We start from the raw sequence: 57671 nt of genomic DNA, 5'->3' as shown, positions 1-57671 counted from the left end.
TGCTGGTCCTGATCGCCCAGGGCCTGTCCAACGCGGAGATCGCCGGGCGGCTGGTCGTGGCGGAGTCGACGATCAAGACCCATGTGAGCCGCGTCCTGGTCAAGCTGGGCCTGCGGGACCGCACCCAGGCGGCGGTTCTCGCGTACGAGGCGCGGCTGGTGACGCCCGGCTGACACGGCCGCGGTCCCGGGCCCGGCCGGAGCCGGCACCCTGGCCGGACGCGGCGTCACGCGTTAGCGTCCCCGCATGGCAGGCCCCACCGACCTCGCTTTCGACCCCTGGGACCCGGCGTTCGTCGCGGACCCGTACCCGGCCTACGCGCAGCTGCGGGCGCGCGGCCGGGTGATCCGGTACGAGCCGACCGACCAGTGGCTGGTCCCGCACCACGCGGACGTCTCGGCGCTGCTGCGCGACCGCCGGCTCGGCCGCACCTACCGGCACCGTTTCTCGCCCGAGGAGTTCGGCCGGAGCGCGCCCCCACCGGAGCACGAGCCGTTCCACACCCTCAACGACCACGGCATGCTCGACCTGGAGCCGCCGGACCACACCCGGATCAGGCGTCTGGTGTCCAAGGCGTTCACCCCGCGCACGGTGGAGCGGCTGAAGCCGTACGTGCACCGGCTGGCGGACGACCTGGTCGCCGGGCTCGTCCGGGAGGGCGGCGGCGATCTGCTGACGGACGTGGCGGAACCGCTGCCGGTCGCGGTGATCGCCGAGATGCTGGGCATCCCGGAGGCGGACCGGCCGCAGCTGCGTCCCTGGTCGGCGGCCATCTGCGGGATGTACGAGCTGAACCCGCCGGGGGAGACGGCGGCCCGGGCGGTACGGGCGTCGGTGGAGTTCTCGGACTACCTGCGGGCACTGATCGCGGCCCGCCGCGAGAAGCCGGGGGACGACCTGGTCTCCGGGCTGATCGCGGCCCACGACGAGGGCGACCGCCTCACCGAGCAGGAGATGATCTCCACCGCCGTCCTGCTGCTCAACGCCGGCCACGAGGCCACGGTCAACGCCACGGTGAACGGCTGGTGGGCCCTGTTCCGCAACCCCGGCCGGCTGGCGGCCCTGCGCGCCGACCACGGTCTGGTCCCGGCCGCGGTCGAGGAGCTGCTGCGCTACGACACCCCGCTCCAGCTGTTCGAGCGCTGGGTCCTGGACGACATCGAGATCGGCGGCACCACGATCCCCCGGGGCTCGGAGATCGCCCTGCTCTTCGGCTCCGCCAACCACGACCCGGCCGTCTTCGCCGACCCCGGCCGCCTGGACCTCAACCGCGGGGACAACCCGCACATCTCCTTCAGCGCCGGCATCCACTACTGCATCGGCGCCCCGCTGGCCCGCATCGAGCTGGCCGCGTCCCTGTCGGCGCTGCTCCGGCAGGCCCCCACGCTGGCCCTGGCGGCGGAACCGGAGCGCAAGCCGGGCTTCGTGATCCGGGGTCTGCGCGGGCTGAGCGTGGAGATCGGCTGACCACGCCCGCCGACGCGGCACACCGGCCCGGGACGGGCCCGGCGCGGGTCAGAGGTCCGTCACCGCCGCCGGACCCCCGGCGAGGGCTTGGCGGGGCAGCACCAGCCCCCACGCCCCCTCCTCCACCCGCCACGTCCGCCGCCGTACCGGCCCCGCCACCGCCGTGTCCGCCCGGTAGCGGAAGTCCGCCCCGGTGACCGTCACTATGTGGCCGGAGGTCAGCAGCGGGGTCGCCGCCGCGCCCACCGACAGCGGGCGGACCTCCACCTCCGCCATCCCGCGGGAGCCCGGGGTCACCGAGACCGTCTCCACCGGCTGGTCCAGGTCCACGAGCGTCTCGCCGTCGACCTCCACCCTCAGTCGCGTGGGCCCCGGGGAGGGCACGGCGGGCAGCCGGAGCGGTCGCGTGGCCAGGGGACGGACCAGGGAGCGGTACCAGGGCCGGCCCAGCAGGACGCGCACCGGCTGGGCGGCGGCCACCCGCACCGGCCCCGACGGGATGCCCAGCGCCCCCAGCACCACCCCGTCGCTGTCGTCCACCAGCAGGTCCAGCCGCCGCTCCGCGCCGTCCAGCACGGCCCGCGCCGCCGCCACCGTCCCGCCGGGCACCCCGAGGGACTCGGCGAGCGCGCTGTCCCCCACCGGGACCACCGACAGCGCACACCCGGCCAGCTCCCGGTGCCGGTGCAGCAGGGTGACGGTGCGCACCAGAGCCAGGCCGTCACCGATCACGACCGGCCGCCGCGACCCCCTTCGGCCCAGTGCGCGGGCGAATTCCTCCGGCCCCTCCGGCAGACACACCTTGGCCGCCGCACCCGCGCTGAGCACGTCTTTCGCGATCCGCACGGACTCTGGGTCCGTCTGCCGTGCCGCCGGATCGATGATCACCAGCAGCTGATCGGACGTCGCGAAAGTCGCCACCTCGGTCCTGCCTCGCTTCCTCGGGTAGCATCTTTGTGCAAGAGCCCCTTGCGCTATTGCGCCAGGGGCTTCGTCTATTCCGGGGCATCCGGTCCGACGGTCGGCGACCAACGGCGGTCGCTGTGGCACGCGGCGGTGAACGTTACGCCCACGCCCCCGACCTTGGACATGCCCCGCCCGGAAGGGGTGTACGCGCGTGCCCGCACTTGTGCTGCTCGGTGCTCAGTGGGGTGACGAAGGCAAGGGAAAGGCGACGGACCTGCTCGGTGGCTCCGTCGACTATGTGGTGCGATACCAGGGTGGCAACAACGCCGGCCACACGGTGGTCGTCGGCGACCAGAAGTACGCATTGCACCTCCTTCCTTCCGGAATCCTGTCGCCCGGCTGTACGCCGGTCATCGGCAACGGTGTCGTCGTCGACCCGTCGGTCCTGCTCTCCGAGCTGAGCGGTCTGAACGAGCGTGGCGTTGACACGTCCAAGCTCCTGATCAGCGGTAACGCGCACATCATCACGCCGTACAACGTGACCGTCGACAAGGTGACGGAACGCTTCCTCGGCAAGCGCAAGATCGGTACCACCGGCCGCGGTATCGGCCCGACCTACGCCGACAAGATCAACCGCGTGGGCATCCGGGTCCAGGACCTGTACGACGAGTCGATCCTCACCCAGAAGGTGGAGGCGGCTCTCGACGTCAAGAACCAGATCCTCACCAAGCTCTACAACCGGCGGGCCATCGCCGTCGGCCAGGCCGTCGAGGAGCTGCTGACGTACGCGGAGAAGCTCGCGCCGTACGTCGCCGACACGGTCCTGGTGCTGAACCAGGCGCTGGAGGACGACAAGGTCGTCCTGTTCGAGGGCGGCCAGGGCACCCTCCTGGACATCGACCACGGCACGTACCCCTTCGTCACCTCCTCCAACCCGACCGCGGGCGGCGCCTGCACCGGCGCCGGTGTGGGCCCGACGAAGATCAGCCGCGTGATCGGCATCCTCAAGGCCTACACGACCCGTGTCGGCGCCGGTCCGTTCCCCACGGAGCTGTTCGACGCGGACGGCGAGGCGCTGCGCCGCATCGGCGGCGAGCGGGGCGTCACCACCGGCCGTGACCGCCGCTGCGGCTGGTTCGACGCGGTCATCGCCCGTTACGCGACCCGCGTCAACGGCCTGACCGACTTCTTCCTCACCAAGCTGGACGTCCTGACCGGCTGGGAGCAGATCCCGGTCTGCGTGGCGTACGAGATCGACGGCAAGCGCGTCGAGGAACTCCCGTACTCCCAGACCGACTTCCACCACGCGAAGCCGGTCTACGAGACCCTGCCGGGCTGGTCCGAGGACATCACCGGGGCGAAGTCCTTCTCCGACCTGCCCAAGAACGCCCAGAACTACGTCAAGGCCCTGGAGGAGATGTCCGGCGCCCCGATCTCCGCGATCGGCGTGGGTCCGGGCCGCGACGAGACGATCGAGATCAACTCGTTCCTCTAGTCCCCTCGCGGCGGCGCCCGCCGTCGTGCCCCCGGGCACGACGGCGGGCGCCGCTGTGTGGTCGACGGTGCACAATCGAGGTATGGGCGTCCACCGGAACGCGCGATGCCGGGGCCCGTACGGCGGTGAAGGCCACCAGGCCGGCGGCACGGACTGCTCCGACCCCGCCGTCTTCGAGATCACCCGTCACAACCGGCCGCCCCTGCGGGTGTGCCCGGTGCACCTCGGTCCTTCGCTGCTGATGGCGAGCGGGGTGCTGTGGCCCCCGGTGATCCACCTCATCGGCCGCGTACCCGGCCTGCGGCCGTGACGGTCCGCCGCGGCGGTGGTGGCGTGCCTCAGCTGAACACGATCATCGAGCCCTGGGCCAGGGAGCGGGTCGCCGCCGCGTGCAGACCCAGCCAGACGTGGCGCTCGCGGGCGAAGGGACTGGGGTCGTAGGCGGCGGGGACGGCCGGTTCCTCCAGTTCCGTCGGGCCGGCCGGCGGGGTGGGCGGCGCCGGGGGGTTCGCCGGGTCGATGCCGATGACCGGCGCGACGTGCTGGAGTTCGCGCAGCAGGGTCTGGGAGCTGCCCAGCGGGCCGCCGCCCGCGAGGAGTTCCTCGTTGGACAGCGGGTGCGGGAAGTCGACGGGGACGTACGCGCCCGCGTGGTCGTAGTGCCAGACCAGGTGCGACTGCTGCGCGGTCGCCTCGAACATCTCCAGCAACTGCTCGTAGTCCCCGCCCAGTTCGTCCACCGGTGTCACCGGCAGGCCGCAGACCTGGAGCAGATGGGCGCGGCGCAGGAAGTGCAGGGCGTCGTAGTCGAAACCGGCGACCGGGGCGACGTCACCGGACAGACCCGGCATGTACTGGTACACCGGCACCGGCGGCAGCCCGGCATCGGCCAACGCCTTGTTGTACTGCGCGAGTTCCTCGGCGAAGGGGTTGTCCGGGGTGTGGCACAACACGTCCACGAGCGGTACCAGCCACAGGTCACAGGCCAAAAGAGGCTCCTCGCATCGGCAGGCGCGGGGTCACGCACGACAGCAGGTGGTCAGGGCAGGGTAGTGCGTCCGGTCCCGGGGCGGTTCCCCGCAGGGGCCGTACCGGTCACCTACCCGTTGGTCAGGCGTTCCAGCAGTGCCAGCGCGTGGGCGTTGGAGGCGGCCACGATCGCGCGGGCGGCCTGGGCCTCGCGGCGGGCCAGGGCGTCGACCAGCTCGGTGTGCCCGGCCCAGAGCCGGCCGCGCAGGTCGGGCAGGCGGAGCAGGTGCTGCACCGCGCAGACCCAGGACTGCACCCGCAGGCGGTGCAGGAAGTCACCGAGGTAGGCGTTGCCGAACAGGGCGCTCAGCTCGCGCCAGAACCGCAGGTCGTAGCCGACCAGGACCGTGAGGTCCCCGGCCGCCGCGGCGCGCTGGGCCTCCTCGCCGCGGCGGCGCACGGTGGCCAGGGCGGCGGCCGTGCGCGGGTCGTCCGGCGGGGTGCGGAAGGCGGGATGGTCCGCGACGAGGGCCTGGAACATGCCGTCGGTGACCAGGCTGCGGGCCTCGATCATGTGCCGGTGGTCGGCGAGCGAGTACTCGGGCACGCGGAAACCGCGGTGCTGGTCGGCCTCCAGGATGCCCTGCGCGGACAGGTCGACCAGCGCCTCGCGGACGGGGGTGGCGGAGACGCCGTACTGGTCGGCGATCTCCTTGACGGTGAACGCCCGGCCCGGGCGCAGCCGCCCCGCCAGCACCTCGTCCCGGAGCGCGTCCGCGATCTGCTGGCGCAGGGTGCTGCGCGTCACGGCGCCGGTACCGGGCATGGTCCGTGCCTCTCCTCACACGTCCGGGGTGACGTACTCGTACACAGGCGCGATCAACGCGCGTATGTATCACTTGCGAGCACGTCACCTTACGCGTTCGGACCGGCCCGGCGGCAGCCTCGGTTCCGGCGCCGCGGCATCACACCGTGTACTCGTCGGCCACGCTCAGCGCGGCGTCGAGCGCGGCCAGGCCCTCCTTCAGCTCGGCCTCGGTCACGGTGCAGGGCGGCACGACGTGCGTGCGGTTCATGTTCACGAACGGCCACAGACCGTGCCGCTTGGCGGCGGCCGCGAACGCGGCCATCGGGGCGTTCGCCTCGCCGGCCGCGTTGTACGGCACCAGCGGCTCGCGGGTCTCCCGGTCCCGCACCAGCTCCAGCGCCCAGAACATGCCGACGCCGCGCACCTCGCCGACGCTCGGGTGCCGGTCCGCCAGCGCGGCGAGGGCCGGGCCGACGACCGTCTCGCCGAGGTGCCGGGCGTTGTCGACAACGCCCTCCCGCGCCATCACGCCGATCGTGGCGACGGCGGCGGCACAGGCCAGCGGGTGACCGGAGTAGGTGAGGCCGCCGGGGTAGGGGCGCTTGCCGAAGGTGTCGGCGATCCGCGGCGAGATGGCCACACCGCCGAGCGGGACGTAACCGGAGTTCACCCCCTTGGCGAAGGTCATCAGGTCGGGTACGACACCGGCCAGGTCGGCCCCGAACCACTCGCCGGTCCGGCCGAACCCGGACATGACCTCGTCCAGGACGAAGACGATCCCGTACGTGTCGCACAGCTCGCGGACGCCGGCCAGGTAGCCGGGCGGCGGCACCATGATCCCGGCGGTGCCGGGGACGCTCTCCAGGACGATCGCGGCGATGGAGGCGGGCCCCTCGAAGGCGATCGTCGTCTCCAGGTGCTCCAGCGCCCGCGCGCACTCCTGCTCCTCGGTCTGAGCGTAGAAGCGGGAGCGGTAGAGGAACGGCGCCCAGAAGTGGACGACGCCGGCGCTGCCGCTGTCGGAGGCCCAGCGGCGCGGGTCACCGGTGAGGTTGACGGCCTGCTGGGTGCCGCCGTGGTACGAGCGGTAGGCGGAGAGCACCTTCGGGCGGCCCGTGTGCAGCCGGGCCATGCGCACCGCGTGCTCGACGGCGTCCGCGCCGCCGTTGGTGAAGAAGATCTTGTCCAGATCGCCGGGGGTCCGTTCGGCGATCAGCCGGGCCGCCTCCGAGCGGGCCTCGACGGCGAACGCGGGCGCGAAGGTCGTCATCCTCGCGGCCTGCTCCTGGATCGCCGCGACGACCTCGGGGTGCTGGTAGCCGATGTTGGTGAAGACGAGTCCGCTGGTGAAGTCCAGGTAGCGCGTGCCGTCGTAGTCCCAGAAGTACGACCCCTCGGCGCCGGCGACGGCGAGCGGGTCGATGAGGTCCTGGGCGGACCAGGAGTGGAAGACGTGCGCGCGGTCCGCGGCCTTCACTGCGGCGCCGGCGTCGGGGCGGGGCTGAGGGGTCATGCGGCCGAGGGTAGATGTCCGCGATGCGGAAGGGGTATCGGCGTCCTGTTCCATGGACAAGGGCAATTCGCGACAGGTTGTCGACAGGCCGTCGGCGCACCGGGCCGGGGGCGGGGCCGCGGACGGCCCGGGCGAGCCTGTTACGCAACCGTAGACAGCGGCCCCCACCCGCCGCCGTGCCCCCCGCACTATTCTCGGTCCGTTGCGACCTATGGGGGGAAGGGCGGCACGGGGATGGAGAAGCTGGGACCGGGGGACCCCCAGGGGATCGGGTCCTACCGGCTGCTGGCGCGGCTCGGCGCGGGCGGCATGGGGCACGTGTATCTGGCGCGGTCGGAACGGGGACGTACCGTCGCGGTGAAACTCGTCCGCGCGGAACTGGCCGAGCAGGAGGAGTTCCGGGCGCGGTTCCGGCAGGAGGTGCGGGCCGCGCGGCGGGTCGGCGGGTACTGGACCGCGGCCGTGCTGGACGCGGACACCGAGGCGCCCGTGCCGTGGGTCGCGACCGGGTACGTGGCCGGGCCGAGCCTCCAGCAGGTCGTCGGGCACGACCACGGGGCGCTGCCCGAGCGGTCGGTGCGGATCCTGGCGGCGGGGCTCGCGCACGCGCTGAAGGACATCCACGCGGCGGGGATCGTGCACCGGGACCTGAAGCCGTCGAACGTGCTCGTGACCATCGACGGGCCACGCGTGATCGACTTCGGTATCGCGCGGGCCCTGGAGACGGCCACCGCCGCGGGGGAGGGGCTCACCCGGACCGGGTCGCTCGTCGGATCACCCGGGTTCATGGCGCCCGAGCAGGTGCGCGGGGACCGGATCACGCCGGCGTGCGACGTGTTCTGCCTCGGCTCCGTGCTGGCCTACGCGGCGACCGGGACGCTGCCCTTCGGGAGCGCCGACAGCGGGGTGCACGCGCTGATGTTCCGGATCGCCCAGGAGGAGCCGGACCTGACGGGGGTGCCGGAGGGGATCGCCGACCTGGTCCGGGACTGCCTGCGCAAGGAACCGGGGGCCCGGCCCTCGCTCGACGCGATCCTGGAGCGGACCGGGGCGCAGGACACGGTGGCCGACGGACGGGCCCGGGACCCCTGGCTGCCCGGTTCGCTGGTCGCGCAGCTGGGCCGGCACGCCGTGCGGCTGCTGGAGGTGGAGAGCCCGGAAGGCGGCCCGGCACGGTCGTCGTCCGGCACGGGTGCGGGTGCCGTGGCAACGGAGGCGCCGGCGGACGGCTTCCCGCTCGCACCGCCCCTGCGCCCGGCGGGCGCGTCCGGCGCCGGGGCGTCCGACGGGAGTGCCGGTGGGAGCCGGGCGCCCTCCGTGGGTGCCGGTGCGTCGCCCGAGCACGCCGCCGTGTCCGACGGCGCGCCGGCTCCGCCCGGCGGGCCGGTGCCCGGCGGGGGCGCCGGACATCTGCCCACCGCCGTCCCCGCCCCGGCGCCGCCGCCCGGCACGCCGCCGGCGCCGCCCGGGTTCGGAGCCGCACCCGGCGCGTACGGGCCCGCGCACCCCCAGCAGCACGCACAGCAGTACCCGCAGCAGCATCCGCAACAGCATCCCGGACCCGCCGCCTACGGGTATCCGCGGCAGCCCGGCGCCGGGGCCTGGGGCGGGGCGCCGCAGCCGTACAACCCGTACGCCGACGGGCTCGGCCACACCCCGCCGAACGGGCCGACGACCGTCGGGGTGCCGGGGGAGACGGAGCGGCGCAACGGGCGGTCCACCGCCCTGCTCGTCGTGGTCGCCCTGGTCGTCGCGCTGGGCGCGGGCGGCACGGTGTACGCGCTGATGAAGAACGGCAGCGGCGTCGACGACAAGGGCGGCGGCAAGGTCAGTCCCGTCCCCACCCTCACCTCCGCGCCCCCGGCCACCTCCGGGACGCCCACAACGGCCACCTCGGCACCGTCCGCGTCCGCGGCGGGCGCGGTCCCGGACGCCTACCTGGGTTCCTGGCGGACCACCATCGACAACGCCGACGGCTCCCACACCCGCGAACTCACCCTCCGGCAGGGCGGGGTGGGCGACACCGTGCTGACGCTGGTCGCGGACGGGCCCACCGAGGGCGGTGGAACGTACCACTGCGTCTTCGAGGGCACGCTCACCGCCGAGCCCGGTACCGGCGGGCCGCTGGAGATCGGGCCCTCCACCGTCACCAGCGGCGCGCCCGCCTCCTCCTGCTCACCCGGCGAGGCCACCGAGGTCACCCTGCTGCCGGACGGCCGCCTGAAGCGGTCGAAGGCGAACGGAGGGGAGAGCCTGACGTACCGCAAGGAGTGACGGGGGTTCGACGACACGACCTAGCGCGGCTCGGGCGGGCGCTGTCTGGGCATGTTGGGCCGGCTCCCGTTCGCCGGCGGCAGGGGGAAGCGGCTGCCGGGCCCCCCGGTCTCCTGCCGCGGCACCGACGTCACCGCCGTCTGGATCCCCAGCGGCACCGAACCCGTCCGGAACTCCACCATCCAGTCGGTCGTCTCCGTGCGCATCAGCTCGGTGACGTCCTCGGAGAACCGCCGCAGCACCGACAGGCACCGCTCGGCCGCCTCGCTCGCCGTACCCTCCGCCGGACCCAGCACCTCCCGCACGCACTCCGACGCCCAGTCGAACTGGAGCGCCTGGAGCCGCCGCTGCACCGCCTGCGCGGTCGCCACGTCCCTCATCCAGCCGGAGGTGACCCCGAAGAACCGGTCGGCGCCGGCGCAGGACGCCGCGAACAGCAGGGCCAGACAGCCCCAGGGGGCGATCCCGCCCGCCACCCCGGTGAGGTCCAGCAGGGGCAGCGCCGCCCCCACCACGGTTCCGGCCGCCGTGCCCGCCCGCAGCACCCGCGCCCCCAGCCGCTTGCGGACCCGGTCCCGCAGATACCACGCGGCCGTCTCCAGCGCCCGGCCCTCCACCCACCGGTACAGCTCGTCCAGCCGTTCGGCGGGTTCCGCCCAGTCGCCGAGCGGGAAGGCCCGCCCGGCCAGGTCGCCCGGCCGCAGCCCGGCCGCGCCCTCGCCCCGCCCGTCCTGAGGCGGACCCTCGGGCTGCATCTCCGGCTGACCCACCCGGCACTCCCTACTGATCACGACCGGTCACATCGCGTGACATGCCCTGCCGACACGCGGCCCCCTTCCTACCGCCCAATGGGTGGCGGGGAGGGACCTTCCCCGGCTTTTCCGCCCGGAAGTGCCTCTTGATCAGGTGGAGGACCCCCGTAGTTCTCACTCGAAAGAGTGGCGGGGCGATGGCCGCGTGGACCACGTAGGCTCAGTGACGACGGAGAAAGTAGACGTCGAGAAGGACGTCGGAGAAGACGGCGAGGAGCTGATCGTGATCCCCGGTGGCCAGCCCAACATGCAGCAGTTGCTCCAGCAGGCCCAGAAGATGCAGCAGGACCTCCAGCAGGCGCAGGAGGAACTGGCGAACACGGAGGTCGACGGGCAGGCCGGTGGCGGTCTGGTGCGGGCCACCGTGACCGGTTCCGGGGAGCTGCGCGCGCTGCGGATCGACCCGAAGGCGGTGGACCCGGAGGACACCGAGACCCTCGCCGACCTGGTCGTGGCGGCCGTGCAGGCGGCCAACGAGAACGCGCAGTCGCTCCAGCAGCAGAAGCTCGGCCCGCTGGCGCAGGGGCTGGGCGGCGGCAGCGGCATCCCCGGTCTGCCGTTCTGACCCCGCCGCCTTCCACGCGAAGGCGGGTGCCGACTACCGTACGTACCGCAAGGTCTCCAGGAAAGGCAGTCCGTTGTACGAAGGCGTGGTCCAGGACCTCATCGACGAACTGGGGCGGCTGCCCGGCGTCGGTCCCAAGAGCGCGCAGCGGATCGCCTTCCACATCCTCCAGGCCGAGCCGGCCGACGTGAAACGGCTCGCGCAGACGCTCCTGGAGGTGAAGGCGAAGGTCCGCTTCTGCGCGACGTGCGGCAACGTGGCGCAGGAGGAGCTGTGCAACATCTGCCGTGACGCGCGCCGCGACCGCACCGTCATCTGTGTGGTGGAGGAGCCGAAGGACGTCGTGGCGATCGAGCGCACCCGCGAGTTCCGGGGCCGCTACCACGTGCTCGGGGGCGCGATCAGCCCGATCGAGGGTGTCGGTCCCGACGACCTGCGTATCCGGGAACTTCTCGCGCGGTTGGCCGACGGGACGGTCACGGAGCTGATCCTGGCCACGGACCCCAATCTGGAGGGCGAGGCCACGGCGACGTATCTTGCCCGCATGATCAAGCCCATGGGCCTGAAGGTCACCCGCCTGGCCAGCGGCCTCCCGGTGGGTGGCGACCTGGAATACGCGGACGAGGTGACCCTCGGCCGCGCCTTCGAGGGGAGACGACTCCTAGATGTCTGACGCCACACTGCACGCCTCTGCACGGAACCCGGACGACTTCGTGGTCCAGATCGCGGACCAGGTCGAGAGTTTCCTGGTGGCCGTCACGGAGGTGGCGAAGGGCGACGAGCCCGGCTCGACGGTGCCCTTCCTCCTCCTCGAGGTCTCCCAGATCCTGCTGGCCGGCGGCCGGCTGGGCGCCCACGAGGACATCGTCCCCGACGACCGCTACGAGCCCGACCCGGGCCCCGAACCGGACGTGGACGGCATCCGCGAGAACTTCGCCCGCCTCCTGGACCCCGTCGACGTCTACTCCGAGGTCTTCGACCCGTACGAGCCCCGCAAGGCGCCGGTGCCCGGCCGGATCTCCGACGACCTCGCCGACATCATCGCCGACCTGCGGCACGGGATGGTCCACTACCGCGCGGGCCGCACCACCGAGGCCCTGTGGTGGTGGCAGTTCTCGTACTTCTCCAACTGGGGACCGACGGCCTCCGCGGTGCTGCGCGCCCTCCAGTCCGTCCTGATCCACGTCCGCCTGAACCAGCCCCTGGAGGAGCTGGACGGCCTCGACACCGACCAGGCGGCCATCGGCGACGAGACCCTGGAGTTCGAGGCGGGCCGGGTGATGGCCCAGGAGATCGGCGACCCGCTGGGCATCCGGCCGGCGACGTAACCGTCCGGCGCGGTTGTGAGCCAGGGCACGTTCCGAGTGCCGGGCGGCACGCCGGGCAGGTTGTAGCGGGCGTCCGGCGTCTCACCATGCGGGAGATCGGTGGTGGGATACGGACGCTCGTTAAACTGAGCCGACACAAACGAACCGAGCGAGGAGCGCACGTGGGCCTTGTCGTGCAGAAGTACGGAGGCTCCTCCGTAGCCGATGCCGAGGGCATCAAGCGCGTCGCCAAGCGGATCGTGGAAGCGAAGAAGAACGGCAACCAGGTTGTCGTCGTCGTTTCCGCGATGGGCGACACGACGGACGAGCTGATCGATCTCGCCGAGCAGGTGTCCCCGATGCCTGCCGGCCGGGAGTTCGACATGCTGCTGACCGCCGGAGAGCGGATCTCCATGGCCCTGCTGGCGATGGCGATCAAAAACCTGGGCCACGAGGCGCAGTCCTTCACCGGCAGCCAGGCAGGCGTCATCACCGACTCGGTCCACAACAAAGCCCGGATCATCGACGTCACCCCGGGCCGGATCCGCACCGCGCTGGACGAGGGCAACATCGCGATCGTCGCCGGCTTCCAGGGCGTGAGCCAGGACAAGAAGGACATCACCACGCTCGGCCGCGGCGGGTCCGACACGACGGCCGTGGCGCTCGCCGCCGCGCTCGACGCCGAGGTCTGCGAGATCTACACCGACGTCGACGGCGTGTTCACCGCCGACCCGCGCGTGGTGAAGAAGGCGAAGAAGATCGACTGGATCTCCTTCGAGGACATGCTGGAGCTCGCGGCCTCCGGCTCCAAGGTGCTGCTCCACCGCTGTGTGGAGTACGCCCGCCGCTACAACATCCCGATCCACGTCCGGTCCAGCTTCAGCGGACTCCAGGGCACGTGGGTCAGCAGTGAGCCGATTGGGGACAAGCAGGTGGAGCAGGCCATCATCTCCGGTGTCGCGCACGACACCTCCGAGGCCAAGATCACGGTCGTCGGTGTGCCGGACAAGCCGGGTGAGGCCGCCGCCATCTTCCGGACCATCGCCGACGCCGCCATCAACCTCGACATGGTCGTGCAGAACGTGTCCGCCGCCTCCACGGGCCTGACGGACATCTCCTTCACGCTGCCCAAGACCGAGGGCCGCAAGGCCATCGACGCCCTGGAGCGCAACCGCGCCGGCATCGGCTTCGACTCGCTGCGCTACGACGACCAGATCGGCAAGATCTCCCTGGTCGGCGCCGGCATGAAGACCAACCCGGGCGTCACCGCCGCCTTCTTCGAGGCACTGAGCAACGCCGGCGTGAACATCGAGCTGATCTCGACCTCCGAGATCCGCATCTCGGTCGTCACCCGCGCCGACGACGTGGCGGAGGCCGTCCGCGCCGTGCACACCGCCTTCGGGCTCGACTCCGACACCGACGAGGCCGTCGTCTACGGAGGCACGGGCCGCTGATGGCGCCGACCGGCAGGCCGACGCTCGCGGTCGTGGGGGCGACCGGGGTCATCGGCACGGTCATGCTCCAGATCCTGTCCCAACGGGCGGACATCTGGGGTGAGATCCGGCTGATCGCCTCTCCGCGCTCGGCCGGCCGCAAACTGGCCGTGCGCGGGGCGGAGACCGAGGTGGTGGCCCTGTCGGAGGACGCCTTCGACGGCGTCGACATCGCGCTGTTCGACGTCCCCGACGAGGTCGCCGCCGTGTGGGCACCGGTCGCCGCCGAGCGCGGTGCGGTCGTCGTCGACAACTCCGGCGCCTTCCGGATGGACCCGCACGTGCCCCTGGTCGTGCCCGAGGTCAACCCGCACACCGTGCGGTCCCGCCCGCGCGGGATCGTCGCCAACCCCGGCTGCACGACCCTGACGATGATCGTCGCCCTGGGCGCGCTGCACGCCGAGTTCGGGCTGCGCGAGCTGGTGGTGTCGTCGTACCAGGCGGTGAGCGGGGCCGGGCGGGCCGGGGTGGAGACGCTCCGGGCCCAGCTGTCCCTGGTGGCCGGCACCGAACTGGGCACCAAGCCCGGGGACGTACGGCGGGCCGTCGGGGACGGTACCGGGCCGTTCCCGGAGCCGGTCGCGCTCAACGTCGTCCCGTGGGCCGGATCGCTGCGGGAGGACGGCTGGTCCTCGGAGGAGATGAAGATCCGCGACGAGTCCCGCAAGGTCCTCGGGCTGCCGCGGCTGCCGGTCGCCGTGACCTGTGTGCGGGTACCGGTGATCACCACGCATTCGCTGACCGTCCACGCCCGCTTCCAGCGCGAGGTCGGCGTCGACGGCGCCCGCGAGATCCTCGCCACCGCGCCCGGCGTCGTGCTCTGCGACGACCCGGAGGCCGGCGAGTTCCCCACCCCCGCCGACGTGGTGGGCACGGATCCGACCTGGGTCGGCCGGGTACGGCGGGCCCTGGACGACCCGGCCGCGCTCGAACTCTTCGTGTGCGGTGACAACCTGCGCAAGGGCGCCGCGCTGAACGCGGTGCAGATCGCGGAGTTGATCGCGGTGGAGCCGCCCGGCCCCCGTTAGCCCCGCTGCGTAGGATCTGTGTGCGAAGGGTGACCGGGAGCATGGTCTTAACCACTTGAACCGGTCCCGCCTCCGGCAGAGGATTTGCCTCCCCGCTCTCCGCAACCGTACGGAGGGCGGGGAGCGTCTTTGCGGTCACCCTTGCGGGACCTGGGGGCGTGATGATCCTGGCGTGGGGACGCCGTGGTCAGGGCGTGGGGGCGCCCGTTCAAATGGGACATAAGGGAAGAGCGGGACGCATGACGGCACTTGAGGCACCGCCGGTTGTCGCACATGTGACGCCCGGCACGTACAACCTCCGAGGGGGGGAACGTGTCCAACCGGCGTGGCAGAGGTACTCGAACTCAGTGTGGCCCGCACCGGCACGGCCCTGCGGCCGCCCCGTGCGGCGCTCAGGACCCGCACGCCCGGCGGCATGCCGGTGATCGCGCCCATGCCCGCAGCGCGGCCGGCCCGCATACCCAGTCAGCGTGACGCCGCCGAGGAGACCGGGACCGCCCCGGCGACCGTGGCCGCCGGCACGACCGTCGATCACCTCACCGAGACCTACCGGGCGCACTACCGCTCCCTGCTCGGTCTCGCCGCCCTCCTCCTCGACGACACCGCCTCCTGCGAGGACGTCGTCCAGGAGGCCTTCATCCGCGTCCACTCCGCGCGCAAACGAGTCCGCGACCCCGAGAAGACCCTGGCCTACCTGCGCCAGACGGTCGTCAACCTCTCCCGGTCCACGCTGCGCCGGCGCATCCTCGGCCTGAAGCTGCTCTCCAAGCCCATGCCCGACATGGCGAGCGCGGAAGAGGGCGCCTACGACCGGCTGGAGCGCCGCGACCTCATCAAGGCGATGAAGGGTCTCCAGCGTCGCCAGCGCGAGGTGCTCGTACTGCGCTACTTCGCGGACATGACCGAGGCTCAGACCGCCGAAACCCTCGGCATATCCCTGGGCTCGGTCAAGGCCTACGGCTCGCGGGGCATCGCCGCGCTGCGGGTGGCCATGGAGGCATCGGCATGAACGACCACGCCGAAGAGCGCGAACCGCATGACGGTCACTCCCACGAACGTCACTCCCATGAACGTCACGAGCCCTACGCCTGGCACGAGCCGACACAACGGCACGGGCAAGAGCACACGCCAACGCACGCTGGGAACGCAACTGTGAACCACGGCCCCGACGACAAGGGCCCCCAGGGGTCCGGCCCCCGTCCCGACGGGTCCGACAAGCTCGCCGACGGACTCGACGGACTCGACGGACCGGACACGCCGGAGTCCGACGAACTGGCCCTGCGCCGGCTGCTGCACTCGGCGGTCGACGGCATCGAACCGAGCACCGGCACCCTGGACCACCTGCGCCGGGCCGTGCCCGCGCGGCGTGCCCGCAAGCGGCAGGCCGTGGTCGGCGCGGCCGCGGCGGCCCTCTTCATCGGCACCGCGATCCCCGCCCTCGTCCACGTCTCGTACGCCGGCGGCTCCGACCCCAACACCGCCATGGCCGGCCAGTCCTCCCAGGCCCAGGGCGGCACCGGCCAGAGCAAGGACAAGGGCGGCGACAAGGGCGGCAAGAAGGACGCCGACGGCGCGGCGGCCAAGCCCGGCAGGACGCCCGGCAACCACGGCGAGAAGAACAAGGGCGGCCACACCGGCGGCGGTTCGACCGGCGGCGGCGTCAACCCCCCGGCCACCGCCGCCCCGGGCGTCGCGCTGTGCACGGCGGCCCAGCTGGGCTCCGCCACCGGCACCGCCGACGCGCCCGACACCACGGGGATCGTCTACGGCGTCTTCCGCGTCACCAACGTCTCCGGCACCGCCTGCACCCTCGGCGGCCCGGGCACCGTCACCCCCATGGCACAGGGCGCCGCCGACCCGGCCAAGATCATCTCTGCCCGGCATGTGGCCGGGGACGCGGCGGCGGCCCTGCCCGACCCGTCCCAGGAGGTCTCCGGGCTGATCCTCCAGCCCGGCGCGGCGTACGAGGAGAAGTTCGCCTTCGTGCCCTCGGAGACCTGCCCGACCACCGGCGGCGACAGCACCGGCGGCACCGAGACGGGCGAGCCCACGCCGGATCCGACACCGACCCAGGAAACCGACGCCGCGGGCGGGACGACCGACCCCGGCGCCTCGGTGGGCACCACTCCCCAGCTCGTCAGGGAGGACGGCACGGCCGACGGCAGCATCCTGCTGACCCACACGGCGGCCCCGGGCTCCCCGACGGCCACGGCGATGGTGTCCGGGGCGTGCGCCGGGACGGTCTACTACACCGGGGTACTGCCGGGGGCGTGACGCGCGGCGGGCGGGACGGGAGCCCACGGCGGCACCCCGCCCACGGGCGGCGGGTGTTCCCGCTCCCGCCCGGCACCGGCACCCGCTCGGGCACCCGCGTCGGCACCCGCTCGGGCACCCGCACGGGCACCGGCACCCGCACCGGCGCCGGTCAGCCGCCGGCCACCGGCGTCGGGTGCTCCTGCGTCACCAGGCCCAGCTCGGCGTCCCGCTGGGCCTCCACCTCGCGCCGCAGCAACCGGAACCACATGAACACCACGAACCCGGCGAAGACGAACCACTCCCCGGTGTAACCGAGGTTCTGGAACGCCTTCAGATCCAGTCCCGTACCGTCCGGCGCGGTCGCGGGCACCGCCTTCATCCCCGCGTCACCGCGGTCCAGTGTGATCCAGGCGTCGTACAGCCGGTACGGCACCAGGTTCACCAGCGCCGCCGAGCTGATCACTCCCGTCTGCCCCGCCGGCAGGCCGCCCTGCGCACCGACCCCGCTGCTCCCGGGGGTCTCGGACGCCTGCAACGCACCGGTGACGGTGACCTCGCCCCGGGGCGGCGCGGGCACCTTCGCGGGGTCCGCCGTACCCGGCAGCCACCCCCGCACCACGGGCAACGCCTTGCCGGAGCCGGTCCGCAGCAGGGTGAGGACGTAGAAGCCGCTCCTGCCGTCCAGCTCCCGCCCCGGCACCAGCAGCTGCTTCCCGTACCGCCCGCTCGCGCTGGCCCGCCGTCCCGCCGTGCTCTTGTCGACGGGCAGCATCGTGGCCAGCGGACGCGCGGCCTCGTTCCGGCCGGACGCCACCCGCTCGGTCACCGCCCGGCCGTCCTGCACCCGGTCCTCGAACCGGCTCAGCTGCCACGACCCCATGAAGACGCAGAACGGGATGGCGAGCAGCACGAAGACGTTGATGCCCCACCAGCGGGGTGTCAGCAGAAACCGGTACACGCCCTCCACGGTACGGCGCGCGCCCCGGTGGTTCGGCCGCGGGTCGGCCATGTCCGCCTCCGGGACGTTCCGGCCCCCGCCGGCGGGGTGCTTCAGGGGGCGGGGCGCCTGCGCCGGGAAGTTATCCACAGGCTGGGCACACCCGTCGCCCACAGATCCGCGCGGCCAGGCAGTATGGGCGCATGACTGGGGCGATGAGTGAGAGCAGGACGCCGGACACGACGGACATGCCGGACTGGGAGAAGCGGTTCCGGGCACCGCGTGTGTCGCTGCCCGACTGGGCGGAGGACGCGCCGGACCGCTCCCTGTTCGTGTCGAACGCGACGGGTACGTACGAGCTGTACGCGTGGGACCGCGCGACGGGCGGGCAGCGGCAGGCGACGGACCGGCCGAACGGCACGACGGACGGCGTCCTGTCGCCGGACGGCGCGTGGATCTGGTGGTTCGACGACAAGGACGGCGACGAGTTCGGGATCTGGCGCCGCCAGCCCTTCGCGGGCGGCCCGGACGAGCCCGCCGTCCCCGGCCTCGGCCCGTCCTACCCGGCCGGCCTGGCCCTGTCCCGGGACGGCCGCACGGCGGTCGTCGGCCGCTCCACGGACGAGGACGGTACGACGGTCCACCTGGCCCGCGAGGGCGGGGAACCGGTGGAGATCTACCGGCACCGCGAGTCGGCGGGCGTCGGCGACCTCTCCCGCGACGGCTCCCTGATCGCCGTCGAGCACACCGAGCACGGCGACGCCATGCACGCGGCGCTGCGCGTCCTGCGCTTGGACGGCACGACGGTCGCCGAGCTGGACGACACCCGTGGCGGCACCGAGGAACTGGGCCTGGAGGTGCTGGGCTTCGCCCCGGTCGACGGCGACACCCGGCTGCTCGTCGGGCACCAGCGCCGGGGCCGCTGGGAGCCACTGGTCTGGGACGTGGCGACGGGCGAGGAGACGGACCTGGCCCTGGACCTGCCCGGCGACGTCAGCGCCGAGTGGTATCCGGACGGCTCGGGCCTGCTCGTCGCCCACGGCTTCGAGGCCCGCAGCGAACTGTTCCGGTACGACCTGGCGTCCCGCGCGCTGACCCGCGTCCCCACCCCGCCCGGCACGGTCTCCGGCGCGACGGCCCGTCCCGACGGCAGCGTGGAGTACCTGTGGTCGTCGGCCGCCGAGCCGCCGGTGGTGCGGTCCACGGCCGGCGGGGTCGTGCTGGATCCGCCGGGCATGGCGTGCCCGGCATCGGTCGCGGTGGAGGACGTGTGGGTGGAGGGCCCGGGCGGCCGCATCCACGCCCTGATCCAGAAGCCGGCCGGCGCCACCGGCCCGCTGCCCACGGTCTTCGATCTGCACGGCGGCCCGACCTGGCACGACAGCGACTCCTTCGCGGCGGGCCCCGCCGCCTGGGTCGACCACGGCTACGCGGTCGTCCGCGTCAACTACCGCGGCTCCACCGGCTACGGCCGCGCCTGGACCGACGCCCTCAAGCACCGGGTCGGCCTGATCGAGCTGGAGGACGTGGCCGCGGTGCGCGAGTGGGCGGTCTCCTCCGGCCTCGCCGATCCCGCCCGTCTCGTCCTCACCGGCGCCTCGTGGGGCGGCTACCTCACCCTGCTCGGCCTCGGCACCCAGCCCGACGCGTGGGCGGTGGGCATCGCGGTGGTGCCGGTCGCGGACTACGTCACCGCCTACCACGACGAGATGGAGGCACTGAAGGCCATGGACCGCACCCTGCTGGGCGGCACCCCGGAGGAGGTCCCGGACCGCTTCGAGGCGTCCTCCCCGCTGACCTACGTCGACCGGGTCAAGGCCCCGGTCCACATCTCGGCGGGCGTCAACGACCCGCGCTGCCCGATCCGCCAGATCGACAACTACGTCAAGAGGCTGGAGAGCCGGGGCGCGACCCACGAGGTGTACCGGTACGACGCGGGACACGGCTCCCTGGTGGTGGAGGAGCGGATCAAGCAGGTGAGGCTGGAACTGGACTTCGCCCGGCGGCACCTGACGCCGTAACGGCACCAGTCGGCGGGGCCGGGCCGGCTGGGACCGGGCCCGTGCGGGTGGGTGACCCGGATGATCGAGGTCTGGGGAGCCGGGAGCCGGGAGCCGGGAGCCGGGGACGGCCGGGCGGAAGAACGCCGTAGCGCGGCCGCCCGGCCCCCCGCGGCTCACCGCAGTTCCGCGAGGCCCCGGCGGGTGGCGGCGACCACCACCCGGTCCCCCTTCTCCAGCACGTGCCCGGCCGGCGTGCCGGTCCGCCCGAGCAGCGCCAGCACCCGCCAGGACCCGGCCTGGAACGCCTCCCGCACGGACCGCCCCTCCAGCTGGGGGTGCCCGTCCACCTCGACGGCGGCGAACAGCAGCACCCTGCGCTCCACGGCGACGGCCCCGAGCACCTGCCGCCCGAGCATCGCCCCGGCGAACGCGGGGGCGGCCAGGTGGGTGACGCTCCGGCTCCGGGTCAGCGCCTCGGGGTAGGCGGCCCGGAGGGTGCGGTACACGGCGGTGGCGAAGTCGTCGTCGTACAGCCGCAGGACGACGCGCAGATCGGGCCGTACGGTCCGCGCGTACAGCACCGCTTCGAGGTTGGTGGTGTCGGCGCTGGTCACCGCGAGCAGCGTCTGCGCCCGGTGGATCTTGGCAGCTTCCAGAACGCCTTCCTGGGTGACGTCGCCGAGCACCACCGGTACCCGCAGCCGGCGCGCGGTGGCGAGCCCCCGGGCCTCCGGGTCGGCCTCGACGCACACCACGGGGACGTTCAGTTCCCGCAGCCGGGTCAGCACCCGGGTGCCGATCTTGCCGAGGCCCAGCAGCACCACGTGCCCGCCGAGACCCCGGGGCGGCTTGCGCAGCGTGGAGGCGGTCCGGAAGGTGCCGAACGCCTCCAGCGCGGCGGCCAGCAGCACCGGCAGGAGCAGCAGCCCGACGAACGCGGAGAGGAGCTGGAGGAGTTGCCGGCCCAGAGGCGCGCGCAGGGCGGGCTCGTCGATGGCCAAGAGGTCGAGGAGGGTGACGTAGAAGGCCCGCAGCGGATGGAGCCCGGTCACCACCCACAGGGCGACGGCGAGCGCGACGACGCATCCCACCAGGCCGGCCACGGACCAGCGCAGCCGGCGGGAGAACAGCGAGGCGAGCGGCGGCACGCCGGTCACGCCGCGGGCGGGCGCGGCGGGTTCCGGACCGCCGGTGGCGGACACCTGTTCCAGTACCACCGCCGGCCGGCCGGCGGCCTGCCGGACCTCCTCGTCGTCGGGCAGCAGCCGGGGCTGCTGTTCCCCGCCGCCGTACGGTCCGTCGCTACCGGCCCGGTCGCCGCCCGACAGCAGGGCCAGGGTGCACAGCCCGGAGTCGGCGTCCGGTCCTTCCGCGGACAACGGCCGTTCCACGGCCCGCAGCAGCAGCCCCTCGGCCTGGACGACCTTGCTGGTGCCGGCGACGGCGGTGGCGGCCAGCGCGGGCGCGGCGGTGTCGGCGTCGGACAGTACGGTCGTGGAGGCCTCCAGGCCGCCGTTCCGGCCACCCGCGCCCGCCCCGGCGTCCCCACCGTCCGCGCCGGCGGCCAACGCGGCGGCCTGGTCGAGGAGTTCCTCGACGTGCTGGCCCAACCGCCGGTTGTAGAGCCGCAGGACGAGCCGCAGCCGGGGGTTGAGCCGGCGGGCGATCAGCGCGGCACGGATGTTGGTCTCGTCGTCGTCGTACACCAGGGCCAGCGCGGTGGCGCGGGCCACCCCGGCCTCCGCGAGCACCGCCTCCGTCAGCTCGAAGGCCTCCAGCACGCCGTCACCGTCCGGGCGGTGTCCGGCGGCGGGTCCGGCGGGCTGTCCCGCCCCGCCGGTCCGCCCGACGGAGCCCACCGCGGCGTTGACCATACGGTCGAACAGGGCCGCGGAGGCGGACCGGGCCCGTCCGACGACCGGGAGCCGGACGGTGCGTTCGTTCGGCGGCACGACGAGGGTGACCTGCTCGCCGTAGACCCCGCGCAACTCGGCGGCCAGCCGGTGCGCGAGCCCGTCGTCACCGCACACCACCATGTGTGCCGCCGGGGCACCCGGCCCGCCTTGGTACGGAACGCTCGCCACAAGGGGAAAGAGTGCCCCAAGGAGTCGAGTGGTTCCAGCAATGCGCTGAACAACCGTGCGGGGATCCGCGTACCGAGGGGGAGGGAGAGCAGCAGCCGGAGGGAACACCCGTGGCCATCACCGAAGACGCCCCGCCCGGCGCGGACGTCCACCGTCCCGGGCCCCCGCCGGAGCACGAGGGCCGGCGGCTCAGTTCCCCGCTGCTGCTGACGCTGGTCCTGCTCGGTGCCGTCCTCGCCCAGTCCCCGATCCGGGGTCTGCTCGGCACACCGCTGATGCAGAGCTGGATGACGGTGTTCGTGGCCGTGACCGTCCAGGCGCTGCCGTTCCTGGTCCTCGGCGTGCTGCTGTCGGCGGCGATCGCGGTGTTCGTCCCCGCGTCCTTCTTCGCGCGCGCCCTGCCCCGCCGCCCCGCCCTGGCGATACCCGTGGCGGGGCTCGCGGGCGCGGTACTGCCGGGCTGCGAGTGCGCGTCGGTGCCGGTGGCGGGTGCCCTCGTCCGCCGGGGCGTGACCCCCGCCGCCGCGCTCGCCTTCCTCCTGTCCGCGCCCGCGATCAACCCGGTCGTGCTGACCGCCACCGCCATCGCCTTCCCCGGGCACCCGGAGATGGTCCTGGCCCGGTTCGCGGCGAGCCTGCTGGTGGCCTGCGCGATGGGCTGGCTGTGGCAGCGGCTCGGCCGCGCGGACTGGCTGCGCCCGCCGGCCCACGGCGCACACGAGGGCGCCACCCGGGGCGAGGCGTTCTGGGACGCGGTGCGGCACGACGTCATGCACGCCGGCGGCTTCCTGGTGCTCGGCGCGACGGCCGCGGCCACGCTGAAGGCGGCCGTGCCGGCGACCTGGCTGCGCGAGGCCGCCGGCAACCCCCTGGTCTCGGTGCTGGCCCTGGCCGTGCTGGCCGTGCTGCTGTCCATCTGCTCGGAGGCGGACGCGTTCGTCGCGGCGTCCCTCACCCAGTTCTCCCCGACGGCCAAGCTGGTGTTCCTGGTGGTGGGCCCGATGATCGACCTCAAGCTGTTCGCGATGCAGGCCGGCACCTTCGGCCGTACCTTCGCCCTGCGGTTCGCGCCCGCCACCTTCGCGCTGGCCGTCACCGGCGCCGTACTGACCGGGACGGTGCTGCTGTGAACCGCCAGGCCCAGGCGGCCGTCCTGTTCCTGCTCGGCGCGGCCCTGCTGCACGCGGGCGCCACCGACCTGTATCTGCGCTACGTCAAGGCGGGCCTGCGCCCGCTGCTGCTGGCCTCGGGCGCGGTGCTGATCGCGGTGGCACTGGCGACGGCCTGGTACGAACGCCGCCGCCACCGGCGGACCCGGGCCGACGCGCACGCGCACCCCGAACCCCGCGTCGCCTGGCTGCTCCTGCTCCCGCTCCTCGCCCTGATCCTCATCGCCCCGCCGGCCCTCGGCTCCTACAGCGCCCTGCGCTCCGGCACGGCCCTGCAGAAGCCGTACGCCTACGGCCCGCTGCCCGCCGGCACTCCGGTGCCGCTGTCCGTGGTGGACTACGCCTCCCGCGCGGCCTACGGTCACGGCCGCTCGCTGCACGGGCGCGCGGTCCGTGTCACCGGGTTCCTCGCGCTGGACGGCGCGGGGCGGCCCTATCTGGTCCGCATGGCCCTCAACTGCTGCGCCGCGGACGCCCAGCCGGTCAAGATCGCCCTCACCGGCGCGCTGCCGCCGGTCCTGCGCCCGGACGCCTGGCTGGAGGTGACGGGTACGTACACCCCGCGCCTGGCCCGCGACCCCGTCAACGACGGCCCGGTCCCGTACCTGCGCGTCACCGCGGCACGGCCGGTCCCGGCACCGCACGACCCGTACGACGAGACCTGGAACACCTGAGCCGCCCCCGCCGGCCGCGCCGTTCCAGGTGCCCCTGCGCCTACCGGCCGGCCCCGGCGCCGTCGAAGTCGAAACGGTCCAGATCCCGCAGCCACGCCTCGGCGTTGCCGTCGGAGGGTGCCCGCCAGTCGCCGCGCGGGGAGAGGGAACCGCCCGCCGAGACCTTCGGCCCGTTCGGCATGGCCGAGCGCTTGAACTGCGAGAACGCGAAGAAGCGGCGGCAGAACACCTCCAGCCAGCGCCTGATCTCCGCCAGGTCGTACGCCACCCGCTTGGCCTCGGGGAAACCGGGCGGCCAGGCGCCGGACTCCGGGTCGTGCCAGGCGTGCCAGGCCAGGAAGGCGATCTTCGAGGGCCGCAGGCCGTAGCGCAGCACCTGGAAGAGGGTGAAGTCGTGCAGCGCGTACGGTCCGATCCTGGACTCGGTCGACTGCATCTCCTCGCCCGGCACCAGTTCCGGGCTGATCTCCGTGTCCAGGATCGCGGCCAGGACCGCGCCGGTCTCCTCGTCGAACTGGCCACTGCCGATCACCCAGCGGATCAGGTGCTGGATGAAGGTCTTGGGCACGCCGGAGTTGACGTTGTAGTGGCTCATCTGGTCGCCGACGCCGTACGTGGACCAGCCGAGCGCCAGCTCGGAGAGGTCACCGGTGCCCAGCACGATGCCGCCGCGCTGGTTGGCCAGCCGGAACAGGTAGTCCGTGCGCAGCCCCGCCTGCACGTTCTCGAAGGTCACGTCGTACTGCGGCTCGCCGGAGGCGAAGGGGTGGCCGATCTCCTGGAGCATCAGCCGCGCGGTCGGCGTGATGTCCAGCTCGGCCGCGGTGACGCCGAGCGCCCGCATCAGCGTGTGGGCGTTGTCCTTGGTGTGGTCGCTGGTCGCGAAGCCGGGCAGGGTGAAGGCCAGGATGTCGCTGCGCGGCCGGCCCGCGCGGTCCATCGCCCGGGCGGCCACGATCAGCGCGTGCGTGGAGTCGAGACCGCCCGACACCCCGATGACGACCTTGGGGCCGCCGATCGCCGCCAGCCGCTGCTGGAGTCCGGCGACCTGGATGTTGTAGGCCTCGTAGCAGTCCAGGGCGAGCCGCTCGGGGTCGGACGGCACGAACGGGAACCGCTCGACGCGCCGCCGCAGCCCGAGGTCGGTGACCGGCGGCTCCAGCCGGAACTCGACCGTCCGGAAGTCACCGGTCCGTGCCCCGTGGGTCCGGCGGTTGTCGTCGAAGGTGCCCATCCGCTGCCGCTCCTGGCGCAGCAGGTCGAGGTCCACGTCGGCCACCGCGTACTGCTCGTCGAGCGGGAACCGGTCGGTCTCGGCCAGCAGCACCCCGTTCTCGAAGATCATGGTCTGTCCGTCCCAGGACAGGTCGGTGGTGGACTCGCCCAGTCCGGCCGCGGCGTACACGTAGGCGGCGAGGCAGCGGGAGGACGCCGAGCGGCACAGCAGCTTGCGGTCCTCGGCCCGCCCGACGGTGATGGGGCTGCCGGACAGGTTGAGCAGCACGGTCGCACCGGCGAGCGCGGCCTCCGCGCTCGGCGGCACCGGCACCCACATGTCCTCGCAGATCTCGGTGTGCAGCACGAGTCCGGGCACGTCCTCGGCGGCGAACAGCAGGTCCACCCCGAACGGCACGGACGCGCCCCCGACGCGGATCGTCCCGCCCCGCTCGTCATGCCCGTCGGCGAGCTGCCGGCGCTCGTAGAACTCCCGGTAGGTCGGCGGGTACGACTTCGGCACGACACCGAGGATCCGCCCGCGGTGCACGAGCACCGCGCAGTTGTAGATCCGGTTGCGGTGCCGCAGCGGGGCGCCGACCACCAGCACCGGCAGCAGCTCCGCCGACCCGGCCACGACCGCCGCGAGCCCCTCCTCGACCTGGTCCAGCAGCGCGTCCTGGAGCAGCAGGTCCTCGATCGAGTACCCGCACAGGCCCAGCTCCGGGAAGACGGCGACGGCGACGCCCTCGTCCGCGCACCGGCGCGCCTGACGCAGCACCGCCTCGGCGTTGGCCCGCGGGTCGGCGATGACGGTGTGGCCCGTACACGCGGCGACACGCGCGAAGCCGTGCTGATAGATCGACCAGAAGTTCAACGGGACATCCCTCGTGACTGAACGGACCGCACCGGCGCAGCGCTACTCCAACACGGAAAGCCTAGATCCCGCCCCGCCGCCGCCCCACTCCGGATCACCGTCCGGGCTGCCCACCGCTCAGGGCGCCGCGGCGCGTGAGCGCCTCGACCGGCTGCACGTGTCGATCCTGATGCCGGTCTACAACGAGGACCCCGGCTACCTGAAGCTCGGCCTGGAGTCCTTCCTCCAGCAGACCCGCCGGCCCGACAGCGTCCATGTCGTCGACGACGGCTCGACCACCACCGACTACGCGGACGTCCGCGACTGGTGGCTGCGGGCCGCTCCGCAGGCCGGCGTGGGCACGAGCTGGCAGCGTGTCCCCAACGGCGGCAAGCGCCACGCCCAGGCGCACGGCGTCGGTGCCAGCCCGGAAGCCGACGTGTACATCACGGTGGACTCCGACTCCTACCTCGACCCGCACGCGGTCGAGGAGATCCTCAAACCGCTCTCGAAGCGGCGCGTCCAGTCGGTCGCGGGCATCGTCATCGCGACGAACAACCAGGGGCCCAGCCGCCCCGTCCGCGCGCCGCTGCCGGAGAACCCCACGCGCCAGGAGGTCCGCCGGGAAAGGCGGGGGCACCGCAAGGCCGTGCTGCACTGGCGCAGCAGCCAGCTGTTGGCCCGGACCACGGACCTGTGGTTCGTGACCTCGCAGATGGTGGACCGCTCCGGTCAGTCCGCGGTGGGCGCCGTCATGGTCAACTCCGGGCCCCTGGCGGCCTACCGCGCCGACGTCGTCCGCGACAACCTCGGCTCCTACCTGAACGAGACCTTCATGGGGCGCGGTGTCGCGTTCAGCGACGACAGCATGCTGACGCTGTACGCCCAGGAGCGCGGTCTGACGGTCCAGCAGTCCACGGCCATCGTGTTCACGGCCATGCCGGAACGCTGGAACCACTTCGGCCGCATGTACCTGCGGTGGATGCGCGGTTCGACGATCCGCTCCATCTGGCGCATGCGCTACCTGTCGATGGCCCGGCCCGCCTTCTGGCTGCACGCCATCCGCTGGACCCAGATGGTCCTCACCCAGCTGATCACGGTCTGGCTGCTCGTGGTCGAGCCGGTCGCCTACAACAACATGCCCCCGCTGAGCATGCTGTGGATCCCCTTCCTGCTCGGCTGGGCGCAGGGCCTGCGCTACCTCGGCATCATCCGCTCCGACGAGCGCATCCGCTCCCGGCTCCTGACCTGGCTGATGATGCCGCTGGCGATCGTCATGGCCTGGACGTGGTTCCGCTGGCTGCGCTGGTACGGCATCCTGACCTGCGCCAGGACCGGCTGGGGCACCCGGCAGGACGGCGCCGAAGTCTCCCTCGGCGCCGGCATGTCCCGCTCTTCCGCCCCGGCGGCGCCGCCTGTCCCTGTGCCCGAGCCGGTGTACTTCACGGCGGACCCCTGGGACGAGAGCCCGGCCGCCGTACAGCCGTACTGGCCCCCGGCGGTCACCCCGGCTCCGTGAACCGCCGCCCCCGGCCGGGAACTCCCGCCGGGGGCGGCGCACTTCCGCGGCGCCCCGGCCCCGGCCGTCACCGCCACGGGCCGGGGCGCCCGACCGCGTACGACCGCTCCCTACGGCGTACCGGACTTGTTGAACCCCTTGTCGAGGTAGGGGCTCTGGTCCACGACGAAGCCGTCGTCCGCGACCAGACGGGCGATGCCGCCCTGGTCCCGCCAGACCTCGGTGGAGGAGCCGAACGAGAACCCGCCGTACTCCTGGTGGGTCTCGTCGGTGTAGACCCGGTAGCGCTGGCCGGGCTGGAGCACCGTCCCCGGGGGGAAGGGGAAGGCGTACCCGGTGGGCTTGGACTGCACGGTCCAGCCGGTGAGGTCCTGCGGCGCGCCGCCCTTGTTGTGGATCTCGACGTACTCGTCGGCCTGGGCCGGTCCGGAGCCCTGGTAGCGCAGGCCGGAGATGACCACGTCGGGCTCGTCGAGCGTGAACGCGCAAACGACCTGGGCGAAGTTGATGCCGTCCTCGGGGCTGCGGAACTGCCGGACGATCTGCCCGCCCCGCTTGAACCCGCTCAGGACCGCCCGGTACTGCTTGCCGTCGATCGTGACCGGCTGCGGGTGCACGAAGGTCTGGAGGTCGACCAGATCGTCGTCCGCGGGGCTGGAGTTGGTCGTGTTGGGGGTCTCGTTGTGATGGAAGCTGAAGTTCAGGTCGGTCGTGCTGCCGTCCTCGAACATGACGTTGACGGTCAGCCGGACGTCGAACACGCTCGGGGTGACGTTCGTGGGGACGTTGCGGTGCACGAACGTGCCGATGACGAACTCCGTGCCGTCGAGCTGGACGTCCGCGGCCGCCCCGCGGAACTGGTAGCCGCTCTGGGAGTTGTTGCTGCCCCACCTGATGTCCGCGGTGCCCAGGCCGTCGAGCGGTGAGACGGCCGGGTCGGTGGAGGGGAAGACGCCGGAGGTGACGACGGTGGTCATGGTGTCTGTTTCCTGCTCTCTCGGTCCTCGATCTTCGTCCTGGATCCCGGGTGCTCGGTCCTCAGTCCTCGTCCTCGATGACCTCGGCCTTGAGCTTGGCCGGCGGCGCGGTGCCGATCTGGGCGACACCGTCGGTGCGGCGGCCGGGCGTGGCGCCGTCGGCGGCCTCGAGTCCGCAGGTGTAGACGAGGCAGTCCTTGTCCTCGCCGGTCGTGTTCAGGTGCACGTGGTACGTGAAGGTCAGCGTGCGTCCGTCCTGGCTGACCTCGGCCCGCACGGGGGGCAGGTCGCCTGCCGTGGACTGGTCCATGCGCTTGTACTGGGCGCCCACCACGCCGTTCCAGCGGAACCCGGTGGGCGCGGTGAAGACGTGCTCGCGTTCGCCGGCGTCGACCGTCTCGCTCCAGTTCGGCGTGCGCACACAGACGTTGACGGTGGTGCCGAGACCCCCGGGGGCGTCCTCGACGCCGCCCTCCTGCCAGACGACCAGGTCCAGCTTCTGCGCGCGGCCCTGCTCGTATCCCCAGTCGTAGCCGTTCGCGTACTGGTCCGTCTCGCCCCGCGCACCGTCACGCGACGGGTCGGCGTAGGGCCTGCCGGCGAGAGCGTCGGCGCGGCCCTGCTCCTCTCCCCGCTTATAGGCTTCCTTCTTGGCCTGCACGTCGGTGGTCATCTCCGCGTTCCTCCTGGGGCTGTGATCGAAGCGTGCGACGAAACGAGACGTCCGGCGCGCGGACCCCGGCCCGCGGGCGGCGTCCCGCCGCACCGCACAGCGCGTCGGCCACCGCATGCGGGACGCCATGGGGGAGCGGCGCCCGGAAGACACGAGGCAGGACGCCGCCCGGGGCTTCGGGCGGGGCGTTCGCGCAGGCATCACGGCACGTACCGGGCCGTCTCCGGGGCAATCGTTAGCCCGGGTCCGCGGGCGGTATACCGCCGTTCCGCCGTTCGAGAGTGCCGGATCGATTCTGCGTCACTTGTCCGGGTGGACCTGAGGCACAGGGGAGTGCGGCGGTGCGAAGCGCGACGGCCCCCGAGCCGCGCCGATGGCGCCGGCGACCCCTGGTGTCCGCCCCCCTGATGCCGCCCGCGGCTGCTCCCTCGTGCGGGTGGAGCGCTCGGTGCGCTGCTCCATGCGGCACCGGTCCGGCCGGTATGCAGGGGGAATGCCAACGACGGCGCGGAAGGAGACCCACATGCGGGAGACGAGGCCGTGGAAGCGGAAAGGGACGGGCGCCACCGAGGCCCGCGCCGCCGAAGCCCCACCGCGCCCGTGCCGGGTGGTGACGGCATGACGGCCGGGACCCGGGCCCGCCCGGACGAGCAGGCGCCCCCGGACGCGGACGGGACGCGGGGCACCGTGGCGGGGAACGGCACCGCCGGATTCTCCGGGGACGGCGGGCCCGCACCGGCAGGACAGCTGGCCTTCCCCGCGGCCGTGGCCGTCGCCGTGGGGGGCGGGGCGGCCTTCGTCGCCGACCACGCCAACCACCGGGTCCGCCGGATCGACGGGACCGGCACGCTCACCACGGTCGCCGGCGACGGGCTGCGGGGTTTCGCCGGGGACGGCGCGGACGCGACGCTGGCCCGCCTGGGCTTCCCGGCCGCCCTGGCGGTCGCCCCGGACGGAAGCGTGCTCATCGCCGACGAGATGAACCACCGGATCCGCCGGATCGACCCGTCGGGTGTCATCGACACCGTCGCGGGAGACGGCTCCCGCGACGGTGGTGACGACGGCGACGGAGACGGCGGCCCCGCCGACCGCGCCCGGCTGGACGCCCCGTGCGCCGTGGCCGTGGACGGTGCCGGATCGCTGTACATCGGCGAGGCGGGCGGCCACCGGGTCCGGAGGATCGGCGGCGACGGCGTCATCAGCACGGTCGTCGCGGCATCCGGACGGCCCGGCGGCCCCGGCGCGGCCGACGCCGGCGAGGCGTTCCTGCCCGCGGGCCTGGCGGTCGACGAGGCCGGGCAGCTGTACATCGCCGACCCGGTGGGCCGCCGGGTGCTGCTGCTGGGCACGGACGGGACGCTCCGAGTCCTGGCGGGACCACCGGACACGGACGCGGACACGAAAGCGGACGCGGACGTGGGCGCCACGGCCGTCGACTGGAGCGCACCGTGCGCGGTGGCGGTCGACGGCCAAGGGGCGGTCTACGTCGCCGACGTGAACGGACACCGGGTGTGGCGGTTGTCCGACGGAGCAGCCCGGGTCGTCGCGGGACACGCTCCGGCGACCGGCGGGGCGGGGGACAGGGGCACCGGTGACACGGCGGATACCGCCGATACCGCCGATACCGCCGATACGGCCGTCGGCGTGGCGCTGGCCTACCCGTGCGGTCTCGCCGTGGACCAGGCCGGCCACCGGCTGCTCGTGGCGGACAACTTCCACCACCGGATCGTCGCCCTGCCCCTCACCACCGCACCTGCGCAGGCGGAGGAGCCGGAGCGGAAACCGGAGCCGGAACCGGAGCCGGCCGGGCAGCCGGAGTCCGAGCGGGAACCCGAACCGGAGCCCCAGCCGAAACCCGAACCGGAGCCGGAGCCGGAGAGGGAGCCCGAACCCGAACCGGCGTCCCAGCCGAACCCGGAGCGGAAACCGGAGCCCACACCACCGCCCCCGCCCACCCCGCCCACGCCGAGCACGCCACCCGCGCAACTGCTGGTCCGTCAGGAGGTCGGTGTCGAGATCGCCCGCGGGGAGAGCGATTTGCTCCACGTACGGGTCTCGTCCACCGATCCGTGGACCCCGGGACGGGTGGAGCACCACTTCACGGCTCCGACGGGTTTCGTCTTCGACGGCCGGGCGACCAGCGCGTACTACCGCGCGGATCGCACGGTGCTCCCCGGCGGGGCGCCGACGGCGACCGTGCGGGACGGCGGCAGATCGCTGGCCGTCACCGACGAGCCCCGCCTGAACACCCGGGACCATCCGGCGGCGGCCCTGGTCTACACGCTCGGTATCCGGGCCCTGGCGGACGCCGAGCCGGGCCGGTACACCGACGGGCGTGCGGTGATCTCGGGCCAGCCGGAAGTACGCCTGAAGGCAAGCGTGCTGGGGGACGACGAGTAGCACCGGCGGGAGCGCGTACGAGCCCGTGAGCAGTCCGCGGCGGACCGTCCGCGGCGGACCGTCCGCCGCGGACGGCCACGGGTGACCCGCGGCGGGCGGCCGGGCGACACTTTGCGACGGTGACGACTCCCAAACCCTCAATACGGAAGTAAACGTTTCTGTGCTTCCACGTCACCCGCGTGAAGGTCACACATTGCGACATTGCGCATTCAGTGCGTTAACGTTCGAAACGTGTCCACGCCCACCCTCTCCAGGCTCGGGCCCCCGGGTCCCTTCCCGCACGCCCCGCTCGTCCATCCACTTGACCGCAAGTGGCTGCACTACGCCTTCCTGTCCCGGTGCGGCCGGCAGGCACTGATCGCCAACCTGTCCGTCCTGGGGTCCTCCGCCGGCGAGGTCTACGCCGACCCGGGCGCCCCGGCCACCGGGCGGCGCAGCGGCACCGGTACGGCGGCCGAGGGACAGCACATGGCGATCCTGCTGGTGTACGCGGAGGGGCGCGGCTGGAGCGCGACACAGTTCAACGCCGACCAGCCCGAGTTGCCGTGGTCGGCCTTCCGCTGGCCGCATCCGCACGGCGAGCCGGGCGCGTTCCGGGTGGCGGCCCGGTCCGCGGCGCCGGCGGCCGACGTACGGCTGATCAGGACCAGCAGGCCCTGCACGTCGCAGTGCGCGCCGTTCGGCGAGGACGAGCACCTGCGGTGGCAGTCCGAGCCCGGGGTCCTGGGCACCGGCACCCTGCGGCACGGCGACGGCACGGTCACGGAGACGGACCTGCTGGGCTACCACGAACGGGTCCGCGGCCGCTGGTCCTGGCCCACGCTCGGCGGCTGGGTGTTCGGCTTCGTCAACGACCCGTCCGGGCCGCACGACGCCGCCCCGCCCTCGGCGGTGGTCTTCACCCTCATCCAGCCCGAGCGCCCGGCGGACGCGGCCAACGGCTCGGTGATGCTGTGGCGCGACGGGCGCATGATCCGCCACTTCCCGCGCCGCAACCTGCGCGTCGCGGTCAGCGGAAGCCTGGACCGCGACCGGGTGGCGATGGTGCCGCCGCTGGCGGACACGCTGGGCACCCCGCCGATGGCCGCGGTGCCCGGCCGGCTGCTGATCACCGCCCGGCTCGGCGACGACCGTCTCGTCCTCGACTTCCGCTCGCACACGGCGGGCCGGATCGCCAACCCGTCGGAGACCAGCCTGCGGCCGTTCAGCGTGCACGAGACCCTCGGCCCGTGCACCGTGGAGGGCCGGGTCGGCGGACGCCGCATCGCCTTCCGTACCGAGGGCATCGTGGAGTTCGCCGGGGGTGCCCATGGCTGAGACCGCCCCCGCTCTCACGGGTGCCGGCCTGCTGGACGAGACCGTGGCCGCCCTGTCCGACCGGGCCCCCGCCGTCCTCGCCGCCGCCGCCGACCACCTGCGCGGCATCCGGCTCGGCCTGCACTTCAACGACGGCAGCCACGCCACGCTCACCGCGCGGCACAGCCGTATCGTCGTACAGCGGGACCGCTGCCCGGACCCCGACGTCGAGGTCGCCTTCGACAGCCGGGCGATGAACCTGCTGTTCGACCTCCAGCGCCCGCCCGTCGACCAGGTGCTGTCCGACAGCCTCGACGTCCGCGGCTCCCAGGAGGACGCCCTCGCCGTGTGGCGGGCCTTCACGCTGCTGTCCCAGCGCGCGGCGGGCCTGCGCAGCATGCAGGAACTCTGGGGCGCCTACCGCGAACAGGCCCCCCAGCTGTGGGGCAGCGCGGCCCCCGCCGACCTGGAACCGGCCGCCGATCCGGTCGACTGGACGGCGCTGGACTTCCTCGCCCGGCGCGCGCCCGAGGACGCCCCCGCCCCCCTCGTGCTGATCGGCGACACCACCGTACGGGCGCCGCGCATGCTCTGGGACGGCCGCACCAGCACCAGCTGGTCGCTGGAGGACACCGTCCGCGACGCGGACCTCCTGGAGACCATGCGCCGGTGCCGGGCCCGTACCGGCGAGGAGATCGAACGGCTGCTGCCGGACCGTGAGCCGCGCGCCGAGCTGTACGACCTCATGCGCTCCTACCCCGCCCGCCAGGGCAAGGGCCTGCGCCCCACCCTGACCATCGCCGCCTGCGCCGCCTTCGGCGGACGCCCGGACGACGCCGTACGCGCCGCCGCCGCGCTGGAGCTGTTCCACAACGGCTTCCTCGTCCACGACGACATCGCCGACGAGTCCACGCACCGGCGCGGCATGCCCACCATGCACGAGGAACACGGACTGGGTCTGGCGGTCAACGTCGGCGACGGCCTGAACCTGCTGGCCGTCGACGCCGTCCTGTCCAACCTCGAGACGCTCGGCCTCGCCCGCACCCTCGGCCTCATCCACGAGGCGGTACACATGTGCCGGGAGTCCATCGAGGGCCAGGCCATGGAGCTGGGCTGGATCCGCCACGAGGTAGTCCCCGAGGCCGACGACGCCTACTTCACGATGAGCACCAAGAAGACCGGTTGGTACACCTGCATCAGCCCGTGCCGCATCGGCGCCGTCTGCGCCGGCGTGACCGACCCGGCCGTACTGGGCCGGTTCGACGAGGCGTTCCGCCTGATCGGCATCGCCTTCCAGATCCAGGACGACATCCTGAACCTGGTCGGCGAGGAGGCCCTCTACGGCAAGGAACCCCTCGGTGACCTGCTCGAAGGCAAACGCACGGTGATGCTGATCCACCTGTTCCGCACCGCGTACGCCTACGAGCGCCCCCGCCTCCTCGACGTCCTGCGGCAGCGCCGTACCGACAAGACCCAGCAGCACGCCGAGGAACTCCTCGCCGCCATGCGCCGGCACGGCTCCATCGAGTACGCCACCGAACTCGCCGACCGGCTCGCCGCCGAAGGCATCGCCCGCTTCGAAGAAGACCTCCGGGTCATCCCCGAGAACGAAGGCAAAGCCGTCCTGCGGCAGATCGCCCACTACGTCACCTCGAGGCCACTGTGACCCCCTCCGCGACCCCCCGCCCGCCGGCCGGCCCCACGGCCACCGGACCGCTCACCCCCACCGACCACCGGGCCTTCGCCTTCCTCGGCCAGGTCAACAGCTCCCTGCGCCAGTGCCTGTGCACCCTGGCCCGGCACGGGGTGGCGCTGCGCCGCGACACCCCCGAACGCGCCCGGCTGCTCCTCGACACGGTCCGGCCCTGGCCCCTCTACAAGGGCGGCCAGTTCCTCTTCGACCTGATGGAGTGGGAGGACCTGATGGTCGACGGCGAACCCCCGCCCGTGCTGCCCACGGAGCGGATCGTCTCCGCCGCCACCTTCCCCGTCCAGTGGCTCGCCGCCGCCACCTCCGAGGCCCCCGCCGCGACGAGAGCCGTCCCCGGCCAGCGCACCGCCGCCGCCCTCGACCTCCCCCTGCGCCTGTTGGCCACCACCGCCCGCACCGCCTTCCTGGGCGCCGCACAGGACCTCACCGACCTGCTCGGCACGCCCACCCCCCGGACGGGAGCGCAGGACGACACCGAACCCGGCCCCGCACCCGCGCAGCCCACCGCCCCCGAACTACCGCCCCTGGAAGCGGGGTTCTTCCTCTACGAGGACATCGTCCTCGGCTCCCTCACGGTCCTGGGCCCGCTCCTGTCCGACCACGCCGCCTCCGGCCCCGAGGGCGAGTCGTCCGACCCGGCCCCCTCCGCGTAACGCACGGCGCCGCCCCGCCCCTCGTCCCCACCGGCCACGCACGGCGCCGCCCGCGCCCCCCAAGCCCGCCACCGGCGGATCCGCCCCCGCGGACACGCTCATCCACAGAAGGGAAAACCATGGGCACACAGACCCAGGCCCCCGTCGAACCCGGATCCGAGAACAAGCTGTACATCCTCCAGCAGGGCATCGTCGAGGACGCCCCGGGAGGGGTGCCGGCCCACCTCAGCTTCGGCGTCCTCAGCACCGTCCCCGACCCGGTGAACCCGGGCGACATCACCTTCAACCTCAAGGCCCCCACGGGCTTCGTCTTCACGGGCTGGCTGTCCTGGGCCTACCACGACGTCAACACGCTCGCGGCCAAGGGCAACATGCAGACCACCCAGGGCACCCTGGGCAACCAGGGCCGCACCCTGTCCTTCACCCACAACCCGTACCTCTCCACCAACCAGGAGTGCATCGGCTACGCGGCCCAGGTCACCGCCACGGACGGCGCGACACCGGGCCGCTACACCGACGGCGAACTCCGCGTAGGCGCCGCGAACCCCGTCAAACTCAAGGGCCGAGTCCTCGACCCCAACGAGGACTGACCTCCCCACCCACCCCGTTGGCGGCTCCACCTCCCACCTGGAGCCACCAACGGGACACACGACGCGCCCGTTCCCGGTGGGCGCCGCGCTGCGACGCCGCGCCGACTGGGACAACACCCTCCTGGCCACGGCGATTTCCTGGACGACACCTTCGGTCCCCGGGGCGGGCGAGCAACAGGGCGCTGAAGGCTCCACCGCCTCGCATCCCGAACGGGTAGTCCAGGCAGCCGCCGACGGCTTCAAGGAGTACCCGTCCGAGTCCATCGGCCGCCTCACCCCCGAACTCGTTGGCACAAAAGGCGCCGGACTCTGCCGCGGCGGACTGCGCATGGCGACGGAGGAGGGCCTGGAATCGGCGGCACAACGCGGAGTACGGGATGGCCCAGAACGTCAAGGCTGCTCGACTCCACCCACAGACGCCTCCCGTACTTTCGAGTGATAGCGGTTTTCAAGAATTCGACGGCCGTGGGTCAGAGGGCGCACCTCGGGGAGTTGCTGGTACCCGGCATGGGAAGGGTTCACTGGGGCAGCCTGTCGTGAGATCAAGCGGTGAGGAATTATGTATGGGCGCGATCGAGAAGCCTCACTGGGTATTGACGGAGGTGTCACTTGTCATCAAGGGAAGAGATCTCCGCCCCGAAGGGATCACGTCGTTCCTTGGTGTCGAGCCCACAGGCGTACGTAATCCAGGACCCAGTAAATGGGACCGACCGGGGGAGATCGATGGGCAGTGGAGGATCAGCTGTGACGAGCGCACCAGCCGAGACTTCCACGAACAGTTGGACAGCATTCTCTCCGTCGCGGAACGGAAGCGGACTGAACTCGGGCAACTCGTGGAACAGGGGTATGAAGTGACCGTCAACCTGTTCGGATTCTCCGGAAACGATTGCACTCTCGCCCTTCAGCCGGAAGAGATCAAGCGAATCGCCCTCTCGGGTTTGCCGCTCAGGGTGGCAGCCAGTATGAGCGAACGCTGAGAGGGGGATCTTGGATATGGAGTCTGCCGCGAAGGTGAAGCTCTGGAGTGACCTGAGCACGTCCTTGGTCGTATCAGGACAGGAAGTGGATTCCGCCTCCCTGCTCACCGATCTGCAACTCGCCGACAGTCAAGAAATCTCCGGTTCCGGAGGTGTGGGCGTATATTCCGGTCCCGGCTGGGCCACACTCACCGTCGACGGGCGGCACGCGCAAAGCGCCGACGAGCAGGCCGCGGAACTTGTGCGAATCATCAGCCCCCGCAAGTCTGCTCTAGAAGCTCTCAAGAAATCGGGGAAATCGATGAAGGTCGATGTCTCAGGTGTGGCCGAGTCAGGTTCGGGAATCGGCATCTCGCCACAGGTTCTCGCAGGGCTCGCTGAGCTGGGAGTGCCCGTCACCTTTACTACGGTCCGGGAATCCGGAGAGGACGAGGAAGACCCGCTCGCCTGGCTCGGCTGAACCTGCGGGAAGCAGGCTGTCGGGTTCCGGCTGGAATCAATCAGCTCTCGGATGTCCAATGACTTCCACTGGGACATCGGCACTCCGGCGGATCAACTCGCCCGAAGGCGCTGGAGGCCATCCCTGAACTCGGGGAGACAGGTGAGGCACCTACCAACGTTGGTAGGTGCCTCACCTGCTCTAACGGCTGTCGGGTTGGCGGGACTTGAACCCACGACCTCTACGCCCCGGAGCAACTCGGGTGGGTGTTCTCCCTCGGACCGGTGTGGCCCTCACTTGCGTCGATGGTCCGTTGACGTCCGCGCCTCTCCGTCGTTGTCCGCATGCGTTGTCGCGTCAGCTCGGCGTCGTCCGGGCGCAGAGAACGGGAGGCCGGCTCACCGGGTATTCGCAGCGTCTACCGCGTCACCGTCGGGCCGGACGGTGACGAACCACCGTGACCGCCGGCCGGGCGGGACATCGGCTGGCGTTCTTCCGGGCCGCCCGGGTGGCCGCCCTGCGGGGGTACGGTTCCCAGTCCTGTTCCCTGCCGGGGCGCCGGCAGCCGGACGCCGAACCGCAGTGCTGTGCGCCGGCCGAGTCGAGGCAGGACGGCGTAGAAGCGGTCGGGAAGGAACACGGCGTCCGCGATGATCATGGCTCCTGAGAAAAGGGGAAGCCCCAGGACCACCGCGATGCCGACGTGCATGCTCAGCAGCATGACGAGAACGGGGTACTTGAGCCTGCCGAACAGCACGAAGGGGAAGGCGACCTGGGTGAGAACGGTCAGGTAGCCGACGGCCGCGATCACGATCGGGTACTGGTCCAGGAAATGGGAGAGTGCCGGCCAGGGCTGGAAGAGGTCGAGGTGCAGCACGTAGTGGAGGGCGGTTCCGTCGCCCCAGAAGGAGCCCTGGACTTTGTACAGACCGGCTGATCCGTACAGGAAACAGACCTGTGCCGCGATGACGAAGACCGCGCAGTTGTGCACCACCGTGGTCAGCGTGATGCGTGCGGCCCGCAGTTCCCGCACGGAGGAGTTCCCCGCTCGCCGCGGCATGCCGTCCGTGCGAGCCGCCGCGATCCGCTTCCTGCGTGCGTCCAGGGACCAGCGCCGACCGCAGGAGGTGAGCACGAGGTACAGGGCCATCAGCAGGACCAGGTTGTCGCCGCCGTCCGTCATGAAGATCGCTCTCGCATGGAACGACGTCACTACGACGGCGAACAGGACGGACGTGGCCCGGGTGCGCCAGCCCAGCATGAACAGTGCGCAGGTCACGAGAGCGAGCGCGTAGCACAGTTCGAAGTAGACAGGGCTGTCCGACAGGATCAGGACGCTGTACCAGCCCGTCTGGTGGAAGAGCTGTGCCGCCAGAGCGGGTGTCCATGGGGAGCCGGGGCCCCAGATCTCGTGCCGGTGCGGGAACTCACGCAGAAGGAAAACCAGATAGAGCGATCCGTAGCCGATACGCAGAACCGATGTCGCGTACAGAGAAACCGGCCGACCGGTGACCAGGACCCAGAGAGCGCCGGCCCGGGTGAGCAGTCGCCCGGACCCGGCGCCCGCTGCCAGGGGCGTTCGGTCCGCGGAGCGGCCTGGCGCAACCGCCGTGGCGGGAACGTCGCGGATCTGTTCACTTCCCATGGCTGGTCACCTTCCACCAGGGCAGGAGCCGGTTCTCGACCGGCGTCGGCGGGTGGTTGCCGGCCGTGGCACCGGGCGCGACCACGGGCCGTGTGACGACCCGCAACTGGATGAAGTCGAAAGTGCCGCCCCTGTCGTGGCCGGCGACGCGATCCGCAGCGATGTTGCGCAGATACTTCTGCATCATCTCCGCCCGTTCCGAGCGGGCCACGTCGTCCGTTCCGTGTGTCTCGACGTAGGAGGACCAGGCGCGGCGCAGGAGGTTCTGAGCCGTGTGGCTCGGGAACACGTGGTGCTCGACCGCGGCACGGTCCGCGGCGGTCAGGTCGACCCAAGGGCTCACCCGCATCGATCCGTCGGAGGCGGTGTGCGCGGTTCTCGCCAGCACCTGCCGGTTGACGGAGTCGGGGTTGGGGGCGAAGAGCCGCCAGTTCTGTTCGAAGAGGGGGTACACCCACGCGTCGATCTGTTGGCTGTACCGCCTCGAGAGGGAATTGGAGGGAGCCACAGCGAGGAAGACGACGACGACATGGACCAGAGCCGTCACCAGACACAGGCCCACGGCACCGTGCAGCCCGGCTTTCAGTACGCGGGCGCCGACGGAATTCGTCCGGGCCGGCTTCGCGTTGTGACGGCCTTCCTCCCGGAGCGGGTGGGAATCGGACTGGTCGCGTTCCTTGACACCGGCTGATTCATTTCTGCTCGACACCGTCCACCCTGCCTTCTTGTTCATCTCTGTCCGGCGCCCGGCATTTCTGTGGATCGCGCCGGCGGCGCGCGGCGGAATCGGGGGGAATTCCGCCACGCGCCGTCATCCGAGGAAGGGACTTCGCGCAGTCTGTTGCCTAGTCCTCGTGGTCCCCGTGGCCCGCGTAGGGCCCGGACTCATCGGAGCCCTCGTGACCCTTGTGGCCCTTGGAGTGCTGGTAGTCCATGTAGTCCCCGATCTGCGGCTGGTTGCCGTAGCCGTAACCGTTGTGCGCGTCGGGCTTCTCGCCGTGGTCGTTGCCGTGGCCCGGCTTGCCGCCCGCGCCCGGGTACTCCTGGCCCGGCTTGCCGCCCGCGCCCGGGTACTCCTGGCCCGGCTTGCCCTGGTCGGGGCCCCCCTCATGGCCCGGTCGGCCCGGTGCGCCACCCTGCCCACCAGGGGCGCCGCCGGCGGTGTTGCCCGAGGTGTTCCCGCTGGTGACGTTGTTCCCGGCGGTGTTGCCCGCGCTGTTGCCCGAGGTGTTGCCCGAGCTGTTTCCGGCGGTGTTGCCGGCGGTGCCGGCGCCTCCGGTGACGAGGGGCCCGCCCAGGAGGCCGCCACTGATCAGCCCTCCACCGGTCACGCCGAGGATGGTGCCGCTCGTCTGACCACCCGTGCCGATGGGGCCGCTGGGTCCGGTGGTTCCGCCGGTGGTGCCGGTCGTCGTACCGGTGGTGGTGCCGGTCGTGGTTCCGCCGGTGGCGCAGTTGTTGAGGAAGATCCGGTTGGTGTCAAGCGTCACGGCGCCATTGCGGGCCAGCGCCCGGCCCTCGATGTTGGTCCCCGTGGTCACGTGGATGTCCGTCAGGGCCATGATGGTGCCGACGAAGGTGGAGTTGGTGCCGAGGGTGGCCGAACTGCCGATCTGCCAGTACACGTTGCACGGCGAAGCGCCGTTCGTCAGGAGCACCCGGCTGGAGGACGCCGTCGTCAGGGCCTCCGGGATCTGGAACACCCAGACGGAATTGGGGTTTCCCCCGGCGTCCAGGGTCAGGTCACCGGTGAGCCCGACACCGGAGGAAGCGGTGTAGACGCCCGGGAGCAGGGTGGTGCCGTTGCCGATTCCCGCCGCGAGCGCGAAGTCGGTGGCCTGGCCGGCCGCGTTGTTGTACGCCGTGACCAGGTCGGACTTGGCCTGGAGCGCCACGGCGTCGGCGGCGTGCACCGCGCCGAGCACCTCACCGGGAGGGAAGCCGGTGATGGACGGGTTCGGGTGCGTCCCGAGGTCGTGACTGATCACCGTGGCGCCGGTGTTGGTGACTCCCGCACCCGCCAGAACGGAGAAGCTCGCTGCCGTGCCCAGCGGTACGGGCGTGGCGATGGCGAGCGCCTGCGTGGGCGTCAGGACGAGCATCGCAGCGGCGACCGTCGCGGAAATCGCTGAGGCCAGCAAGCTGGGCAAGGTGCGGCGGCGCGCCGGAAGGGGGATTTTCAGCTTCATCGAGAGGCCATTTCCTGTGGGGGTCGTGGCGTACCCGGCCCTACCAATCGCCCGGTAGCCTTGATCTGGTCGCTGCATATTACGGAGAAATCTATGTGTGGCAATAGCGATTCGCGGGGAGTCGGAAGTGCGGAGAATTAATCCCCCGAATGCGTGGACAGGTATTGCGACATGTATATTTCTGATTAACTGGCGCATTCCCCCGAATGCGCGGGATGCTCGGCGAGGATCTCCGAGCGCTCCTATGGGAACCCGCCGCACCGATTGCGGTTGCAGCGGGCGCCTCGGGACTGCTCGTCCGTCCCGGAGGCCGTCGAGGGCAGGCACGAGCGGGGAAAGTGACAAGGTCACATCCCACTTCGCCGGTCCCAGGCGCAGGACGGCATGGCGGATGATCAACGAGCCGTCCCCCGTGGCAGCCTTCGCACCGACAGTGACGGGCAGCGGAGGTGCACCGCGCATGGCGGCGGACGGTAATCCGACAGTGAGGAGACGTCGCCTGGGGGCCGAGCTGCGTCGGCTCCGGCAGGCCGGCGGCCTGAAGAGCGCCGAAGTGGCTGAGCGGCTCATGGTCTCGCAGCCCAAGATCAGCCACATGGAGAACGGCCGCCGTGCCATCAGCCCCCGCGATGTACGCGACCTCTGCGCCATCTACGGAGTGACGGACCAGCAGGTCATCGACTCCCTCATGCGCATGGCCCGGGAGTCCGGGCAACAGGGCTGGTGGAGCGCCTACGGCGAGCACCCCCAGAACGTCTACATCGGCCTGGAGACGGATGCTGCCTCGATCCATGCCTACGAGCCCTTGGTGATCCCCGGCCTGCTGCGGACCCCCGCCTATGCTCACGCCGTCATCGAGGAAACGATCCCCCCGATCACTGCCGAACAGGCCGACCGGCGCCTCAAGGTGCTACTCCACCGACAACGCCGGATCCACGACACGAACTCCCCGCTGCGGCTGTGGGTCGTCCTGGAGGAAACGGCACTGCGCCGTGTCGTCGGCGGGCCCGACGTCATGCGCGAGCAGCTGGAACACCTGAACGCACTCGCCGGCGAACCGCACATCACCGTGCAGGTACTCCCCTTCACGGTGGGCGCCCACCCGAGCCTCTCGGGACAGTTCTCCATCCTGCGGTTCGCCGACAGCCCGCAGACGGGGGTGGTGTACCTGGAACGCTTCACCAGTGACCTCTACCTGGAGAAACAGCCCGACACGCAGCACTACGGCCTGATGTACGAACACCTCCAGGCCGAGGCCCTCAGCCCGGACCGCACACGCGACTTCATCGCCGGCGCCACCAAGTTCCACACCGGCACGGCGAGCCGCTCATGAGCGCCGGTGTGCGAGAACTGGTTCCCGCACACAACAGAAAGGCCGGGGTCGCTCGCCGACCGGGGCGTTCCTCCGGAGGAGACCTCGCGGCTCGTCGACCACTCCGGACGGCCGTCACCAGACCGTCCTACCGGAAACAGATCCGGCCCGTGATCCAGACCGGCGCCGCACAGGCGCAAACAGGTCAGGTCCTGGGCGGAGGCGCAGGACCGCATCACCGCGGACACCCCCGGTCACCTCCCCGGCCCAACCATGTGATCACCCAGCCCGAAGCCCCTGGGAACGCAATCACGGCCAGCAGGCAGGAGGACTCGGAGACGAACACTCGACGGGCACCATCACGCGCGCAGGTTGTCGACATGGCACTTCCTTTACCTGTCTGCCCTATGGTCGGAAGCCGCATTTGCGGACCGGGGGAGGCGACAGCGATGGGTGATGGCAAGGTGCCCGGCAAGGTGCTGGACATCAAGACCGCCGACATCAAGGCGGCGGCACCGGCCTTCCATCAGGGGGCCATCGATCTGAGCAAGGCGCTGACCACGCTGATCCAGACGCTGGACGGCCTGGGTGAGCCCTGGGGCCACGACGAGCAGGGCGACAAGTTCGGCAGCGCCTACAAGCCGCAGCAGAAGAAGATCGAGAGCGCGGCGGGCATCCTGGTGCTCGGTCTGACGAGCATTCACGAGGCGATGGTGGACCTCTCCGACGGGCACGTGGACAACGACCAGCTCATTGCCGGCATGTTCACGCAGGTGAAGTCCGACAAGCAGAGCGACGGTGCCGGTGAGCGTTGAGGACAAAGCCCGCCACATCCTTCTGAAGCTGGGTCTGTGGTGGCCCGAGGCCGACTCCGGCAAGCTGCGGGACGCGGCGAAGGCCTGGCGCGCCTTCGCCGACTCGGTGGACGACGTCCGCGCTCCGGTGCACCGCAGCGCGTCGTCGATCATCCACAACAACACGGGCGAGTCGATCGAGGCGTTCGACAAGTTCTGGGGCCGCTATGCCAAGGAACAGGACGGCGGCTGGCTGAGCGATCTCGCCAAGTCGTCGCGGGAGATGGCCAAGGCGCTGGAGAAGTTCGCCGACGCCATCGACGACGCGATCAACAAGCTCTGGACGCAGATCGGCATCGACGCCGCCGTCATCGCGGGCGGGGTGACGCTGGCCTTCTTCACCGCGGGCCTCGCCTCCGGGGCGGCCGTCGCGGCGGCGGACGCGGTCATCGAGTTCGGCGCCACGATGGGCATCGCCGTCACCACGACGGTGGCCGAGATCGCCGCCGGCACCCTGGTCGCCGCCGCGTTCGGCGGGGTCGAGTCGGTCGCCGTGGACCTCGCCGTGGCCCAGCCGCTGAAGATCGCGACCGGGCTCCAGCACGGCTTCAGCCTGGACGAGGTCAACCAGGCCGCCAAGGACGGCATGATCTTCGGCGGCGCGCTGGGCACGGGCGGCGGCCTGCTCAAGGCGAGCATGGAAGGCGGCCTCACCGACACCACCCCCCTGCTGCTGCGCCCGCCCTCGCTGCGGCCCGACCTGGTCGAGCTGGGCCCGGCGGCCCGCAACGCCGAACGCACGCCGTGCGTGGGCGAGCCGATCGACGTGGCGACCGGCGCGATGCTGATGACCCAGACGGACCTGACACTGCCGGGCAGCCTGCCGCTTCAGTTCACGCGCACCCACCTGTCCTCCTACCGGGGAGGGGTCTGCTTCGGCCCGGCCTGGATCTCCACCCTGGACGAGTGCCTCCAGATCGACGGCGAGGGCGTCGTCTTCGCCGCCTCGGACGGCATGCGCCTGGTCTACCCGGTACCGGAGCCGGGCGAGCCGACCCTCCCCGTCAAGGGCCCGCGCTGGCCACTGGAGTGGGACGGCAAACCGGACGGCGCGATGACGGTCACCGACCCCGCGACGGGCGTGACCCGCACCTTCGCCGCCCCCGTCCCCTCACCCACCTTCGGCGTCTTCCACCTCGCGCTGGACTCCTGGAGCGACCGCAACGGCAACCGCATCGACGTCGAACGCGACGACGAGGGCATCGCGTTCGGCCTCCGCCACTCCGGCGGCTACTACGTCGCCGTCGACACCCAGGGCCCGCGCATCACCGCCCTGCGCCTGCTGGACGAACCGCCCTCCCGCTACCACCCGTCCACCTCGCCCGACGAGGGCACGGTCGTCATGCGCTACGGCTACGACACCTCCGGCAACCTCACCGAGGTCATCAACTCCAGCGGCGAACCCCTGCGCTTCACCTACGACACCGAGGGCCGCGTCACCCGCTGGACCGACCGCAACGGTACGTGGTTCTCGTACATCTACGACGACCGCGGCCGAGTGACCCGCACCGAGGGCATCGACGGCATCCTCTCCGGCACCCTGACCTACGACGACACGACCCGCACGACGACGTACACCGACTCCCAAGGACACGTCTCCCTCCACCGCTACAACGCCGACGGCTTGGTCGTGGAGGAGACGAACCCACTGGGCCACGTCACGCGCACGGAATGGGACGAGTACGGCGACAAGCCGCTGACCGTCACCGACGCCCTGGGCAACACCACCCGGTACACCTACGACGACGCGGGAAACGTCACCGAACTAACCCTGCCCGACGGTTCGGCGGCCCAGGCCGCCTACAACGAGCACGGCCTGCCGACGGAGGTGGTCGAGCCGGGCGGGGCGATCTGGCGGCACACCTACGACGAGCGCGGCAATGTGCGTGCCACTGTGGACCCGACCGGCGCCGAGACCCGCTACGAGTACGACAGTGCAGGGCATCTGGCCGCCGTCACCGACGCGCTCGGTCACACACGCAGGATCGTGTCGAACGCCGCAGGATTGCCGATCACGCTGAGCGATGAGCTGGGACAGGAAACGGTCGTGGACCGCGACTCGTTCGGCCGGATCGTTGGTGTGACCGACCCACTCGGTCACACCACACGCATGGGATGGACCGTCGAGGGTAAGCCGAAGTGGCAGGAGTGCCCCGATGGCACGCGCGAATGCTGGACCTGGGACGCCGAGGGCAACCTGATCGCGCACACTGATCTCGCCGGAAACACGACTCAGCAGACCGCCGCCCACTTTGATGTTCCGGCGACCCGCACAGACCCGGACGGAACCCGGTACGCGTTCACATACGACACCGAGTTGCGCCTGACAGGTGTCACCAACCCTGAGGGGCGAACCTGGTCCTATCTCTATGACCAGGCTGGTCGACTCATCGCGGAGACCGACTTCAACGGGCGCACGCTGACGTACGCGTTCGACGCCGCAGGCAGGCTGATCGTCCGGACCAACGGCGTCGGCGAGTTTTTGCGCTTCACCCGTGACGCACGCGGCAGGGTAGTGGCTCAGGAAACCGACAGCGGTGAGATCACGACGTACGCGTACACGCCGGGCGGTGACCTGTGCCGAGCGGCCAACGCAGACGCCGAAATGACCCTGGAACGAGACGGGCTAGGGCGGATCCTGTCGGAGACGGTCAACGATCGCACGTCGGTCTTCCAGTACGACGCTCTCGGGCGCCGCACTCGTCGTGTGGCACCATCCGGCGTGGTTTCGGACTGGACGTATGACGCGGCCGGACGACCGGTGCAACTGCGCTCGGCAGCGGGCTCGCTGGACTTCGCGCACGACGCCGCGGGGCGTGAGATCGAGCGTCGGTTCGGGGAAGGCGTGACGCTTGAGCAGAGCTGGAACCCGAACGGGCAGATGACCGCCCAGTCCCTGACCTCCGCCACCGCCGGGATCGTCCCGGACCGCCTCCTCCAGCATCGCACGTATGCCTACCGGGTCGACGGCCACCTCACGGAGATCCGTGAGCTGACGTCGGGCACACGGCGCTTCGATCTGGACGGCACGGGTCGGGTCACAAAGGTACGGGCACACGGCTGGACCGAAACCTACGCCTACGACCCCACCGGGAAAGTACGGGAGGTGTCGGCGCCTGGCCACGATTCTCCAGGCGAGCGCGGGTTCGAGGGCACGCTCGTCCGCCGGGCGGGGCGGACGACGTACGCCCACGATGCCCAGGGCCGGCTTGTCCGACGAACGCGCACATTCCTCAGCGGGAAAACGCACACATGGTCCTACGCCTGGAATGCGGAGGACCGCCTGACTGAGGTGGTCACGCCGAGCGGGGACCGATGGAGGTACACCTACGACCCGCTCGGCCGGCGCATAGCCAAGCACCGTGTGACCGATGACGGATCACCGGCCGACCGTGTCGAGTTCTCCTGGGACGACACCCGCCTGGCCGAACAGACCGGACCGGACGGCAAGGTAACCACATGGGACTACGAACCGGACACGCACCGCCCTGTCACCCAGACCCTTCACACACCCTCGCATGTCCCTGAGGGAGGAGGTTCCTTCCTCGCTCGGCTCGCCGAGGAGACGGGCCCCGAAAGCACCACGCGTTTTCTAGCCGTCATCACCGACAACGCCGGTGCCCCCATGGAACTCGTCGCCGGAGAGGGCGAGGTGGTCTGGCAGCGTCGTAGCACGTTGTGGGGCACCCACGTCCCGGCCGGGACCGACGAGCCGGAATCCGCTACCTGTCCGCTGCGCTTCCCGGGCCAGTACGCCGACACCGAGACAGGCCTGAACTACAACTATTTCCGCTACTACGACCCGGAAGTCGCCCGGTACCTCAGCCCCGATCCGCTTGGGCTCGACGCTGCTCCCGATCATCATGCTTACGTCGACGCGCCGCTGCTGCTGGTGGACCCGCTGGGTCTGAAATGCGAAGAGGTCGTTCCCGCGCCTCGGACCGGGGTCAAGGGGATTATCAAGGACGCTCAGCTCCCCCACACGGGACGAATCCGATTCGTCCCGGACAAGAGGGTGTCGGTCAGTACGGGCCTGCCCCGCGGCCCCCGGAAGGGCTATATCGACCGGTTCGGTAACGAATGGATCAAGGGACCTTCCAGGACCGCCGGACAGCCGTTCGAGTGGGATGTCCAGCTGAGCAAGCTGGGCAAGGCCAAGCTGGGGTGGCTCAGCAGGGACGGCAGCCACCTCAATGTGTCACTCGACGGCGAGATCACCCACAAATGATGGGAAAGGACTGACTTCACGATGGCGGAGACCCTCCCGTTCTACGCAGAAGTGCGCGTGCTTCGAGCCTCCGAAAGACCCCAGCTGGAGGGCAAGCTCGGAGGAATCCTGGGCATCACGGAGCCGCCCGACCCATCGATTCCGCCCGCCTACGCAGTGCTGCTCGACGGGGAGGAGGAGGTTTACACATTCCTCCACGACGAGATCGAGCCCACGGGGCACATGCGAAAGCAGGATGACTACTACTGAAGCCGGCCGTCCGGTCGTCGCCCTCATGCCTCGGGGCCTCGGTGATGCATACGAAGAACAGCACCGCCGCTCGGACGCCCGACTCCAGAGCCGGCCTTCGCCACGCTGCACGCGGCGCGGAGGCCTTGACTCCCAAAGGATCCCCAACCGCCCCGGTAAACGAGTCAGGGCCCCGCCCCACTCTCACGCATCAGACCCCTGACCTGTTACTCCCCTTCCTCCCATTCGGCGAATATAAATGGATAAGGGTTGTCCTGTAACTGCTGGTCCGGGGTGAGATGATCTTGCCGTGTCTGGTGTGATCACGGCGTCAGAGTCGTCCTGGATAGCCCCGTTCACCGGGCTGAGCCCGCGCAGTTCGGCAAGCTGATCACCGCTCTGCGACGCGAGGGTGCGGACCCGGTCCGCAAGGGCCGGCCGTGGAGCCTGCCACTGGAAGACCGGGTCCTGCTGGTCGCGGTGTACTGGCGGACCAACCTGACCCTGCGCCAGCTGGTCCCGCTGTTCGGGGTGTCGAAGTCGGCCGCTGACCGCATCATCGACCACCTCGGCCCTGCGCTCGCGCTCCAGCAGCGCAAGCGGTTCCGCAAGGACACCGTGCTGATCGTGGACGGCACCCTGGTTCCCACCCGCGACCACACCATCGCCGAGCAGTCGAAGAACTATTGGTACTCCACCAACCACCAGGTCGTCATCGACGCCGAGACCCGGCTCGTCGTCGCTGTCGGCCGGCCGCTGCCCGGCAACCGCAACGACTACAGGGCGTGGGAGCTGTCCGGCGCGAAAGACGCGGAGGGTTGGCAAGACCACGGTCTCGCGGACGGCGGCTATCGGGGCACCGGCCTGGTCATCCCGCACCGCCGCGAGAAACGCCAGGCCGAGCACCCGGCCTGGAAGGAGGAACACAACGCCTCCCACCGCAAGGTCCGCGCCCGCGTGGAGCACGTCTTCGCCCGGATGAAGGGCTGGAAGATCCTTCGCGACTGCCGACTGAAGGGCGACGGCGTTCACCACGCCATGCTCGGCATCGTCCGCCTGCACAATCTCGTCCATGCCGGGTGACGCAGAAACTGGCAGGTCACCCAGCCTGCCAGAGTGATGGCTCGTGCATGGGAATACCCTGCCGCTGCGCTGTCGAACCGGCCGGGGCTGCTGGCCCTTCCGAGCTGTGCGGTGTGTGGGCCAGGAGCGTGCCGCCGAACGCCGGGCTACCCGGTGCGCCGCCTGCGCCGAGGTGTACCGCAGGGAACCTTCCACCTCGTCACGGCCGGTCTCAGCGGCGGCAAGGGCATCGGTCCGGCCGTGGCCCAACACCCCCGCGTCTTCGCCACCTTCACCGCCCCGTCCTTCGGCCCCGTGCACAACCGCCCCGCCGGCGGCCGGTGCCGCTGCGGACGCACTCACCTGGACGACGATGCCGCCCTGGGTACGCCGCTCGACCCGGAGCGGTACGACTACCGCGCGGCCGTCCTGTGGAACGCGCACGCCGGTTCCCTCTGGGGCCGGTTCACCACTTACCTGCGCCAACAGCTTGCCTCCCGCGCGGGCATCGGCCGCTCCGAGCTGCGCGACTGCCTCAAGGTCTCCTACGCCAAGGTCGCCGAGTACCAGCGGCGCGGCGCCGTCCACTTCCATGCCGTCATCCGCCTCGACGGCCCGGACGGCGCCGAGGACACCCCACCGGCCTGGGCCACGACCGAACTCCTCACCGACGCCATCCGCTCGGCGGCCCGCCTCGCCGAGACGCCCGGACCCGTCCTCGACGGCCGCCCGTACACCTTCCGCTTCGGCGAGCAGCTGGACATCCGCCCCATCCGCTCTGCCGACTTCGCGGGCACCTCGGAGCTGTCCAGCCGCGCCGTGGCCGCGTACATCGCCAAGTACGCCACCAAGGGCGCCGAGACCGCCGGCACCCTGGACCGGCCCATCCGCAACCCGATCACCGACCTCATCGGCTCCGGCGTCACCGACCACGCCCGGCGGATGATCCTCACCTGCTGGCACCTCGGCGCACTCCCCGAATTCGAAGACCTGCGCCTGCGCAGGTGGGCCCACATGCTCGGCTTCCGCGGCCACTTCTCCACCAAGTCCCGCGCCTACTCCGTCACCCTCGGCGCCCTCCGCCAGGAACGCGCCAACCACAACGAAGCCCTCACCCGCGAACGCGCGGCCGAGGCGGGCCACCCGCTGCCCGAACCGGACACCGTCCTCGTCCTCTCGCACTGGCGGTTCGCCGGAACCGGCCTCACAGACGCGGAAGCCCTGCTCGCGTCCTCGCGTCCTACTTCCCTCGACGTACAAGGAGAGCCCGATCATGCGCGATGACGAACTGCTCACCGTTGCTGAGGTGATGGCCCGTCTCAGGCTCGGACGGTCCACCGTGTACGACCTGATCCGTACCCGGCGGCTGCCCTCGGTCACCATCGGCCGGTGCCGGCGCATCCCCGCCTCCGCACTGGGCGACTTCATCGCGGCACAGATGGAGCGTGCGGCCTGATGACCACGCGTCGGAGCCGCGGTGACGGCGGCCTGCACTGGGACGAGAAGCGGCAACGGTGGATCGCCACGGCGAACCTCGGCTTCGATCCGAGCGGCAAGCGGATCGTGAAACGGGGGAGTGGCAGGACCAAGACGGAGGCCAAGAACAAGCTCAAAGAGGTTTTGCGGGACCACGAGGACGGCCTCGCCATCGCGCCCACCAACTACACGGTGAAGGACGCTGTGACGGACTGGCTGGCGTACGGCTTGGCGGGCCTCGACCCCAGCACTGTCGAAACCGTGACGCTCCTGAGCCAGAAGCACGTGATCCCCTCACTCGGCGCCCGCAAGCTACGCGAACTGAGTGCGGAGGACGTAGACCGCTGGCTGGCCAGCAAAGCGAAGACGCTCAGCACACGCACGCTCCAGGGAATCCACTCCTGCCTGAACCGCGCGGTCAAGCGCGCCATGGCGCGGGACAAGGTGAAGCGCAATGTCGTTGAGCTGTGCTCGGTGCCGCAAGGGCAGGCCGGGCGCCCGTCCAAGGCGCTCACTTTCGCCCAGGCTGAGGCCGTACTCAAGGGCGCCGAGGGCACCTCGATGTACGCCTACATCGTCGTTGCCCTGCTGACCGGCGCCCGCACCGAGGAGCTGCGGGCCCTCACCTGGGACCACGTCTTCCTGAAGGGCCGGCCGGACCTCGACCCGCCGCAGCCTCCACACATCGCCGTCTGGCGCTCGGTTCGGCGGAGCGGGGACACGAAGACTCGCAAGTCCCGGCGCACACTTGCTCTGCCGGCGCGCTGCGTCGATGCCCTCTGGCAGCAGTTCGAAGATCAGGGATGGGACCGGCTTGCCGCTGGGGACGACTGGGAGGAACACGGCCTCGTCTTCTCCTCGGCCGTGGGCAAGCCACTCGACGCCGCCAACGTTCGCCGCGCCTTCCGCCAGGCGCTCAAGGGCATCGACGGGATCAACGCCGATGAGTGGACTCCGCGGGAGCTGCGGCACAGCTTCGTGTCCCTGCTCTCCGACCGGGGGGTCCCGCTGGAGGAGATTTCGCGGCTCGTCGGGCACTCTGGAACCGCTGTGACCGAGGAGGTGTACCGGAAGCAGATCCGGCCCGTGATTCAGACCGGCGCCGTGGTCATGGACGGGATCTTCGGCACCGATCCGCGAGGGTCGTAGACACTCAGAATCGATAGTCACGCAGTTAGACACGCAGCAAAGCCAGAGGGCCCTTACCGAAATGGTAAGGGCCCTCTGACCTGCTACTTAGCTGTCGGGGTGGCGGGATTTGAACCCACGACCTCTTCGTCCCGAACGAAGCGCGCTGCCAAGCTGCGCTACACCCCGATGTCGCTGCTCTCGCGGCGACGACGTTTACTTTAGCCCACCGGTGGCTGTAGGCGAAATCCGATTCAGCAGCGGTGGCGGACCGGGGTCGGGCGGGTGTGGTCCAGGGCCACGAGGAGGACGGACAGGGTGTAGATCGCGAGGCCCAGGAGGAGGGCGTTGGCCAGGGTGCTGCGGTAGCCGTGGGCGGCTGCGTCGAGGAAGGGGTAGAGGTAGCGGGCCGGGTGGGAGGGCGGGAGGATCGCCGCTCGGGTGAGGGAGAAGGCCAGGTAGGCCAGGGGGTAGACGAGCCAGGACGCGGTCTGGCGCAGGTGCAGGCGGGCCGCAGGCGTGAGCAGGAGCCAGTCCAGCAGGGCTGCCGCCGGGATCACCGTGTGGAGAATCTGTAGGGCCGCCCACTGGGCGTGCCAGCGTTCCGGGGCCGTCGTCGCGCCGGTCATGGAGAACGGGGGCGTCGCGTGGCCCAGGAGCAGGTGGTAGACCAGCGCCGCGGTCAGGACGTAGAGGAGCGCGGCGCCTGTCACGGCGGGGGGCAGTGGGCGGCGGCCCCGCCAGGCCCTCCGCGCCGACAGGAGCATCACCACGGCCAGCAGGACATCGGCCTGGACGCTGAAGTAGCTCAGGCCGTGGGCCGGGGTGCTCAGCAGGAGTTCGAGAGCGACCCCGCCGGCCGCCAGCACGGCGGTGACGAGGCGGAACACCGCGGTCTGGGGGCGCCGGACCGGGGCCACCACCGCCGTGGCCGGGACCGGGGCGGGCAGCAGCAGGGGCGGGCCCGGGATCGCGGGCAGGTCCGGGATGTCCCTCGGTATCGGGGCGGTCATGCCCTCACGCTAGGAGCGGCGGAAGGGAGCGGCGAGGCAGACTGGGCCAGGTGGGTTACGGCCGCTGTCGCCTTCCCCGGCTTCCTGCCGGAGGCGCGAGGTGCGTCCCTCCGGGAGGCCCCATGGCGCCGATGTCCTCCACCCGGTGCCGCACGACGCTCACCCGGTGGGGTACGGCGGACTCCCCGGCCGGCGCTCGCTCTACTCCCTGCCCACCAGCGTCAGCAGTGTCGCCTCCGGTGGGCAGGCGAAGCGGACCGGGGTGTAGCGGTTGGTGCCGCAGCCTGCTGAGACGTGGAGGTAGGACGTGCGGCCCTCGGCCGTGTGGGTGGAGAGGCCCTTCACCCGGTCCGTGTCCAGGTCGCAGTTGGTGACCAGGGCGCCGTAGAAGGGGATGCACAGCTGGCCGCCGTGGGTGTGGCCGGCCAGGACCAAGGGGTAGGCGTCCGCCGTGAACGCGTCCAGGACCCGCAGGTACGGCGCGTGGACCACACCGAGGGAGAAGTCGTACGTGCCCGACGGGCCGCCGGCCACCCGGGCGTAGCGGTCGCGCTTGATGTGCGGGTCGTCCAGGCCGGTCAGCTCGATGGAGACGCCCTCGATCTTCAGGACTCCCCGCGTGTTCGTCAGGTTGAGCCAGCCCGCCCCGTCGAAACCGTCCCGCAGGTCCTCCCACGGGTTGTGGATGACGCCCACCGCCGGCGCGTTGCCGTTCAGCCCGTGGCGTCCGCTCGTCTTCTCCAGCAGGTAGCGGGCGGGGTTGCGCAGCTTGGGGCCGTAGTAGTCGTTGGACCCGAAGACGTACGCGCCCGGGAACTCCATCAGCGGACCCAGCGCGTCCAGGACCTCGGGGACGCCCTCGGGGTCCGACAGGTTGTCGCCCGTGTTGATCACGAAGTCCGGGCGCAGGCCGGCCAGTGACCGCAGCCAGCGCTGCTTCTTGCGCTGGCCCCCGACCATGTGGATGTCGGAGACCTGGAGGACGCGCAGGGGGCGCATGCCCGGGGGCAGGACCGGGACGGTGACCCGTCGCAGGCGGAAGGACCGGGCCTCGAAGCCCGCCGCATACACCAGGCCGGCGGAGCCGGCCGCCAGGATGCCCAGGGGAATTCCGTATCGCGCGCGCATGTCCCCATCGTGTCAGACCGGTTGACCGGGACGGGAACGGCCACCGGATAAATGAGCGGGCGTACCGGGCCGGGCACCTGCGACAATCGAGCGCATGACCACCACGCTCAAGTCGAAGCTGCACGACGACCTCAACGCCGCGATCAAGGGGCGCGACGAGCTGCGTTCCTCGACGCTCCGGCTGACGCTCACCGCGATCACCAAGGAAGAGGTCGCGGGCGAGGAGAAGCGGGAGCTTTCGGACGACGAGGTGCTCAAGGTGATCGCCCGTGAGGCGAAGAAGCGCCGTGAGGCCGCGGAGGCCTTCGCGCAGGGCGGCCGTGCCGAGCAGGCCGAGCGGGAGAAGGCGGAGGGCGAGGTGCTCGCCGGGTACCTGCCCAAGCAGCTGTCCGACGACGAGCTGAACGCGATCGTCGCCCAGGCCGTGGCGGAGGCGAAGGCGGCCGGCGCCGAGGGGCCGCGGGCCATGGGTGCCGTCATGAAGATCGTGAACCCGAAGGTGGCGGGTCTGGCCGAGGGCGGCCGGGTCGCCACCGCGGTGAAGAAGCTGCTCCAGGGCTGAGCCGCGTGAAGTGGCTGCGCCAAGGCTGAGCCGAGTCAAGAGGCTGCGCCAAGGCTGAGCCGAGTCAAGAGGCGGCGCAGGGGCTGAGCCGAGTCAAGAGGCGGCGCAGGGGCTGAGCCGCGTGAAGTGGCTGCGCCAGGGCTGGGCCGCCTGAAGACGCTCGCCAAGACTGAGCCGCTGCCGCTGCCGCTGCCGCGTCGCCGGACCCTTCGGCTGCACGACCACGCCCACGCTCACGCCCACGATTACGACCGCGAGGCCGCACCCGGTAACACCGGTGCGGCCTCGCGGTCGTGCTGCACGGTCCTGTCGCGCGGCCCAGTCGCACGGACGCGCCGCGCGGCCCCGTCGCGCTGTGGCTAGCCCCGGCGGCCGCCGTTGCCGTTGCCGTTGTTGCCGCCGTTCAGCTGGCCCTGGATGAAGTTGCCGGGGAGGGAGAACGTCGGTGTCGGCAGGGTGCCGCCGGTGCCGCCGGTGCTCTGGTCACCCGTCGTGCCGCCGTCCGTCAGACCGCCGATCAGCCCGCCGGTCACCTGCCCCGGCGCGGTCCCGTTGTCCCCGTTGTTGCCGTCGTCCGTCCCCCCGTCCCCTTTTCCCTGACCACCCCCGTTGTGGGTGTCGTCGGGGATGTCGACCAGATGGAAGTCCGGTGCGGGCTTGCCCTCCAGGGCGCCGGACATCATGTCGCGCCAGATCGGGCCGGGGACCTCACCGCCGTAGACCTTGGCGTGCGGGACGCCGCCGATGGTGATGTCGACCATCCGGCGCTTGTGCTGCGGGTCGCCGACCCAGACCGCGCCGGCCATGTTCGGGGTGTAGCCGACGAACCAGGCCGCGTAGCGCTCGTCCGTCGTACCCGTCTTGCCCGCGCTCGGGCGGCTGCCGAGACCGGCCTCCTGACCCGTGCCGTCCTCGACCACGCCCTTGAGGAGCGTGCTCACCGTGTCGGCGGTGTTCTCCGACATCGCACGCGAGCAGGTCGACTTCGGCACCTCCAGGGACTTCTGCTCGCTGCCCACCTTCTGGGTGATCGAGTCGATGGCGACCGGCGTGCAGTACATCCCGCGCGCGGCGAAGGTGGCGTAGGCGTTCGCCATCGTCAGCGGGGACATCTCCTGGGTGCCGAGCGCGATGGAGGGTGCCTGCTGGACCTTGCGGCCGTCCGCGCGCTGCACGCCCATCTTGTGGGCCATGTCGATCACCGGGCAGATGCCGATGTCGCTGATCAGCTGCACGTAGTAGGTGTTGACCGACTTGGCGGTCGCTTCCTTCATGCCGTACGGGCCGTGCTCCGACTCGTTCTCGTTGGTCAGCTTCGTGGGGTGGTTCGGGTCGTCGTGCCAGGTCTTGCCGTTGCAGGCGGACACGGGGCTGGGGTACGCCATCTCGTACGGCGACGAGTACTCCTGCGTGGCGGGCTTCCCGCCCTCGATGGCCGCCGCGGCGACGATCGGCTTGAACGTGGAACCGGGCTGGTAACCGGCTCCGCCGCCCATGCCCTGGTTGACGGACAGGTTGATCGTCGTCTCGTGGTTCTTGGTGTTGACGCCGTACGGGCGGGACTGGTCCATCGCGAGGATCTTGCCGGTGCCGGGCTCCACGATGGTCGCGGCGGTGGCCACGGAGTCGCTCTCGTAGACGTGGTCCTTGAGGGACGCCTGCACGGAGCGCTGGGCCTGCGGGTCGAGTGTCGTACGGATCGTCAGGCCGCCCCGGTTCCAGAGCTTCGACCGCGCCTCCCGGGTCTTGCCGAAGGACTTGTCGGTGAGGAGGATCTGGCGGACGTAGTCGCAGAAGAAGCCGGCGCCCTTCACGGCGGTGATGCAGCCGTTCTTGGGGTGGCTGGGGTCCAGCTCGACCGGCTTCTGCTTGGCCTCGTCGGCCTCCTTCTGGGAGATGTCACCGACCTCCGCCATGCGCTGGAGCACGATGTTGCGCCGCTTGGTGGCCTCGGCCTCGTCGTTCACCGGGTCGTAGCGGCTCGGTGACTGCACGATGCCGGCGAGGAGGGCCGACTCCTGGAGGTTCAGGTTCTTGGCGTGCTTGGAGAAGTAGCGCTGGGCGGCGGCCTCGACGCCGTAGGCCTGCTCACCGAAGAAGGTGATGTTCAGGTAGTTCTCGAGGATCTTCTTCTTGCCGAGCTTGTCCTCGATCTGGATGGCGTACTTCAGCTCGCGGATCTTGCGGCCCAGGGTCTGCTGGGTGGCCTCGGCGACCTTCGTCGGATCGTCGCCGGCCTCCTCGATGAAGTAGTTCTTCACCAGCTGCTGGGTGAGCGTGGAGGCACCCTGGGCGACCCCGCCGCTCTGCGCGTTCTTGTTCATGGCGCGCAGCACACCCTTGAGGTCGACCGCGCCGTGCTGGTAGAAGCGCGAGTCCTCGATCGCGACGATCGCCTTCTGCATGTACGGCGAGATGTCCTTGAGGTCGACCACCGTGCGGTCGCGGGAGAACACGGTCGCGATCTGTTTCCCCCGGTCGTCCAGGATGGTCGTGCGCTGGCTGAGCTGGGGACTCTTGAGGTTGGCCGGGATCTCGTCGAAGCTCTTCACCGATCCCTTGGCCGCGAGACCCAGCGCGCCGGCCGCGGGCAGCGCGATGCCCGCCAGCACGGCTCCGGCGAGCACACTGACACCTAGGAACTTGGCGGCCTGCTGCGTTGGCGACAGACCGCCACCCGAGCGCTTCTTTGGCATGGGGGCAGCCTAATCCGTACTGTTGAGCGTTCTTGAGGAGCGACCGTGTCACGGCACGGCGAACCGGGATTTCCACCTTCCCGTTCGCCGGACACACATGCAGGCATTGGCCTAAGCTGCTCTCGACTGTCACACCGATGCGGTCACGTACGTACTACGCCCGGCGACCCCGAATCGTTCCGGCCGTAGCCCGGAATCACCGGGGCGCGTGCCCGTTTTTCGAGGCCGACGCGCCCGAAATCGCCTCGTGTGTCACCTGGTGTCCGATGTGGCGCACCGCAGCCGTCCCGGTTCGCCGGGATGGTCGCGCTTGTCGCCAGCTCACTCCCGCGGGTGATCTGCCGCTTACCCATAGTCCGTTCGGGCCATCCAAGATTGGGCCCGAAGGGGGTGTTGCGCTGTGTCGACCTTCCGTAACGTCCTCAACTGGCGGCGGTGCATATGCCGCTGCCGCCGTGGGGGAGCCTCGATTCGGGAGAGGACGGCGCCGGTATGGGCTGGGTAACCGACTGGAGTGCGCAGGCTGCCTGCCGCACTACGGATCCGGATGAACTGTTCGTTCAGGGAGCAGCGCAGAACAGGGCCAAGGCGGTGTGCACCGGATGCCCGGTGCGCACGGAGTGCCTCGCGGACGCGCTGGACAACCGTGTGGAGTTCGGCGTGTGGGGAGGCATGACGGAGCGGGAGCGCCGCGCACTGCTGCGCCGGCGGCCCACCGTGACTTCTTGGCGCAGGCTGCTGGAGACCGCCCGCTCGGAGTACGAGCGGGGCATCGGGATCGTGTCCCTCGACAGCGACGAGGTCTACGAGAACTATGCGGCGGTGAGCTGACGGGATCCCTCGGGCGCACACCCGGAACGCACGGTTCCGGCAGACCCCCCACGGCAACCGCGCCCGTAGGCCTCCGTCCGCCGCGTGCCTGGGCGTCGACGCCCGTCGCGTGCGGCATCGACGTCCGACGGCGTCCGAACGACGTCCGAAGGCGTCCGAACGACGTCCGAACGACGTCTGATCGACGACGTGCGATCGGCATGCGCTGCGTGCGGCGCCCGCGACCGTCGTACGCGTGCCGGCGCCTCTCGGC

The 57671-nt window shown here is 71.3% G+C and carries 48 protein-coding genes, 1 tRNA gene and 2 pseudogenes (1 of these 51 only partly in view); 34 read left to right on the top strand and 17 right to left on the bottom strand.

Going from position 1 to position 57671, the window contains the following annotated elements; all coding sequences use genetic code 11:
- Positions 1-173 carry the end of a response regulator transcription factor gene (locus ABZ117_RS17230; protein WP_356821536.1) on the top strand. The gene continues 493 nt to the left of window position 1, outside the view, so only the last 173 of its 666 coding nucleotides appear in the window; the start codon falls outside the window, past its left edge; its stop codon occupies positions 171-173.
- Between the two features lie 73 nt (positions 174-246).
- Positions 247-1467, top strand: a complete 1221-nt coding sequence (locus ABZ117_RS17225) for a cytochrome P450 (protein WP_356821534.1) — start codon at positions 247-249, stop codon at positions 1465-1467.
- A 48-nt stretch (positions 1468-1515) separates the two neighbouring features.
- On the opposite strand, the gene ABZ117_RS17220 is transcribed toward ABZ117_RS17225, so the two are convergent.
- Positions 1516-2388: a diacylglycerol kinase gene (locus tag ABZ117_RS17220; protein WP_356821532.1), complete on the bottom strand. Its 873-nt coding sequence runs from the start codon at positions 2386-2388 to the stop codon at positions 1516-1518.
- Positions 2389-2584: 196 nt separating this feature from the next.
- On the opposite strand from ABZ117_RS17220, the gene ABZ117_RS17215 reads away from it, so the two are divergent.
- Together ABZ117_RS17215 and ABZ117_RS17210 are read left to right on the top strand one after the other, a co-directional pair.
- Positions 2585-3868: an adenylosuccinate synthase gene (locus ABZ117_RS17215; RefSeq protein WP_356821530.1), complete on the top strand. Its 1284-nt coding sequence runs from the start codon at positions 2585-2587 to the stop codon at positions 3866-3868.
- An 82-nt stretch (positions 3869-3950) separates the two neighbouring features.
- The gene (locus tag ABZ117_RS17210) at positions 3951-4178 is read left to right on the top strand and encodes a hypothetical protein (protein ID WP_356821528.1); all 228 of its coding nucleotides are present in this window, start codon (positions 3951-3953) and stop codon (positions 4176-4178) included.
- A gap of 28 nt (positions 4179-4206) precedes the next feature.
- On the opposite strand, the gene ABZ117_RS17205 is transcribed toward ABZ117_RS17210, so the two are convergent.
- The 3 genes from ABZ117_RS17205 to ABZ117_RS17195 all read right to left on the bottom strand — a co-directional run bounded on the left by ABZ117_RS17205 (position 4207) and on the right by ABZ117_RS17195 (position 7158).
- Complete coding sequence (locus ABZ117_RS17205; protein WP_356821526.1) at positions 4207-4857, bottom strand: hypothetical protein; 651 nt, start codon at positions 4855-4857, stop codon at positions 4207-4209.
- Positions 4858-4967: 110 nt separating this feature from the next.
- Positions 4968-5663: a GntR family transcriptional regulator gene (locus ABZ117_RS17200; protein ID WP_356821525.1), complete on the bottom strand. Its 696-nt coding sequence runs from the start codon at positions 5661-5663 to the stop codon at positions 4968-4970.
- A gap of 139 nt (positions 5664-5802) precedes the next feature.
- Positions 5803-7158, bottom strand: coding sequence for an aspartate aminotransferase family protein (locus ABZ117_RS17195; RefSeq protein ID WP_356821523.1), 1356 nt, complete (start codon positions 7156-7158; stop codon positions 5803-5805).
- A gap of 234 nt (positions 7159-7392) precedes the next feature.
- On the opposite strand from ABZ117_RS17195, the gene ABZ117_RS17190 reads away from it, so the two are divergent.
- Positions 7393-9432 carry a protein kinase gene (locus tag ABZ117_RS17190; protein WP_356821521.1) on the top strand — a complete coding sequence of 680 codons (2040 nt, stop codon included), beginning with the start codon at positions 7393-7395 and terminating at the stop codon, positions 9430-9432.
- 20 nt (positions 9433-9452) lie between these two features.
- Here the strand turns inward: ABZ117_RS17190 and ABZ117_RS17185 are convergent, their stop codons facing one another.
- Complete coding sequence (locus tag ABZ117_RS17185; RefSeq protein WP_356821519.1) at positions 9453-10202, bottom strand: SLATT domain-containing protein; 750 nt, start codon at positions 10200-10202, stop codon at positions 9453-9455.
- A 265-nt stretch (positions 10203-10467) separates the two neighbouring features.
- On the opposite strand from ABZ117_RS17185, the gene ABZ117_RS17180 reads away from it, so the two are divergent.
- From ABZ117_RS17180 to ABZ117_RS17150, 7 genes are all read left to right on the top strand, one after another.
- Positions 10468-10809, top strand: coding sequence for a YbaB/EbfC family nucleoid-associated protein (locus ABZ117_RS17180; RefSeq protein ID WP_121791102.1), 342 nt, complete (start codon positions 10468-10470; stop codon positions 10807-10809).
- A 73-nt stretch (positions 10810-10882) separates the two neighbouring features.
- Positions 10883-11482: a recombination mediator RecR gene (gene recR / locus ABZ117_RS17175; RefSeq protein WP_356821517.1), complete on the top strand. Its 600-nt coding sequence runs from the start codon at positions 10883-10885 to the stop codon at positions 11480-11482.
- Complete coding sequence (locus ABZ117_RS17170) at positions 11475-12137, top strand: DUF5063 domain-containing protein (RefSeq protein ID WP_356821515.1); 663 nt, start codon at positions 11475-11477, stop codon at positions 12135-12137. The genes recR and ABZ117_RS17170 overlap by 8 nt, the downstream gene beginning before the upstream one ends.
- 161 nt (positions 12138-12298) lie before the next feature.
- Positions 12299-13570 (top strand): aspartate kinase, encoded by a 1272-nt coding sequence (locus tag ABZ117_RS17165; RefSeq protein ID WP_356821513.1) that lies wholly within the window; start codon positions 12299-12301, stop codon positions 13568-13570.
- On the top strand, positions 13570-14637 hold the full coding sequence (locus ABZ117_RS17160) for an aspartate-semialdehyde dehydrogenase (RefSeq protein ID WP_356821511.1): 1068 nt from the start codon (positions 13570-13572) through the stop codon (positions 14635-14637). Before ABZ117_RS17165 ends, ABZ117_RS17160 begins: the two co-directional genes overlap by 1 nt.
- Positions 14638-14962: 325 nt before the next feature.
- Positions 14963-15646: a SigE family RNA polymerase sigma factor gene (locus ABZ117_RS17155; RefSeq protein WP_356821510.1), complete on the top strand. Its 684-nt coding sequence runs from the start codon at positions 14963-14965 to the stop codon at positions 15644-15646.
- A gap of 143 nt (positions 15647-15789) precedes the next feature.
- On the top strand, positions 15790-16911 hold the full coding sequence (locus ABZ117_RS17150; RefSeq protein WP_356821508.1) for a hypothetical protein: 1122 nt from the start codon (positions 15790-15792) through the stop codon (positions 16909-16911).
- 151 nt (positions 16912-17062) lie between these two features.
- On the opposite strand, the gene ABZ117_RS17145 is transcribed toward ABZ117_RS17150, so the two are convergent.
- The gene (locus ABZ117_RS17145; RefSeq protein ID WP_356821626.1) at positions 17063-17851 is read right to left on the bottom strand and encodes an SURF1 family protein; all 789 of its coding nucleotides are present in this window, start codon (positions 17849-17851) and stop codon (positions 17063-17065) included.
- 194 nt (positions 17852-18045) lie between these two features.
- Between ABZ117_RS17145 and ABZ117_RS17140 the strand changes: the two genes are divergently transcribed.
- Positions 18046-19851: a prolyl oligopeptidase family serine peptidase gene (locus tag ABZ117_RS17140; RefSeq protein ID WP_356821507.1), complete on the top strand. Its 1806-nt coding sequence runs from the start codon at positions 18046-18048 to the stop codon at positions 19849-19851.
- A gap of 155 nt (positions 19852-20006) precedes the next feature.
- Here the strand turns inward: ABZ117_RS17140 and ABZ117_RS17135 are convergent, their stop codons facing one another.
- On the bottom strand, positions 20007-21869 hold the full coding sequence (locus ABZ117_RS17135) for an NAD-binding protein (RefSeq protein ID WP_356821624.1): 1863 nt from the start codon (positions 21867-21869) through the stop codon (positions 20007-20009).
- A gap of 164 nt (positions 21870-22033) precedes the next feature.
- Between ABZ117_RS17135 and ABZ117_RS17130 the strand changes: the two genes are divergently transcribed.
- Both ABZ117_RS17130 and ABZ117_RS17125 read left to right on the top strand, forming a co-directional pair.
- Entirely contained in the window at positions 22034-23047 is a 1014-nt protein-coding gene (locus ABZ117_RS17130) for a permease (RefSeq protein ID WP_356821622.1), read from the top strand.
- On the top strand, positions 23044-23760 hold the full coding sequence (locus tag ABZ117_RS17125; RefSeq protein ID WP_356821504.1) for a TIGR03943 family protein: 717 nt from the start codon (positions 23044-23046) through the stop codon (positions 23758-23760). Before ABZ117_RS17130 ends, ABZ117_RS17125 begins: the two co-directional genes overlap by 4 nt.
- A gap of 40 nt (positions 23761-23800) precedes the next feature.
- Here ABZ117_RS17125 and ABZ117_RS17120 read toward each other — a convergent pair whose 3' ends face one another.
- On the bottom strand, positions 23801-25852 hold the full coding sequence (locus ABZ117_RS17120) for an NAD(+) synthase (protein WP_356821502.1): 2052 nt from the start codon (positions 25850-25852) through the stop codon (positions 23801-23803).
- Between the two features lie 13 nt (positions 25853-25865).
- On the opposite strand from ABZ117_RS17120, the gene ABZ117_RS17115 reads away from it, so the two are divergent.
- Complete coding sequence (locus ABZ117_RS17115; protein WP_356821500.1) at positions 25866-27350, top strand: glycosyltransferase; 1485 nt, start codon at positions 25866-25868, stop codon at positions 27348-27350.
- 110 nt (positions 27351-27460) lie between these two features.
- Here ABZ117_RS17115 and ABZ117_RS17110 read toward each other — a convergent pair whose 3' ends face one another.
- The gene (locus ABZ117_RS17110; protein ID WP_356821498.1) at positions 27461-28327 is read right to left on the bottom strand and encodes a lamin tail domain-containing protein; all 867 of its coding nucleotides are present in this window, start codon (positions 28325-28327) and stop codon (positions 27461-27463) included.
- 61 nt (positions 28328-28388) lie between these two features.
- On the bottom strand, positions 28389-29000 hold the full coding sequence (locus tag ABZ117_RS17105) for a hypothetical protein (RefSeq protein ID WP_356821496.1): 612 nt from the start codon (positions 28998-29000) through the stop codon (positions 28389-28391).
- 618 nt (positions 29001-29618) lie between these two features.
- On the opposite strand from ABZ117_RS17105, the gene ABZ117_RS17100 reads away from it, so the two are divergent.
- The 7 genes from ABZ117_RS17100 to ABZ117_RS17070 all read left to right on the top strand — a co-directional run bounded on the left by ABZ117_RS17100 (position 29619) and on the right by ABZ117_RS17070 (position 37087).
- Positions 29619-31400: a serine/threonine protein kinase gene (locus ABZ117_RS17100; RefSeq protein WP_356821495.1), complete on the top strand. Its 1782-nt coding sequence runs from the start codon at positions 29619-29621 to the stop codon at positions 31398-31400.
- A gap of 231 nt (positions 31401-31631) precedes the next feature.
- Complete coding sequence (locus ABZ117_RS17095) at positions 31632-32717, top strand: hypothetical protein (RefSeq protein ID WP_356821493.1); 1086 nt, start codon at positions 31632-31634, stop codon at positions 32715-32717.
- Positions 32710-34362, top strand: a complete 1653-nt coding sequence (locus ABZ117_RS17090; RefSeq protein ID WP_356821491.1) for a polyprenyl synthetase family protein — start codon at positions 32710-32712, stop codon at positions 34360-34362. The genes ABZ117_RS17095 and ABZ117_RS17090 overlap by 8 nt, the downstream gene beginning before the upstream one ends.
- Positions 34359-35060, top strand: a complete 702-nt coding sequence (locus ABZ117_RS17085) for a hypothetical protein (RefSeq protein ID WP_356821489.1) — start codon at positions 34359-34361, stop codon at positions 35058-35060. The genes ABZ117_RS17090 and ABZ117_RS17085 overlap by 4 nt, the downstream gene beginning before the upstream one ends.
- 119 nt (positions 35061-35179) lie before the next feature.
- On the top strand, positions 35180-35650 hold the full coding sequence (locus ABZ117_RS17080) for a hypothetical protein (RefSeq protein WP_356821487.1): 471 nt from the start codon (positions 35180-35182) through the stop codon (positions 35648-35650).
- 563 nt (positions 35651-36213) lie between these two features.
- A complete protein-coding gene (locus ABZ117_RS17075; RefSeq protein WP_356821486.1) occupies positions 36214-36627 on the top strand; it encodes a DUF4279 domain-containing protein in 414 nt (137 codons plus the stop codon).
- A gap of 16 nt (positions 36628-36643) precedes the next feature.
- A complete protein-coding gene (locus tag ABZ117_RS17070) occupies positions 36644-37087 on the top strand; it encodes a hypothetical protein (RefSeq protein WP_356821484.1) in 444 nt (147 codons plus the stop codon).
- A 397-nt stretch (positions 37088-37484) separates the two neighbouring features.
- Here ABZ117_RS17070 and ABZ117_RS17065 read toward each other — a convergent pair whose 3' ends face one another.
- Both ABZ117_RS17065 and ABZ117_RS17060 read right to left on the bottom strand, forming a co-directional pair.
- Entirely contained in the window at positions 37485-38711 is a 1227-nt protein-coding gene (locus ABZ117_RS17065) for an HTTM domain-containing protein (protein ID WP_356821482.1), read from the bottom strand.
- Complete coding sequence (locus tag ABZ117_RS17060) at positions 38701-39165, bottom strand: DUF5819 family protein (RefSeq protein ID WP_356821480.1); 465 nt, start codon at positions 39163-39165, stop codon at positions 38701-38703. Before ABZ117_RS17060 ends, ABZ117_RS17065 begins: the two co-directional genes overlap by 11 nt.
- Positions 39166-39240: 75 nt before the next feature.
- Between ABZ117_RS17060 and ABZ117_RS17055 the strand changes: the two genes are divergently transcribed.
- Positions 39241-39402: a hypothetical protein gene (locus ABZ117_RS17055; RefSeq protein WP_356821478.1), complete on the top strand. Its 162-nt coding sequence runs from the start codon at positions 39241-39243 to the stop codon at positions 39400-39402.
- A 154-nt stretch (positions 39403-39556) separates the two neighbouring features.
- On the opposite strand, the gene ABZ117_RS17050 is transcribed toward ABZ117_RS17055, so the two are convergent.
- On the bottom strand, positions 39557-40900 hold the full coding sequence (locus tag ABZ117_RS17050) for an ice-binding family protein (protein ID WP_356821476.1): 1344 nt from the start codon (positions 40898-40900) through the stop codon (positions 39557-39559).
- A 460-nt stretch (positions 40901-41360) separates the two neighbouring features.
- On the opposite strand from ABZ117_RS17050, the gene ABZ117_RS17045 reads away from it, so the two are divergent.
- The 8 genes and pseudogenes from ABZ117_RS17045 (at position 41361) to ABZ117_RS17010 (ending at position 51209) form a co-directional block, all read left to right on the top strand.
- Positions 41361-42233 carry a helix-turn-helix transcriptional regulator gene (locus ABZ117_RS17045; RefSeq protein ID WP_356821474.1) on the top strand — a complete coding sequence of 291 codons (873 nt, stop codon included), beginning with the start codon at positions 41361-41363 and terminating at the stop codon, positions 42231-42233.
- A 428-nt stretch (positions 42234-42661) separates the two neighbouring features.
- A complete protein-coding gene (locus ABZ117_RS17040; RefSeq protein WP_356821472.1) occupies positions 42662-43027 on the top strand; it encodes a hypothetical protein in 366 nt (121 codons plus the stop codon).
- Positions 43017-47294, top strand: coding sequence for a polymorphic toxin type 17 domain-containing protein (locus ABZ117_RS17035; protein ID WP_356821470.1), 4278 nt, complete (start codon positions 43017-43019; stop codon positions 47292-47294). The genes ABZ117_RS17040 and ABZ117_RS17035 overlap by 11 nt, the downstream gene beginning before the upstream one ends.
- A 21-nt stretch (positions 47295-47315) precedes the next feature.
- Positions 47316-47543 (top strand): hypothetical protein, encoded by a 228-nt coding sequence (locus ABZ117_RS17030; RefSeq protein ID WP_356821468.1) that lies wholly within the window; start codon positions 47316-47318, stop codon positions 47541-47543.
- A gap of 289 nt (positions 47544-47832) precedes the next feature.
- Positions 47833-48605: pseudogene (locus ABZ117_RS17025) on the top strand (transposase).
- A 139-nt stretch (positions 48606-48744) separates the two neighbouring features.
- Positions 48745-49868, top strand: a pseudogene (locus ABZ117_RS17020) (replication initiator); the annotation flags it as partial.
- Positions 49858-50040 carry a helix-turn-helix domain-containing protein gene (locus ABZ117_RS17015; protein WP_356821466.1) on the top strand — a complete coding sequence of 61 codons (183 nt, stop codon included), beginning with the start codon at positions 49858-49860 and terminating at the stop codon, positions 50038-50040. The pseudogene ABZ117_RS17020 and the gene ABZ117_RS17015, both read left to right, overlap by 11 nt.
- Complete coding sequence (locus tag ABZ117_RS17010; RefSeq protein ID WP_356821464.1) at positions 50040-51209, top strand: site-specific integrase; 1170 nt, start codon at positions 50040-50042, stop codon at positions 51207-51209. The genes ABZ117_RS17015 and ABZ117_RS17010 overlap by 1 nt, the downstream gene beginning before the upstream one ends.
- A gap of 94 nt (positions 51210-51303) precedes the next feature.
- On the opposite strand, the gene ABZ117_RS17005 is transcribed toward ABZ117_RS17010, so the two are convergent.
- The 3 genes from ABZ117_RS17005 to ABZ117_RS16995 form a co-directional block, all read right to left on the bottom strand.
- Positions 51304-51377 (bottom strand) — tRNA-Pro (locus ABZ117_RS17005).
- Positions 51378-51442: 65 nt separating this feature from the next.
- Positions 51443-52201: a Pr6Pr family membrane protein gene (locus ABZ117_RS17000; RefSeq protein ID WP_356821463.1), complete on the bottom strand. Its 759-nt coding sequence runs from the start codon at positions 52199-52201 to the stop codon at positions 51443-51445.
- A gap of 201 nt (positions 52202-52402) precedes the next feature.
- Positions 52403-53329 (bottom strand): metallophosphoesterase, encoded by a 927-nt coding sequence (locus ABZ117_RS16995; RefSeq protein WP_356821461.1) that lies wholly within the window; start codon positions 53327-53329, stop codon positions 52403-52405.
- Between the two features lie 94 nt (positions 53330-53423).
- On the opposite strand from ABZ117_RS16995, the gene ABZ117_RS16990 reads away from it, so the two are divergent.
- Positions 53424-53891: a GatB/YqeY domain-containing protein gene (locus tag ABZ117_RS16990; protein WP_356821460.1), complete on the top strand. Its 468-nt coding sequence runs from the start codon at positions 53424-53426 to the stop codon at positions 53889-53891.
- A 359-nt stretch (positions 53892-54250) separates the two neighbouring features.
- Here ABZ117_RS16990 and ABZ117_RS16985 read toward each other — a convergent pair whose 3' ends face one another.
- Positions 54251-56587 (bottom strand): transglycosylase domain-containing protein, encoded by a 2337-nt coding sequence (locus tag ABZ117_RS16985; protein ID WP_356821458.1) that lies wholly within the window; start codon positions 56585-56587, stop codon positions 54251-54253.
- Between the two features lie 492 nt (positions 56588-57079).
- Between ABZ117_RS16985 and wblA the strand changes: the two genes are divergently transcribed.
- Positions 57080-57418 (top strand): transcriptional regulator WblA, encoded by a 339-nt coding sequence (gene wblA / locus ABZ117_RS16980; RefSeq protein ID WP_356821456.1) that lies wholly within the window; start codon positions 57080-57082, stop codon positions 57416-57418.
- Positions 57419-57671: the final 253 nt, after the last annotated feature.

This window comes from Streptomyces sp. NPDC006309 (assembly GCF_040613095.1).
Classification (GTDB): domain Bacteria; phylum Actinomycetota; class Actinomycetes; order Streptomycetales; family Streptomycetaceae; genus Streptomyces.
This window is presented reverse-complemented; position numbering and strand designations above follow the sequence as displayed.

Excerpts from the sequence above, each read along its gene's own strand:
- ABZ117_RS17195 (WP_356821523.1), bottom strand. The coding sequence starts at position 7,158 with ATGACCCCTCAGCCCCGCCCCGACGCCGGCGCCGCAGTGAAGGCCGCG.
- ABZ117_RS17110 (WP_356821498.1), bottom strand. The coding sequence starts at position 28,327 with ATGACCACCGTCGTCACCTCCGGCGTCTTCCCCTCCACCGACCCGGCC.
- ABZ117_RS17160 (WP_356821511.1), top strand. The coding sequence starts at position 13,570 with ATGGCGCCGACCGGCAGGCCGACGCTCGCGGTCGTGGGGGCGACCGGG.
- ABZ117_RS17030 (WP_356821468.1), top strand. The coding sequence starts at position 47,316 with ATGGCGGAGACCCTCCCGTTCTACGCAGAAGTGCGCGTGCTTCGAGCC.
- ABZ117_RS16990 (WP_356821460.1), top strand. The coding sequence starts at position 53,424 with ATGACCACCACGCTCAAGTCGAAGCTGCACGACGACCTCAACGCCGCG.
- ABZ117_RS17065 (WP_356821482.1), bottom strand. The coding sequence starts at position 38,711 with ATGGGAAGTGAACAGATCCGCGACGTTCCCGCCACGGCGGTTGCGCCA.
- ABZ117_RS17015 (WP_356821466.1), top strand. The coding sequence starts at position 49,858 with ATGCGCGATGACGAACTGCTCACCGTTGCTGAGGTGATGGCCCGTCTC.
- ABZ117_RS17040 (WP_356821472.1), top strand. The coding sequence starts at position 42,662 with ATGGGTGATGGCAAGGTGCCCGGCAAGGTGCTGGACATCAAGACCGCC.
- ABZ117_RS17010 (WP_356821464.1), top strand. The coding sequence starts at position 50,040 with ATGACCACGCGTCGGAGCCGCGGTGACGGCGGCCTGCACTGGGACGAG.
- ABZ117_RS17075 (WP_356821486.1), top strand. The coding sequence starts at position 36,214 with ATGGGCGCGATCGAGAAGCCTCACTGGGTATTGACGGAGGTGTCACTT.
- ABZ117_RS17090 (WP_356821491.1), top strand. The coding sequence starts at position 32,710 with ATGGCTGAGACCGCCCCCGCTCTCACGGGTGCCGGCCTGCTGGACGAG.
- ABZ117_RS17170 (WP_356821515.1), top strand. The coding sequence starts at position 11,475 with ATGTCTGACGCCACACTGCACGCCTCTGCACGGAACCCGGACGACTTC.
- ABZ117_RS17080 (WP_356821487.1), top strand. The coding sequence starts at position 35,180 with ATGGGCACACAGACCCAGGCCCCCGTCGAACCCGGATCCGAGAACAAG.
- ABZ117_RS17050 (WP_356821476.1), bottom strand. The coding sequence starts at position 40,900 with ATGAAGCTGAAAATCCCCCTTCCGGCGCGCCGCCGCACCTTGCCCAGC.
- ABZ117_RS16985 (WP_356821458.1), bottom strand. The coding sequence starts at position 56,587 with ATGCCAAAGAAGCGCTCGGGTGGCGGTCTGTCGCCAACGCAGCAGGCC.
- ABZ117_RS17225 (WP_356821534.1), top strand. The coding sequence starts at position 247 with ATGGCAGGCCCCACCGACCTCGCTTTCGACCCCTGGGACCCGGCGTTC.
- ABZ117_RS17070 (WP_356821484.1), top strand. The coding sequence starts at position 36,644 with ATGGAGTCTGCCGCGAAGGTGAAGCTCTGGAGTGACCTGAGCACGTCC.
- ABZ117_RS17045 (WP_356821474.1), top strand. The coding sequence starts at position 41,361 with ATGGCGGCGGACGGTAATCCGACAGTGAGGAGACGTCGCCTGGGGGCC.
- ABZ117_RS17105 (WP_356821496.1), bottom strand. The coding sequence starts at position 29,000 with ATGACCACCGACGTGCAGGCCAAGAAGGAAGCCTATAAGCGGGGAGAG.
- wblA (WP_356821456.1), top strand. The coding sequence starts at position 57,080 with ATGGGCTGGGTAACCGACTGGAGTGCGCAGGCTGCCTGCCGCACTACG.
- ABZ117_RS17135 (WP_356821624.1), bottom strand. The coding sequence starts at position 21,869 with ATGGTGGTGTGCGGTGACGACGGGCTCGCGCACCGGCTGGCCGCCGAG.
- ABZ117_RS17200 (WP_356821525.1), bottom strand. The coding sequence starts at position 5,663 with ATGCCCGGTACCGGCGCCGTGACGCGCAGCACCCTGCGCCAGCAGATC.
- ABZ117_RS17210 (WP_356821528.1), top strand. The coding sequence starts at position 3,951 with ATGGGCGTCCACCGGAACGCGCGATGCCGGGGCCCGTACGGCGGTGAA.
- ABZ117_RS17100 (WP_356821495.1), top strand. The coding sequence starts at position 29,619 with ATGACGGCCGGGACCCGGGCCCGCCCGGACGAGCAGGCGCCCCCGGAC.
- ABZ117_RS17190 (WP_356821521.1), top strand. The coding sequence starts at position 7,393 with ATGGAGAAGCTGGGACCGGGGGACCCCCAGGGGATCGGGTCCTACCGG.
- ABZ117_RS17140 (WP_356821507.1), top strand. The coding sequence starts at position 18,046 with ATGAGTGAGAGCAGGACGCCGGACACGACGGACATGCCGGACTGGGAG.
- ABZ117_RS16995 (WP_356821461.1), bottom strand. The coding sequence starts at position 53,329 with ATGCGCGCGCGATACGGAATTCCCCTGGGCATCCTGGCGGCCGGCTCC.
- ABZ117_RS17000 (WP_356821463.1), bottom strand. The coding sequence starts at position 52,201 with ATGACCGCCCCGATACCGAGGGACATCCCGGACCTGCCCGCGATCCCG.
- ABZ117_RS17055 (WP_356821478.1), top strand. The coding sequence starts at position 39,241 with ATGGACCAGAGCCGTCACCAGACACAGGCCCACGGCACCGTGCAGCCC.